The sequence below is a fragment of the Amycolatopsis ruanii genome (genome assembly GCF_003385175.1).
In the GTDB taxonomy this organism is placed as follows: domain Bacteria; phylum Actinomycetota; class Actinomycetes; order Mycobacteriales; family Pseudonocardiaceae; genus Amycolatopsis_E; species Amycolatopsis_E thermalba.
The window spans coordinates 56945-113012 of sequence record NZ_PQHY01000009.1; the positions used below are offsets into that span (position 1 = coordinate 56945).

55 protein-coding genes and 2 pseudogenes (2 of these 57 cut by a window edge) are annotated in these 56068 nt (G+C 73.8%); 30 read left to right on the forward strand and 27 right to left on the reverse strand.

The window, feature by feature from the left end; genetic code table 11:
* The 6 genes in view from D0D28_RS06990 to D0D28_RS07015 are tightly spaced (at most 19 nt apart) and all read left to right on the forward strand, a layout consistent with a single transcriptional unit that may run on beyond the window.
* On the forward strand, positions 1-170 hold the 3' portion of the coding sequence (locus D0D28_RS06990; protein WP_094005377.1) for an L-fuconate dehydratase. 1108 nt of this gene lie to the left of the window's left edge; only the last 170 of its 1278 coding nucleotides appear in the window; the start codon falls outside the window, past its left edge; the stop codon is at positions 168-170.
* Positions 163-1110, forward strand: a complete 948-nt coding sequence (locus D0D28_RS06995; RefSeq protein WP_116110124.1) for an aldo/keto reductase — start codon at positions 163-165, stop codon at positions 1108-1110. Before D0D28_RS06990 ends, D0D28_RS06995 begins: the two co-directional genes overlap by 8 nt.
* Positions 1107-1955 (forward strand): amidohydrolase family protein, encoded by an 849-nt coding sequence (locus D0D28_RS07000; RefSeq protein ID WP_094005375.1) that lies wholly within the window; start codon positions 1107-1109, stop codon positions 1953-1955. The genes D0D28_RS06995 and D0D28_RS07000 overlap by 4 nt, the downstream gene beginning before the upstream one ends.
* Positions 1956-1969: 14 nt before the next feature.
* Positions 1970-3529, forward strand: a complete 1560-nt coding sequence (locus D0D28_RS07005; RefSeq protein ID WP_369806796.1) for a sugar ABC transporter ATP-binding protein — start codon at positions 1970-1972, stop codon at positions 3527-3529.
* Entirely contained in the window at positions 3526-4521 is a 996-nt protein-coding gene (locus tag D0D28_RS07010; protein ID WP_094005373.1) for an ABC transporter permease, read from the forward strand. The genes D0D28_RS07005 and D0D28_RS07010 overlap by 4 nt, the downstream gene beginning before the upstream one ends.
* 19 nt (positions 4522-4540) lie before the next feature.
* On the forward strand, positions 4541-5506 hold the full coding sequence (locus D0D28_RS07015; protein WP_116110125.1) for an ABC transporter substrate-binding protein: 966 nt from the start codon (positions 4541-4543) through the stop codon (positions 5504-5506).
* 130 nt (positions 5507-5636) lie between these two features.
* On the opposite strand, the gene D0D28_RS07020 is transcribed toward D0D28_RS07015, so the two are convergent.
* The gene (locus tag D0D28_RS07020) at positions 5637-6044 is read right to left on the reverse strand and encodes a RidA family protein (RefSeq protein WP_116110126.1); all 408 of its coding nucleotides are present in this window, start codon (positions 6042-6044) and stop codon (positions 5637-5639) included.
* Entirely contained in the window at positions 6041-6883 is an 843-nt protein-coding gene (locus D0D28_RS07025; protein ID WP_116110168.1) for a helix-turn-helix transcriptional regulator, read from the reverse strand. Before D0D28_RS07025 ends, D0D28_RS07020 begins: the two co-directional genes overlap by 4 nt.
* An 82-nt stretch (positions 6884-6965) precedes the next feature.
* On the opposite strand from D0D28_RS07025, the gene ilvD reads away from it, so the two are divergent.
* Positions 6966-8801, forward strand: coding sequence for a dihydroxy-acid dehydratase (ilvD, locus tag D0D28_RS07030; RefSeq protein ID WP_116110127.1), 1836 nt, complete (start codon positions 6966-6968; stop codon positions 8799-8801).
* Between the two features lie 85 nt (positions 8802-8886).
* On the opposite strand, the gene katG is transcribed toward ilvD, so the two are convergent.
* From katG to rho, 4 genes are all read right to left on the reverse strand, one after another.
* Positions 8887-11163, reverse strand: coding sequence for a catalase/peroxidase HPI (gene katG, locus D0D28_RS07035; protein WP_116110128.1), 2277 nt, complete (start codon positions 11161-11163; stop codon positions 8887-8889).
* The gene (locus D0D28_RS07040) at positions 11164-11616 is read right to left on the reverse strand and encodes a Fur family transcriptional regulator (protein ID WP_116110129.1); all 453 of its coding nucleotides are present in this window, start codon (positions 11614-11616) and stop codon (positions 11164-11166) included.
* 72 nt (positions 11617-11688) lie between these two features.
* A complete protein-coding gene (locus tag D0D28_RS07045; protein ID WP_094005367.1) occupies positions 11689-12525 on the reverse strand; it encodes a GNAT family N-acetyltransferase in 837 nt (278 codons plus the stop codon).
* A gap of 63 nt (positions 12526-12588) precedes the next feature.
* Positions 12589-13638: a transcription termination factor Rho gene (gene rho, locus D0D28_RS07050; protein ID WP_116110130.1), complete on the reverse strand. Its 1050-nt coding sequence runs from the start codon at positions 13636-13638 to the stop codon at positions 12589-12591.
* Positions 13639-13877: 239 nt separating this feature from the next.
* On the opposite strand from rho, the gene D0D28_RS07055 reads away from it, so the two are divergent.
* A complete protein-coding gene (locus D0D28_RS07055; protein WP_233157251.1) occupies positions 13878-14786 on the forward strand; it encodes a DUF4175 domain-containing protein in 909 nt (302 codons plus the stop codon).
* Complete coding sequence (locus D0D28_RS07060; protein ID WP_116110131.1) at positions 14786-15703, forward strand: DUF3048 domain-containing protein; 918 nt, start codon at positions 14786-14788, stop codon at positions 15701-15703. Before D0D28_RS07055 ends, D0D28_RS07060 begins: the two co-directional genes overlap by 1 nt.
* A 183-nt stretch (positions 15704-15886) precedes the next feature.
* On the opposite strand, the gene D0D28_RS07065 is transcribed toward D0D28_RS07060, so the two are convergent.
* Positions 15887-16879: a crotonase/enoyl-CoA hydratase family protein gene (locus tag D0D28_RS07065; protein ID WP_094005363.1), complete on the reverse strand. Its 993-nt coding sequence runs from the start codon at positions 16877-16879 to the stop codon at positions 15887-15889.
* Between the two features lie 15 nt (positions 16880-16894).
* Entirely contained in the window at positions 16895-18082 is a 1188-nt protein-coding gene (locus D0D28_RS07070) for a PucR family transcriptional regulator (protein WP_116110132.1), read from the reverse strand.
* Between the two features lie 166 nt (positions 18083-18248).
* On the opposite strand from D0D28_RS07070, the gene D0D28_RS07075 reads away from it, so the two are divergent.
* From D0D28_RS07075 to D0D28_RS07095, 5 genes are all read left to right on the forward strand, one after another.
* Positions 18249-19151, forward strand: a complete 903-nt coding sequence (locus tag D0D28_RS07075; RefSeq protein WP_116110133.1) for a hypothetical protein — start codon at positions 18249-18251, stop codon at positions 19149-19151.
* Positions 19151-20932 (forward strand): GMC family oxidoreductase N-terminal domain-containing protein, encoded by a 1782-nt coding sequence (locus tag D0D28_RS07080; protein ID WP_094005360.1) that lies wholly within the window; start codon positions 19151-19153, stop codon positions 20930-20932. Before D0D28_RS07075 ends, D0D28_RS07080 begins: the two co-directional genes overlap by 1 nt.
* Before the next feature lie 525 nt (positions 20933-21457).
* The gene (locus D0D28_RS07085) at positions 21458-23053 is read left to right on the forward strand and encodes an MFS transporter (RefSeq protein WP_094005359.1); all 1596 of its coding nucleotides are present in this window, start codon (positions 21458-21460) and stop codon (positions 23051-23053) included.
* A gap of 4 nt (positions 23054-23057) precedes the next feature.
* Positions 23058-24563 (forward strand): amino acid permease, encoded by a 1506-nt coding sequence (locus D0D28_RS07090; RefSeq protein WP_094005477.1) that lies wholly within the window; start codon positions 23058-23060, stop codon positions 24561-24563.
* A gap of 2 nt (positions 24564-24565) precedes the next feature.
* Positions 24566-25363 (forward strand): NAD(P)-binding domain-containing protein, encoded by a 798-nt coding sequence (locus D0D28_RS07095; protein WP_233157256.1) that lies wholly within the window; start codon positions 24566-24568, stop codon positions 25361-25363.
* Here the strand turns inward: D0D28_RS07095 and D0D28_RS07100 are convergent.
* Positions 25333-25872 carry a CGNR zinc finger domain-containing protein gene (locus tag D0D28_RS07100; protein WP_094005358.1) on the reverse strand — a complete coding sequence of 180 codons (540 nt, stop codon included), beginning with the start codon at positions 25870-25872 and terminating at the stop codon, positions 25333-25335. The genes D0D28_RS07095 and D0D28_RS07100 overlap by 31 nt on opposite strands.
* Positions 25873-25942: 70 nt before the next feature.
* On the opposite strand from D0D28_RS07100, the gene D0D28_RS07105 reads away from it, so the two are divergent.
* On the forward strand, positions 25943-26617 hold the full coding sequence (locus D0D28_RS07105; protein WP_116110134.1) for a haloacid dehalogenase type II: 675 nt from the start codon (positions 25943-25945) through the stop codon (positions 26615-26617).
* On the opposite strand, the gene D0D28_RS07110 is transcribed toward D0D28_RS07105, so the two are convergent.
* Genes D0D28_RS07110 through lnt form a run of 3 tightly spaced genes read right to left on the reverse strand, consistent with a single transcriptional unit; the run spans position 26610 to position 29237 of the window.
* Positions 26610-27062 (reverse strand): iron chaperone, encoded by a 453-nt coding sequence (locus D0D28_RS07110; RefSeq protein WP_094005356.1) that lies wholly within the window; start codon positions 27060-27062, stop codon positions 26610-26612. The genes D0D28_RS07105 and D0D28_RS07110 overlap by 8 nt on opposite strands.
* 50 nt (positions 27063-27112) lie before the next feature.
* Positions 27113-27739, reverse strand: a complete 627-nt coding sequence (locus D0D28_RS07115) for a glyoxalase (RefSeq protein ID WP_094005355.1) — start codon at positions 27737-27739, stop codon at positions 27113-27115.
* Positions 27740-27749: 10 nt separating this feature from the next.
* On the reverse strand, positions 27750-29237 hold the full coding sequence (gene lnt / locus D0D28_RS07120; RefSeq protein ID WP_094005354.1) for an apolipoprotein N-acyltransferase: 1488 nt from the start codon (positions 29235-29237) through the stop codon (positions 27750-27752).
* A 348-nt stretch (positions 29238-29585) separates the two neighbouring features.
* Here lnt and D0D28_RS07125 point away from each other — a divergent pair, with 348 nt between their 5' ends.
* Positions 29586-29876: a hypothetical protein gene (locus D0D28_RS07125; RefSeq protein ID WP_116110135.1), complete on the forward strand. Its 291-nt coding sequence runs from the start codon at positions 29586-29588 to the stop codon at positions 29874-29876.
* 26 nt (positions 29877-29902) lie between these two features.
* Positions 29903-30301: an MmcQ/YjbR family DNA-binding protein gene (locus D0D28_RS07130; RefSeq protein ID WP_198958213.1), complete on the forward strand. Its 399-nt coding sequence runs from the start codon at positions 29903-29905 to the stop codon at positions 30299-30301.
* A 48-nt stretch (positions 30302-30349) separates the two neighbouring features.
* Here D0D28_RS07130 and D0D28_RS07135 read toward each other — a convergent pair whose 3' ends face one another.
* The 3 genes from D0D28_RS07135 to D0D28_RS07145 all read right to left on the reverse strand — a co-directional run bounded on the left by D0D28_RS07135 (position 30350) and on the right by D0D28_RS07145 (position 34631).
* Positions 30350-31381 carry a hypothetical protein gene (locus tag D0D28_RS07135; RefSeq protein ID WP_240323116.1) on the reverse strand — a complete coding sequence of 344 codons (1032 nt, stop codon included), beginning with the start codon at positions 31379-31381 and terminating at the stop codon, positions 30350-30352.
* Between the two features lie 237 nt (positions 31382-31618).
* Positions 31619-33079 (reverse strand): Re/Si-specific NAD(P)(+) transhydrogenase subunit beta, encoded by a 1461-nt coding sequence (gene pntB / locus D0D28_RS07140; protein ID WP_116110137.1) that lies wholly within the window; start codon positions 33077-33079, stop codon positions 31619-31621.
* A gap of 22 nt (positions 33080-33101) precedes the next feature.
* Entirely contained in the window at positions 33102-34631 is a 1530-nt protein-coding gene (locus D0D28_RS07145) for a Re/Si-specific NAD(P)(+) transhydrogenase subunit alpha (RefSeq protein WP_116110138.1), read from the reverse strand.
* A gap of 172 nt (positions 34632-34803) precedes the next feature.
* On the opposite strand from D0D28_RS07145, the gene D0D28_RS07150 reads away from it, so the two are divergent.
* Positions 34804-35598, forward strand: a complete 795-nt coding sequence (locus tag D0D28_RS07150; RefSeq protein ID WP_346009476.1) for an alpha/beta hydrolase — start codon at positions 34804-34806, stop codon at positions 35596-35598.
* 10 nt (positions 35599-35608) lie between these two features.
* Here D0D28_RS07150 and D0D28_RS07155 read toward each other — a convergent pair whose 3' ends face one another.
* From D0D28_RS07155 to D0D28_RS07165, 3 genes are read right to left on the reverse strand one after another with little or no spacing between them, the layout of a single operon-like run.
* Positions 35609-36535 (reverse strand): LLM class flavin-dependent oxidoreductase, encoded by a 927-nt coding sequence (locus tag D0D28_RS07155; RefSeq protein WP_094005348.1) that lies wholly within the window; start codon positions 36533-36535, stop codon positions 35609-35611.
* Positions 36532-37188, reverse strand: a complete 657-nt coding sequence (locus D0D28_RS07160) for a maleylpyruvate isomerase N-terminal domain-containing protein (protein WP_116110140.1) — start codon at positions 37186-37188, stop codon at positions 36532-36534. Before D0D28_RS07160 ends, D0D28_RS07155 begins: the two co-directional genes overlap by 4 nt.
* A 41-nt stretch (positions 37189-37229) precedes the next feature.
* On the reverse strand, positions 37230-37547 hold the full coding sequence (locus D0D28_RS07165) for a DUF6223 family protein (RefSeq protein ID WP_094005346.1): 318 nt from the start codon (positions 37545-37547) through the stop codon (positions 37230-37232).
* Positions 37548-37741: 194 nt separating this feature from the next.
* Between D0D28_RS07165 and D0D28_RS07170 the strand changes: the two genes are divergently transcribed.
* From D0D28_RS07170 to D0D28_RS07180, 3 genes and pseudogenes are all read left to right on the forward strand, one after another.
* Complete coding sequence (locus tag D0D28_RS07170) at positions 37742-38845, forward strand: sensor histidine kinase (protein ID WP_116110141.1); 1104 nt, start codon at positions 37742-37744, stop codon at positions 38843-38845.
* Positions 38842-39504 carry a response regulator gene (locus tag D0D28_RS07175; protein WP_116110142.1) on the forward strand — a complete coding sequence of 221 codons (663 nt, stop codon included), beginning with the start codon at positions 38842-38844 and terminating at the stop codon, positions 39502-39504. Before D0D28_RS07170 ends, D0D28_RS07175 begins: the two co-directional genes overlap by 4 nt.
* A gap of 544 nt (positions 39505-40048) precedes the next feature.
* Positions 40049-40579: pseudogene (locus D0D28_RS07180) on the forward strand (hypothetical protein); the annotation flags it as partial.
* A gap of 16 nt (positions 40580-40595) precedes the next feature.
* On the opposite strand, the gene D0D28_RS07185 reads toward D0D28_RS07180, so the two are convergent.
* Genes D0D28_RS07185 through D0D28_RS07200 form a run of 4 tightly spaced genes read right to left on the reverse strand, consistent with a single transcriptional unit; the run spans position 40596 to position 43525 of the window.
* Positions 40596-41258 carry an alpha/beta fold hydrolase gene (locus D0D28_RS07185; RefSeq protein ID WP_094005343.1) on the reverse strand — a complete coding sequence of 221 codons (663 nt, stop codon included), beginning with the start codon at positions 41256-41258 and terminating at the stop codon, positions 40596-40598.
* Positions 41259-41261: 3 nt separating this feature from the next.
* On the reverse strand, positions 41262-41579 hold the full coding sequence (locus tag D0D28_RS07190) for a biotin/lipoyl-containing protein (protein ID WP_094005342.1): 318 nt from the start codon (positions 41577-41579) through the stop codon (positions 41262-41264).
* A complete protein-coding gene (locus D0D28_RS07195; RefSeq protein WP_094005341.1) occupies positions 41572-42561 on the reverse strand; it encodes an alpha-ketoacid dehydrogenase subunit beta in 990 nt (329 codons plus the stop codon). Before D0D28_RS07195 ends, D0D28_RS07190 begins: the two co-directional genes overlap by 8 nt.
* Positions 42554-43525 carry a thiamine pyrophosphate-dependent enzyme gene (locus tag D0D28_RS07200; RefSeq protein WP_233157249.1) on the reverse strand — a complete coding sequence of 324 codons (972 nt, stop codon included), beginning with the start codon at positions 43523-43525 and terminating at the stop codon, positions 42554-42556. The genes D0D28_RS07195 and D0D28_RS07200 overlap by 8 nt, the downstream gene beginning before the upstream one ends.
* 149 nt (positions 43526-43674) lie before the next feature.
* On the opposite strand from D0D28_RS07200, the gene D0D28_RS07205 reads away from it, so the two are divergent.
* The 3 genes and pseudogenes from D0D28_RS07205 to D0D28_RS07215 all read left to right on the forward strand — a co-directional run.
* Entirely contained in the window at positions 43675-43833 is a 159-nt protein-coding gene (locus D0D28_RS07205) for a CoA transferase (protein ID WP_240323117.1), read from the forward strand.
* 2 nt (positions 43834-43835) lie between these two features.
* The gene (locus D0D28_RS07210) at positions 43836-43994 is read left to right on the forward strand and encodes a hypothetical protein (protein WP_233157247.1); all 159 of its coding nucleotides are present in this window, start codon (positions 43836-43838) and stop codon (positions 43992-43994) included.
* Between the two features lie 30 nt (positions 43995-44024).
* Positions 44025-44489, forward strand: a pseudogene (locus tag D0D28_RS07215) (gamma carbonic anhydrase family protein); the annotation flags it as partial.
* 127 nt (positions 44490-44616) lie between these two features.
* On the opposite strand, the gene D0D28_RS07220 reads toward D0D28_RS07215, so the two are convergent.
* Both D0D28_RS07220 and D0D28_RS07225 read right to left on the reverse strand, forming a co-directional pair.
* On the reverse strand, positions 44617-46071 hold the full coding sequence (locus D0D28_RS07220; protein ID WP_116110144.1) for a DEAD/DEAH box helicase: 1455 nt from the start codon (positions 46069-46071) through the stop codon (positions 44617-44619).
* Between the two features lie 339 nt (positions 46072-46410).
* Positions 46411-47079, reverse strand: a complete 669-nt coding sequence (locus D0D28_RS07225) for a TetR/AcrR family transcriptional regulator (protein ID WP_116110145.1) — start codon at positions 47077-47079, stop codon at positions 46411-46413.
* A 100-nt stretch (positions 47080-47179) separates the two neighbouring features.
* Here D0D28_RS07225 and D0D28_RS07230 point away from each other — a divergent pair, with 100 nt between their 5' ends.
* Positions 47180-48583 (forward strand): MFS transporter, encoded by a 1404-nt coding sequence (locus D0D28_RS07230; RefSeq protein WP_116110146.1) that lies wholly within the window; start codon positions 47180-47182, stop codon positions 48581-48583.
* On the opposite strand, the gene D0D28_RS07235 is transcribed toward D0D28_RS07230, so the two are convergent.
* A complete protein-coding gene (locus D0D28_RS07235; RefSeq protein WP_116110147.1) occupies positions 48537-49073 on the reverse strand; it encodes a MarR family winged helix-turn-helix transcriptional regulator in 537 nt (178 codons plus the stop codon). The genes D0D28_RS07230 and D0D28_RS07235 overlap by 47 nt on opposite strands.
* 54 nt (positions 49074-49127) lie before the next feature.
* On the opposite strand from D0D28_RS07235, the gene D0D28_RS07240 reads away from it, so the two are divergent.
* Together D0D28_RS07240 and D0D28_RS36590 are read left to right on the forward strand one after the other, a co-directional pair.
* On the forward strand, positions 49128-49847 hold the full coding sequence (locus tag D0D28_RS07240; protein WP_116110148.1) for an SDR family NAD(P)-dependent oxidoreductase: 720 nt from the start codon (positions 49128-49130) through the stop codon (positions 49845-49847).
* A 39-nt stretch (positions 49848-49886) separates the two neighbouring features.
* Entirely contained in the window at positions 49887-51413 is a 1527-nt protein-coding gene (locus D0D28_RS36590; RefSeq protein WP_240323118.1) for a hypothetical protein, read from the forward strand.
* 22 nt (positions 51414-51435) lie between these two features.
* Here the strand turns inward: D0D28_RS36590 and D0D28_RS07255 are convergent, their stop codons facing one another.
* The gene (locus tag D0D28_RS07255; RefSeq protein WP_116110169.1) at positions 51436-52956 is read right to left on the reverse strand and encodes an MFS transporter; all 1521 of its coding nucleotides are present in this window, start codon (positions 52954-52956) and stop codon (positions 51436-51438) included.
* An 89-nt stretch (positions 52957-53045) separates the two neighbouring features.
* Here D0D28_RS07255 and D0D28_RS07260 point away from each other — a divergent pair, with 89 nt between their 5' ends.
* From D0D28_RS07260 to D0D28_RS35545, 3 genes are all read left to right on the forward strand, one after another.
* Positions 53046-53609, forward strand: coding sequence for a TetR/AcrR family transcriptional regulator (locus tag D0D28_RS07260; RefSeq protein WP_116110149.1), 564 nt, complete (start codon positions 53046-53048; stop codon positions 53607-53609).
* Positions 53610-53677: 68 nt separating this feature from the next.
* A complete protein-coding gene (locus tag D0D28_RS07265) occupies positions 53678-54328 on the forward strand; it encodes a response regulator (protein WP_116110150.1) in 651 nt (216 codons plus the stop codon).
* A gap of 100 nt (positions 54329-54428) precedes the next feature.
* Positions 54429-54602, forward strand: coding sequence for a hypothetical protein (locus D0D28_RS35545; RefSeq protein ID WP_162831003.1), 174 nt, complete (start codon positions 54429-54431; stop codon positions 54600-54602).
* A gap of 3 nt (positions 54603-54605) precedes the next feature.
* On the opposite strand, the gene D0D28_RS37290 is transcribed toward D0D28_RS35545, so the two are convergent.
* On the reverse strand, positions 54606-56068 hold the 3' portion of the coding sequence (locus tag D0D28_RS37290; protein ID WP_116110151.1) for a helix-turn-helix transcriptional regulator. It continues 1141 nt past the right edge of the window; the window shows 1463 of its 2604 coding nt (coding positions 1142-2604); the start codon falls outside the window, past its right edge; its stop codon occupies positions 54606-54608.

Below are 56068 nucleotides of genomic sequence, written 5' to 3' on the forward strand. Positions count from 1 at the left end.
TCGCGGTGTCCGGGACCATGCAGGACCGGATGATCGAGTTCGTCGACCACCTGCACGAGCACTTCGTCACCCCGGTGGACGTCCACAGTGGACGCTACTTCGCGCCGAAGGCGCCGGGCGCGGGCACCGAGATGCACGCGGCCTCCCTCCAGGAGTACGCCCATGGCTAGCCTGCCCGGCCCGTTCGCGCTCGGCGCCGCGAACCTGGGCAACCTGTACGCGCCGATGAGCGACGAGCAGGCCCACGCCGTGCTGGAGGCCGCGTGGGACTCCGGCATCCGCTACTTCGACACCGCCCCGCACTACGGCCTCGGCCTGTCCGAGCGCCGCCTCGGCGCGTTCCTGGCGGGCAAGCCGCGCGCAGAGTTCGTGGTGTCCACCAAGGCCGGGCGGCTCCTGGTGCCCGACCCGGCCGGCGCGGGCCGCCTGGACGAGGCGAACCAGTTCGCCGTGCCCGCCGACCACCGCCGGGTGTGGGACTTTTCCGCCGACGGGGTGCGGCGCAGCCTCGACGACTCGCTGACCCGGCTCGGCCTGGATTCCGTCGACGTCGTCTACCTGCACGACCCCGAGGAGTACGACCTCGACCCCGCCCTGGCCTCGGGGCTGCCCGCGCTCGCCGGGCTGCGCGACGAGGGCGTGGTGCGGGCGGTCGGCGTCGGCTCCAAATCGGTCGCCGCGCTCGCCGCCGCCGCGCGCTCCGGCATCGCCGACCTGCTGATGGTCGCCGGCCGGTTCACCCTGCTCGACCACGCCGCGCTGGACGAGGTGCTGCCCGAGTGCCGCGCCCGCTCGATCGGCGTGGCGGCCGCGAGCGTGTTCAACTCCGGACTGCTCGCCACACCCGAGCCGGCCGGCCGCTACGACTACGCCGCCGCTCCCCCGGACGTCCTGGTCACCGCGCGCGAGATCGCCGCCGTGTGCGCCGAATTCGGCGTCGACCTGCCCACCGCCGCGCTGCACTTCCCGCTGCGGGACCCGGCGGTGCGCGCGGTGGTGGCCGGCGCGGCCACCCCGGAGGAGGTGCGGCAGAACGCCCGGCGGCTGGCGGCCACCGTGCCCGCCGAGCTCTGGACGACGCTGCGGGACAAGGGGCTGATCCGGGCATGACCGGGCACGTCGTGGACACCCACCTGCACCTGTGGGACCTCACGGTGAGCGAGTACGCGTGGCTGCCGCCCGGCAGCCCGCTGCACACCACCTTCACCGCGGAACAGGCCCGGCGGGAACTGGACGCCGCCGGGATCGCCACGGCCGTGCTGGTGCAGGCCGAGGACTCCGAGACCGACACCGAGTTCATGCTCGCCCAGGCCGGCCGGCACGACTGGATCGCCGGGGTGGTCGGCTGGGTCCGCCTCGACGACCCGGACACCGCGCGCCGCCAGCTCGACCGGTGGCAGCGGCACCCGGCCTTCCGCGGGGTGCGGCACCTGGTGCACGACGACCCGCGCGCGGACTTCCTCGACCTGCCCGCGGTCCGCCGCTCGCTGGCCGTGCTCGCCGAGCGCGGACTGCCGTTCGACGTCCCCGACGCCTGGCCCCGGCACCTCGGCCAGGTCGCCGACCTGGCGGCGGCCCTGCCGGAGCTGACGATCGTGGTCGACCACCTCGGCAAACCGCCCGCGGACCCGGAAGAGTTCCGCGCCTGGCTGTCCACGCTGCGGGCGGTGGCCGCGCACCCCGGCACGGTCGCGAAGATCTCCGGACTGCAGCGGCCCGGCGAGCCGCTGACCGCCGACGCCGCGCGGCCGGCGGTGGAGGCGGCGTTCGAGGTGTTCGGCGCGGGCCGGCTGATGTACGGCGGGGACTGGCCGATGACCGTCCCCAGTGGAGGGTACGGCCGGACCTGGGACGCGGTGTCGGCACTGATCGGTGAGCTGCCGGCCAGCGAACGGTCGCTCGTGTTGTCCGGCACCGCGAGCGCGATCTACGGTGTGGCGGAGCGGGTGCGATGAGCGGGGTCGCGACGATGACGGAACCGTTGCTCGAAGTCGAGGGCGTGGACAAGAGCTTCCCCGGCGTGCGCGCGCTGCACGACATGCGGCTGGAGCTGCGGTCCGGCGAGGTGCTCGCGCTGGTCGGCGAGAACGGCGCGGGCAAGTCCACGCTGATGAAGCTGCTGTCCGGCATCCACAGCGCCGACGCGGGCCAGTTCCGGCTGGGCGGCGAGCCCTACCGGCCCGCCGGCCCGCGGCACGCCCTGGAGCTGGGCATCAGCATCATCCACCAGGAGTTCAACCTGGTGCCGCACCTGACGGTCGCGCAGAACGTCTTCATCGGCCGGGAACCCCGCCGCGGGCGGCTGCTGCTCGACGAGCGCAAGCTCAACGCCGACACCGCCGACCTGCTCGACCGGCTGCACCTGCGCCTGGACCCGCGGGCCGTGGTGGGCGAGCTGACCGTGGCCAACCAGCAGATGGTGGAGATCGCCAAGGCGCTGTCCTACGACCCGCGTGTGCTGATCATGGACGAGCCGACCGCCGCGCTCAACGACGCCGAGGTGGCGACGCTGCACGAGCTGATCCGCCGGTTCGTGCGGCCGGGCACCGGCGTCATCTACATCTCCCACCGGATGGAGGAGATCAAGCGCATCGCCGACCGGGTCACCGTGATCCGCGACGGCGAGTACATCGACACGCTCGACATGGCGACGGCCGCCACCCCGGACATCATCGCCCTGATGGTGGGCCGGGCCATCGACACCGAGGCCCGCCCGGAGGGGGTGCGCTCCGACCGGGAGGTCGTGCTGCGCGTCGAGGGCCTGCGCACCCGGGACCTGCTCAAGGACGTGTCGTTCGACCTGCGGCACGGCGAGATCCTCGGCTTCGCCGGCCTGATGGGCGCCGGCCGGACCGAGGTCGCGCGGGCGCTGGTCGGCGCGGACAAGGCCGAGGCCGGCACCGTCACCCTGCACGGCAGGCCGGTCCGCATCGGCACCCCGGCCGACGCCGCGAAACTGGGCATCGGCTACCTGTCGGAGGACCGGAAGCGGTTCGGCCTGCTGCTGGACCAGGACGTCAAGGCCAACATCGCGTTGTCGGCGCTGCGGGACCAGTTCACCAGGGCCGGGTTCGTGCGCGACGGCGCGCTGCGGGCGAAGGCCGGACGCTACGTCGGCGCGCTGCGCATCAAGACGCCCTCGCTCGACCAGACGACGAAGAACCTCTCCGGCGGCAACCAGCAGAAGGTCGTCATCGCCAAGTGGCTGGCCAAGGACTGCGAGGTCCTCATCTTCGACGAGCCGACGCGCGGCATCGACGTCGGCGCGAAGGAGGAGATCTACCAGCTGCTGCGCGAGCTGACCGGGCAGGGCAAGTCGATCATCATGATCTCCTCGGAACTCCCGGAGATCCTGCGCATGTCCCACCGCGTGGTGGTGATGAGCGAGGGCCGCGTGACCCGCGTGCTCGACGCCGCCGAGGCGACCCAGGAGAACATCATGCACTACGCGACCCTGCGGCCGGACGAGAATCCCGCCGACGCCGCCGAACTCGGTCTCGCCCCCGAAGGGAAGGCAGGTCAGTCATGACCACGGTGAAAGCTCCCCCGGCGGAGCCGCAGCGCACCGGCGGGGTGGCCGGCGCGATCAAGAGCAGGCTGCAGCAGCTGCTGGCCTTCGCCAGCCTCATCGTGATCTACGCGTTCTTCTCGATCGTCAGCCCGTTCTTCTTCTCCTACGGCAACTTCATCGCCATCCTGTTCTCCACGGTGGTGATCGGGACGCTCGCGATCGGCACCACGTTCGTGATCATCACCGGCGGCATCGACCTGTCGATCGGCACCGGCATGGCGTTGTGCGCGGTGATGTCCGGGGTGTTCATCGTGAACTCCGGCCTGCCGCCGGCGGTCGGGGTGCCGCTGGCGATCCTGTTCGGCGGGCTGATGGGGCTGGTCAACGGCATCAACGTGGCGCTGCTGAAGATCCCGCCGTTCATCGCGACGCTGGCGATGATGCTGGTCGCCGAGGGGCTGGCGCTGGTGCTGTCGAACAGCACCCCGATCTACTTCAGCGACTCGCCCGGCTACATCGACATCTCCGCGGGCAACCTGATCCCGAACGTGCCCAACGCGGTGCTCATCCTGGCCGCGATCGCGATCATCGCGGGCGTGCTGCTGACCAAGACGGTGCTCGGCCGCTACACGTACTCGATCGGCAGCAACGAGGAAGCGACCGCGCTGTCCGGCATCGACGTGCGCCGGTGGAAGGTCGGGATCTACGCGTTCGCCGGGCTGTTCACCGGCCTGGCCGGGGTGATGATCTCGGCGCGGCTGGGGTCGGCGCAGCCGGCCACCGGCATGGGGTACGAGCTGCAGGCGATCGCCGCCGTGGTGATCGGCGGGACGTCGCTGTCCGGCGGCAAGGGCTCCATCATCGGCACCCTGATCGGCGCGCTGATCATCTCGGTGCTGAACAACGGGCTGCAGATCATGTCGATCCCGCAGGAGTGGCAGAACGTCATCCTCGGGTGCGTGATCCTGGTGGCCGTCTACACCGACCGGATCCGGAAACGGGAAGCCTGAGAGAACGAAGGAGTTCTTGATGAGGACGCAGAAGATCGTCGCCGCGGTCGCCGGCGCCGTGCTGGCGCTGACGATGACCGCGTGCGGCCAGGACGGCCGCCCCGCGGGCGGCGGGAACGGGCCGCTCATCGCCATCGTGTCGAAGGGCTTCCAGCACCAGTTCTGGCAGGCCGTGAAGAAGGGCGCCGAGGACCAGGCCGCCGCGAAGGGCGCCCGTACGACCTTCGTCGGCCCGGCGACCGAGAAGGACGTCGAGCAGCAGGTCAACATGCTCACCAACGAGCTGGCGAAATCGCCACGGGCGCTCGGGTTCGCCGCGCTGGACTCGCGCGCGGCCGCTCCCCTGCTGCAGCAGGCGAAGGCGCAGAACGTCCCGGTCGTGGCGTTCGACTCCGGTGTGGACAGTGACATCCCGGTGACGACCGTGGCCACGGACAACAAGGCCGCGGCGGCGGAGGCGGCCAAGCACCTGGCCGAGCAGATCGGCGGGCAGGGCAAGGTCGCGCTGGTGGTGCACGACCAGACGAGCCTGTCGGGCAAGGACCGGCGGGACGGGTTCCTGGACTGGATGGCGAAGAACGCGCCCGGCATCACGGTGCTGGCGCCCCAGTACGGCGGGGGTGACCAGCTGGAGTCGGCCAACATCACCAAGTCGATCATCGCGGCGAACCCGGACCTGAAGGGGATCTACGCCTCCAACGAGGGCTCGGCGATCGGGGTGATCAAGGGCGTGCAGGAGAGCGGGAAGCAGGGCCTGACGATCGTCGGGTTCGACTCCGGCAAGGCCCAGATCGACGCGATCAACAGCGGCCTGATGGCCGGCGCCGTGACGCAGGACCCGGTGGACATGGGACGGCAGCTGGTGGACGCCGCGCTGAAGGCCATCAACGGCGAACAACTGCCGAAGCGGATCGACACGGCGTACTACTGGTACGACAAGAGCAACATCAACGACCCGAAGATCCAGGCGGCGCTGTACCAGTGACCGCCGGGTGAGGGCCGTGGACGGTCGACGGGGCCGTCCACGGCCGGCGTGCCGTGGCCCAGCACCGCGGTGCTGGGCCACGGGTCGAGCAGCCTCGCGCATCGCCGTCACGGCGGGCTCGGAGTGGGCGTCAGCGCGGCACCGCGGCCATCGCCTCGACCTCCACCAGGATGTCCGGCCGGGCCAGCGCGGCCGCCACGATCAGCGACTGCGCCGGCCAGTCGCCGTCCGGGTACCAGCGGGTGAAGGTCCGCTTCACCACCGAGCGGAAGCCGGGCAGGTGCTCGGCGCCGGCCACCATGCTGAACACCTTCACCACGTGCCCCGGCTGCGCGCCCGCCGCCGCCAGGAGCCGCTCCAGGTTGGCGAACACCGCCTCGGTCTGGGCCTCGGCGTCGGCACCCGCGAGCGAGCCATCGGGCAGCGCGCCGACCTGGCCGGAGATCACCACCAGCTCGTGCCCGGACGGCACCTGGGCCAGGTGGCTGTACATCCCGATGGGGGCGGCGACGGTGTCCGGGTTCCAGCGCCGGATCATGCGTTCTCCTCAGTTCGTTCGATGGATACGGGTGGTGCGGCGAGCAGCCGCCGCAGCGTCGCGGTGTCGGCCTCGCGCACCGGGGTGTAGACGACCAGGTGCAGGCCGGGGTGGTCCTGAGGCGTGAGCTGGTGGTGTTCCAGCAGCAGCTCCCCCGCCACCGGGTGCCGGAACAGGCGCTCGCGGGAGGCGAACCGCTCGACGCCCAGGCTCTCCCAGCCCGCCCGGAAGTGATCGCTGGCCGCCAGCAGCCGGTCGATCAGGTAACCGAACTCCCCCAGCCGGGGACCGGCCTCGGCCCGGAACTCGGCCAGGAACCGGCGGCTGGTGACCTCCCAGTCCGGCAGCAGCTGCCGCACGTACGGGTCGGTGAACACCAGCCACAGCAGGTTGCGGTCCTGCGCCGGGACGGTCGCGACGTTCGGGTAGAGCGCCGCGTAGGCGGCGTTCCAGCCGGTGATCTGCCAGTCCGGCGCCACCGCGTAGGCGGGCGACTGCGCGAGCGCGTCGAGCAGCCGCTGCACGTGCCGCGGCGCGGCTTCGGGCACCGGCGCGGCGGGCGGCGGTGGCGCCGTGTATCCGGCGAGGGAAACCACGTAGGCGTGCTCGGCGCCGCTCAGCCGCAGCGTGCGCGCGATCGCGTCGAGGACCTCGCGCGAGGGGTTGATGTCGCGGCCCTGCTCCAGCCAGGTGTACCAGGTGACGCTGACACCCGACAGGAACGCGACCTCCTCGCGGCGCAGCCCGGTGGTCCGGCCGCGGCCCACCGGGGGCAGGTCGAGCTCGGCCCGCACGAGCCGGGTCCGCCGGTTGCGCAGGAACTCCCCGAGGGCACGCATGGTCACCCCGCAACACTAGTAGTGCCGCTACTGGTGTTCGCAGCGTCTTCGCTTCCCCGCACGCGGCGGGCATCGTGAGCGCATGCCCGAACTGCGATCACGCACTGTCACCCACGGACGCAACATGGCCGGTGCCCGCGCGCTGCTGCGCGCCGCGGGTGTGGCCCGCGAGGACTTCGGCAAGCCGATCGTGGCCGTCGCCAACAGCTTCACCGAGTTCGTGCCCGGCCACGTCCACCTCCAGCCGGTCGGCCGGATCGTGTCCGAGGCGATCCGCGCGGCCGGCGGCATCCCGCGCGAGTTCAACACGATCGCCGTCGACGACGGCATCGCCATGGGCCACGAGGGGATGCTGTACTCGCTGCCCTCCCGCGACCTGATCGCCGACTCCGTCGAGTACATGGTGCAGGCCCACCGCGCCGACGCCCTGGTGTGCATCTCCAACTGCGACAAGATCACCCCCGGCATGCTGATGGCCGCGCTGCGCCTGAACATCCCCACCGTGTTCGTCTCCGGCGGCCCGATGGAGGGCGGCACCGCGGTCCTCGTCGACGGCACGGTCCGCACCAAGCTGCACCTGGTCTCGGCGATGTCCGACGCCGCCGCCGACACCGTGTCCGACGCCGACATCGCCCGCATCGAGGAAGCCGCCTGCCCGACCTGCGGATCCTGTTCGGGCATGTTCACCGCCAACTCGATGAACTGCCTCACCGAGGCCCTCGGACTCGCCCTGCCCGGCAACGGCTCGGTGCTGGCCACCCACACCGCGCGCCGCGCCCTCTACGAGCAGGCCGGGCGCACCGTCGTGGACCTGGCGCGCCGCTTCTACGACACCGGCGACGAGAGCGTGCTGCCCCGGGCCATCGCCTCGCGGGCCGCCTTCGACAACGCGATGGCGCTCGACCTGGCGATGGGCGGATCCACCAACACCGTCCTGCACCTGCTCGCCGCCGCGCACGAGGCCGGTCTGGACTACACGCTGGCCGACATCGAGCAGCGGTCCCGCGAGGTGCCGTGCCTGTGCAAGGTCGCCCCCAACGGCAACTACCTGATGGAGGACGTGCACCGGGCCGGCGGCATCCCGGCGCTCCTCGGGGAACTGCACCGCGCCGGGCACCTGCACGAGAACGTGCACAGCGTGCACGCCGGCTCGCTCGCCGAATGGCTCAAGACCTGGGACGTCCGCGGCGGCTCGCCCTCCCCGGAGGCGGTCGAGCTGTTCCACGCCGCACCCGGCTGCCGCCGCACCACCGAAGCGTTCTCGCAATCCGAACGGTGGCACGACCTGGATCTGGACGCCGCGGGCGGCTGCATCCGCGACGCCGCCCACGCCTACTCCGACGACGGCGGGCTGGCCGTGCTGCGCGGCAGCCTCGCCGAGGACGGCTGCGTGGTCAAGACCGCCGGGGTGGACCCGTCGGTGCTGGCCTTCGCCGGGCCGGCCGTGGTGACCGAATCGCAGGAGGAAGCCGCCGAGGCGATCCTGGCCGGGCGCGTGCGGCCCGGCGATGTCGTGGTGGTGCGGTACGAGGGCCCGCGCGGCGGCCCCGGCATGCAGGAAATGCTCAACCCCACCTCGTACCTGAAGGGACGCGGCCTCGGCACGGTCTGCGCGCTGGTCACCGACGGCCGGTTCTCCGGCGGCAGCTCGGGCCTGTCGATCGGGCACGTCTCCCCGGAGGCCGCCGCGGGCGGGACGATCGCCCTGGTCGAGGACGGCGACCGGATCGTCATCGACATCCCCGGCCGCACGCTGCACCTCGACGTGCCCGCCGAGGTGCTGGCGCAACGCCGGGCCCAGGCGACCTTCCGGCCCCGGAACCGGGAGCGCACGGTGTCCACCGCGCTGCGCGCCTACGCGGCGATGGCCCTGTCAGCGGACAAGGGCGCGGTGCGCGAGGTGCCGGAGGCCCCGTGAGGTCCGGACCGGGGCACCGGCAGCAACGGGACGAGCCCGGCCGGTCCACTGTGGACCGGCCGGGCTCGCCGCTGGGGTTGGGGGATCAGGACAGGTCGAACCGGTCCAGTTCCATGACCTTCGTCCAGGCCGCGACGAAGTCGTTGACGAACTTCTCCCGCGCGTCGTCGCTGGCGTAGACCTCCGCGAGGGCCCGCAGCTGCGAGTTGGAGCCGAAGATGAGGTCGACCGGGGTGGCCGTCCACTTCAGCTCGCCGGTCGCCACGTCGCGGATCTCGTAGACGTTCTCCTCCGACTCCGACGCCTTCCACTGGGTGCCCGGCGCGAGCAGGTTGGCGAAGAAGTCGTTGGTGAGCACACCCGGCTTGTCGGTGAGGACACCGTGCTGGACGCCGCCGTGATTGGCGCCCAGCGACCGCAGACCGCCGACCAGGACGGTCATCTCCGGCGCGGTCAGGTCCAGCATGTAGGCGCGGTCGACCAGCAGCACCTCCGGCTGGAGCTTCTCACCGGCCCGCAGGTAGTTGCGGAACCCGTCGGCGCGCGGCTCGAGCACCTTGAACGACTCGACGTCGGTCTGCTCCTGGCTGGCGTCGGTGCGGCCCGGGTGGAACGGCACGGTCACCTCGACGCCCGCGTCGCGCGCGGCCTTCTCCACCGCGGCCGAACCGGCCAGCACGATCAGGTCGGCCAGCGAGATCTTCGCGCCGCCGGCCTCGTTGAACTCGCGCTGGATGGCCTCCAGCTTCTCCAGCACCGCCGCGAGCTGCTCGGGCTGGTTGACCTCCCAGTTGCGCTGCGGCTCCAGCCGGATCCGGGCGCCGTTGGCGCCACCGCGCTTGTCGGTGGACCGGAAGCTCGCCGCCGACGCCCACGCGGTGCTGACCAGCTGGGCGGTGGTGAGACCGGACTCCACCACCTTCGCCTTGAGGGCGGCGATGTCGGCCTCGCCGACCAGCTCGTGGTCCACGGCCGGCACCGGGTCCTGCCACAGCTGCGGCTCGGCGACCCACGGGCCCAGGTAGCGGGTGACCGGGCCCATGTCACGGTGCAGCAGCTTGTACCAGGCCTTGGCGAACGCCAGCGCGAACTCGTCCGGGTTCTCCAGGAACCGGCGCGAGATCTTGCCGTAGACCGGGTCGAAGCGCAGCGCCAGGTCCGTGGTGAGCATGGTCGGCTTGTACTTCTTGTTCGGGTCGTACGGGTCCGGGATGATCTCCGGCGCGTCCTTGGCGACGTACTGCTTGGCGCCGCCGGGGCTGGTGGTCAGCTCCCACTCGTAGCCGAACAGGATCTCGAAGAAGCGGTTGCTCCACTCGGTCGGCTTGTCGGTCCAGGTGACCTCGAGGCCGCTGGTGATCGTGTCCGGGCCCTTGCCGCTGCCGTGGGTGCTCAGCCAGCCCAGGCCCTGCGCCTCCAGCGGGGCGGCCTCCGGCTCGGGGCCCACGTGGTCGTCGGCGATGCCGGCGCCGTGGGTCTTGCCGAAGGTGTGGCCACCGGCGATCAGCGCGACGGTCTCCTCGTCGTTCATCGCCATGCGGCCGAAGGTCTCGCGGATGAAGTGCGCCGCGGCCATGAAGTCCGCGCTGCCGCGGGGACCCTCCGGGTTGACGTAGATCAGGCCCATCTCGGTGGCGCCGAGCTCGGGCACCATCTCGGTGTCGCCGGCGTAGCGCTCGTCGCCCAGCCAGTCGTCCTCCGGGCCCCAGAAGATCTCCTCGGGCTCCCAGACGTCCTCGCGGCCGAAGCCGAAGCCGAAGGTCTTGAAGCCCATCGACTCCAGGGCCACGTTGCCGGCGAACACGAGCAGGTCGGCCCACGAGATCTTCTGGCCGTACTTCTGCTTGACCGGCCACAGCAGGCGGCGCGCCTTGTCCAGGTTGGCGTTGTCCGGCCAGCTGTTGAGCGGGGCGAAGCGCTGCGCGCCGTCACCGGCGCCGCCGCGGCCGTCGTGGATGCGGTAGGTGCCCGCGGAGTGCCAGCTCATGCGGATCATCAGGCCGCCGTAGTGGCCGAAGTCGGCGGGCCACCAGTCCTGCGAGGTGGTCAGCACCTGCTCGATGTCGCGCTTGAGCGCCTCGACGTCGAGCTTGGCGAACTCCTTGGCGTAGTCGAAGTCCTTGCCCAGCGGGTTGCTCTTGGAGTCGTGCGCGTGCAGCACCGACAGGTCGAGCTGGTTGGGCCACCAGTCGCGGTTGGTGCGCGGGCGGCCGCTCGACTTCGGCGTCGGCGAGTCGATGGCCGGGTTCTCGCTCTCGCTGCCGTGCGAGGTCACCGAATCGTGCGCGACCGGGCACCCGGCCGCCGCCTTCTTGTCCACCCCCTGCGCGCTGGAGGGGGTGTTGTCCTGGGTGTCGCTCATCTACTTGCCTTCCGAGCTGGCGGTTTCGTGGGGAACTGCGGCGGCCGAGCAGTCGGGGCAGACGCCCCAAAAGACGACCTCCGCCTGGTCGATCACGAAGCCGTGATCGTCCGAGGCGGTGAGACACGGGGCGTGGCCGACGGTGCAGTCGACGTCGGCGATCGCACCGCAGGAGCGGCAGACGACGTGGTGGTGGTTGTCGCCCACCCGGGACTCGTAGCGGGCGTTCGCGCCGGCCGGCTGGATGCGGCGCACCAGCCCGGCCTCGGTGAGGGCCCGCAGCACGTCGTAGACGGCCTGATGGGACACCGTCGGGTGGTCGGCGCGCACCAGCTCGATCACCGTTTCGGTGTCGACGTGCGGGTGGTCGTGCAGCGCGGCCAGCACCGCCAGGCGGGGCCGGGTCACACGCAACGAGACCGCCCGCAGCTGCGCCTCGAAGTCCGACGTCACGCGGCAGACCCTAGAGCACTAGTCTGGAACAAATCAAGTTAGGGGTCAGGGCGTGTCCGGGGCGGGCGCCACTCAATCCGCGGGTTTCACCAGCACGGCCCGCGTGTAGAGCAGCTGGAAGCCGCGGCGCTGGGCGTTCTGCTGCGACTTCGAGGCGGGTTGCGTGGTGATGACGGCGAGGTCGCAGCCTGCGGTCACGGCGTCGGCGAGCCGGGCGGACAGCAGCGCGGTCTGGACGCCGCGGCGCCGGTGGCCGGGCAGGGTCGCCGCGCCGGTGAACTGCGCGAGCCCGTCGGTGACGCACATGCTGCCCGCACCGGCGACGACTCCGTCGCACAGCGCCAGGTAGCGCCGCACGCCGTCCCCGGCGAGGTCGCGGAGGGCGCGCGCGAGGACCTCGCGGGGGAACTCCTGGTCGGGCGGCGGCCCGTCGGTCTCGGGCTGGGTGAAGGCGTCCACGGCGGTGTCCAGCCAGGTGCCGAACTCCCCGGCACCGACCGGCCGGATCTCGACCCCCGGCGGTGTCACCCGGTCCGGCTCCTCCCGCAGGCTGCGGCCCAGCACGTTCTCGAAGGACTCCAGCCGGTACCCGCGCCCGGACAGCGTCGCGGCGATCGCGGGGTCGGCCACGTGCGCGAGTTCGGCCTGCACCGGGGAGCCCACCGCGGCGAAGGCCTGTTCGGTTTCGTCGAGCACGTCCGGGGCCGGCACGCCGCCGAATCCGAGGCCGGCGATCTTGTTCAGCGGCGACCCGGCTTCGGCGAAGGTCGCCACTCCCCCGGCGACGGGCCGCACGAAGGCGGCCGAGCCGGGCCTGCCCCGCGCGACACCGGTGGCCTCGGCCATCCGTCGTGCTTCGGCTCGTTCGATTCGTCCGGCCAGCGGGAGGTCGCAGAAGAGGGCGTTCACGGGCCGGACTGTAGCGGCCCGGCCGCGGGAGCTCCTCCCGAATATCGCGCGGGCCGGGAAACCTCACGCGGCGGCGGTGGCGGACACCCGCGCGACGAACTCGGCGTTGGACCTCGTCGTGCGCAGCTGCTCCAGGAACTGTTCGGTCGCGCGCCGCGGGTCCTGGCCCGCCAGCGCGCGGCGGACCTCCGTCATCACGGTCAGTTCCGCCGGCGACAGCAGGAGCTCGTCGCGGCGGGTGCCGGAGGCGAACAGGTCGATGGCCGGGTACACGCGGTGGTCGGCGAGGGTGCGGTCGAGGCGCAGCTCGGCGTTGCCGGTGCTCTTGAGTTCCTCGAAGAACACGGTGTCGGCCAGGGAACCGGTGCCGACGAGCGCCGTGGCGATGATCGTGAGCGAGCCCCCGTCCTCGATGTTGCGCGCGGCGCCGAGGATCTTCTTCATCGGGTGCAGGGCGCCCGCGTCGACACCGCCGGACAGGGTGCGGCTGGACGCCCGGGCGGCGAGGTTGTACGCGCGGCCCAGCCGGGTCAGCGAGTCGAGCAGCAGGACGACGTCACGTCCGGTCTCGACCAGGCGTTTCGCGCGTTCGAGGGCGAGTTCGGCGACGGCGGTGTGCTCGGCAGGCGCGCGGTCGAACGTGGAGGCGATGACCTCACCGCGGACCGAGCGGCTCAGGTCGGTGACCTCCTCCGGCCGCTCGTCGGCGAGCAGCACCATGAGGTGCGCGTCCGGGTGGTTGGTGGCGACGGCGTGCGCGATCGCTTGCAGGACGGCGGTTTTGCCGGTACGCGGCGGCGCGACGACGAGCGCGCGCTGCCCCGTGCCGACCTGCTGGGCCAGGTCGAGCACGCGGGTGGTGAGCTGGTGGCGGGCGGTCTCCAGCACGAGCCGCCGGTCCGGGTGCACCGGGGTGAGCCGGTCGAACTCGGGACGGCGGCCGCCGGGATCGGCGCCGTTGACCGACACCAGTTCCTGGCCGTCCAGGACGATTTCGTCGCCGCGCCGCAGACCGTGCGCCCGGACGAGTCCTAAGGGGACAGTGGGGCCACCGCGGCCGTAGCCGAGAGTGGCGGTTTTGCCGGAGATGTCGAGAATGCCGTGACAGGACATGGTGGTACTCCAAAAAAGGGAAGGCGGCGTGGATCGCCGGAAGGGAGAAACCCGGAACGGTGTCACCGGGTGAGGTGGAGAAGAGAGACGATCTCGCGGGCGGCTGAGCCGGCATCCGGGAAGATCCCTCGCACCATAACCCGTCCGGCACTCGGTCCGCAAGCGGCGTCCGAAATGGTTTCCCGCCGTCGCGGGCGGCTGGTTAGGCTGCGGGCGGAACCGGGCCAGTGGAGGAAGTGGTGGAGGAGCGCGCGTGGCGGCCGCGCTGGTGGGTCTTCGCGGTGTTCGCGATGGTGGCCGCGGTGCACCTGGCCGGTGGCTGGGATTCGACGTCCGCGGTGGGGCTTTCGGTGGGGTTCGCCGGCACGCTGGTGCTGGCGTTCGTGCGGCGGTTGCCGTCCTGGGCCACCGGCGAGGAGGCGTTGCGCGCGCCGGTGCGGGCGAGCCGCACCCGGCTGATCGTCGCGCTGCCGCTCGCGTTACTGGGCGTGGTGGCCGTCCTCATCGGACTGATCGACCACCCGCCGCACGGGATGGATGTGCTCTACGTGGGTTTCGTGGCCGTCCTCGCGGTGGGCTTGGTGGTGGTGCTCGCGCTGCGCCCGGCTTCCGGCCCCCTCTCCCGGTCGGGCCAGGATAGGCGGCTGCGGCTGTGCACGGCCGTCCTCGGGGCCGCCGTCGGCACGGGGGTGGCGCTGGAGGTCGCGGTGCTGGTCACCGTGGGCGGCGCGCTGCCGTGGGTGGTGCTCGCTCCGGTCCTCCTCGTCGTCGGGGTGACCGCGGTGCGGCGCCGGCGGAACGCGAAAGCCGTGCGGCTGCTCGCGGCCGGGGCGTGGACCGGGATCACCGCGGCCACGCTGCCGGAGGAGATCGACGGCTCTTCGGTGTCCGGATGGGCGGTGTTCCCGGACGGGCTCCGCGCCCGGTTCGGGATCACCGGCTGCCCACCGGACGTCCTCGCCGGCCTCCTCGATCGGCGCCGCCTGTGGATCGCGGGCGAACCACGTGACGGCGAGGTCGCGGTGGGCCTCCCCGACGGCGACGCCTTCGCCGTCGCGTGGTTCGCCGTGAAAGACCGCGACCACCGGCGCTGGGCGCGCCGGGCGTCCCGGGAGGACAATGGTTCCGACGGGAAGCGGGTGGGGTGATGCGACGACGGCTCATCCGGTGCCTGGCCGGGCTCGCGAGCGCCGGCCTCCTGGCGGGCTGCTCGACGGCCGGGCCCAGCAGTCCGATGGCCCCCGCGGCACCGGCCGGGCCGGTGCTCGTCGTCAAGATCGACAACGTGGCCCCGGCGCGGCCCGCGACCGGCCTCGGCTCGGCCGACCTCGTCGTCGCCGAGCCCGTCGAAGGCGGGCTGAGCCGCCTCGCCGCGGTGTTCACCACTCGCCGCCCGCCGGTGATCACCCGGTTCCGCAGCGCCCGCGAGACCGACTACGACCTGCTGGCCGCCTTCGGCCGCCCGGTGTTCGCCTACTCCGGAGCCGCTCCCGAGGTCGACCGCGCGCTGCACACCCCGCCGCTGGCGGACCGGATCGTCAACGCCTCCCCCGCCGACGCGCCCGCCGCCTACGTGCGGGAGGACGCCCGACCGGTCCCGCACAACCTGTTCCTGCGCCCCGAAGCGCTGCCCGCGGGCGAGGGCCCGCTCCCGGACGCCCTGATCGCCCGCGGGCCCGCCCCGGCCGGCGGCACCCCCACAGCCAGCCGCGCGGTGTCCTACCCGGCCGCGTCCTTCGACTTCCGCTGGGACGGCGGGCGATGGCTCGTGTGGCTCGACGGCAGCCCGCTGACCTCCACCGAGGCGGGGCAGCTCGGCGCGGGCACGGTGATCTTGCAGCAGGTGACCACCCGCCCCGGCGCCGTCGCGGACAGCCAGGGCCGGACCGCGCCGGTCGCGCAGACCGTCGGCACCGGCGCGGCCACCGTGCTGCGCGACGGCGCCGCCTTCGAGGGCGTCTGGTCCCGTCCGGTCCCGCAGGCGGTCACGACGTTCGCCACGCCGGGCGGCGCGCCGCTGCCCGCCGCCACCGGACCGGTGTGGGTGGTGCTGATCCCCACCTGACACCACGGGATGACCGCCAGGGCCGTCTGACGTCCCCGAACAGCGCGGCCTCCGACGCCATCCAGCCCCGCCCAGCGCCACAGACCATCACCACCTTCGCCACCCCGGGCGGCGCGCCGCTGCCCGCCGCCACCGGACCGGTGTGGGTGCTGCTGATCCCCACCTGACGCCGCGGGATGACCGTCAGGTGCGTTTGACGTCCCCGAACGGCTCGTCGCGCTCGCGCACCGCCTGCCGGAAACCCGCCGTTCGCGCGCGGTCCTGGAACGCGTAGCCCTCGCGGGTGTGGCGCGAGATGCCGTCGAAGACGGTGCCGATCATCGCCGAGTTGGCCACACCCTGCGTGGTCAGCGCGCTGTTGAGGGCGAGCTTGACCATCATCAGCTGGTTGACCGGCAGCAGGGCGATCTTGGCGACCAGCGCCTCGGTGACCTCGTCCAGCCGGCCGGCCGGCGCGGACTCCACCGCCAGCCCCCACTCGGCGGCCTGCCTGCCGGTGATGCAGTCGCCGGTGAACAGCAGCCGTTTCGCGCGCTGGTCGCCGAGCCGGTGGGCCCACAGGCCGGTCGCGGGCACACCCCACACGCGGGTGGGCGGGTAGCCGATCTTCGTGTCGTCGGCGGCCACGATCAGGTCGCAGTGCAGCGCGATGTCCGTGCCGCCCGCGACGCAGAACCCGTGCAGCTTCGCCACCGTCGGCTTGGTCGCGTGCAGCAGGCTGGCGTAGCCGCGGTTGAACCGGCTCATCATCGCGTAGTCGGCCATCGGGTCCCACGGCCGCGACGGGTCGTGGTTGCGTGCCTGCACCACCGGGTCGAGCACGGTCCCGGCCCGGTCCGGGTCCGTCTCCGGCGGCGCGTCGCCGTGCTCGGCGAAGATCGACAGGTCGTAGCCGCCGCAGAACCCCTTGCCCCGCCCGGAGACGAGGATGACGTGCACGCGCGGGTCGAGGTCGGCGCGTTCCACCGCGGCGGCCAGTTCGAACGGCGTGTCGGCGGTGATCGCGTTGCCCCGCTCGGGCCGGTCGAACGTGATCCGGGCGATCCGCCCGGTCACCTCGTAGGTCAGGGTCCGGTAGTCCCCAGTGTCCCCGCGGGGTGCGCGGTCCCGGAACAGGCTGCTCTCGGTCCAGGCGTCCCGCCACGGCGCGGGGCGCGAGCCGGCGTCATCGGTCATCGCCCGACCGTAGCGTCACTCGCGCGCCGGCAGCAGCCGCACGACCTGCAGCGCCGTCGCCAGTTCCGCCACGGCCCGGGGGTCGCCCAGCCCACGGCCGGTGAGTTCCTCGACCCGCCGCAACCGGTAGCGCACGGTGTTGGGGTGGCAGTACAGCCGCTTGCCGGCCTCGGCGGCCGACCCGGCGCAGGCGAACCACGCGTCCAGCGTGTCGACCAGCACCTTCCGGTCGGCGGGCGGCAGGTCCAGCCGCCGGCCGAACACCGCGCTCGCCACCCGCTCGGCCTCCCCGGGCGCGGCGGCGATCAGCACCGCGACCGGCGCGTCGTCCCACGGCGCGACGCCGGCCCGGCCGGGCGGCAGGGTGCCCAGCGCCAGCCGCGCCAGCCGCAGCGCCCGCGGGGTTTCCCGCAGGTGGGGGTAGGCGGGGCTGAGCCCGATCCGCGCCGTGGCGCGGCCGCGCAGCAGGTCCGGCAGCCGTTCCCCCAGCGACGGGTACGGCAGCGCCAGCACGCCGATGTGCTCCTCGGGCGACAGCCGCCACGCCGAGCGGATCCCGTCCGACCGCAGCCGTGACTCGATGCCCACCAGGGACCGCTTGCCCAGCTCGGGGATCTCCGCGGCCACGACGACGAAACAACCCTCCACCGGCAGTCCCAGCGTCTGTGCGGCCTCCCACAGCGTGTCCTGGGCGAGGACACCGGTGAACAACGCCTCGACCAGCATCGACCGCTCGTGCTCGCGCTCCAGCATGATCTGCGAGGCGGTGTCCCGGTAGGCGTCGGCCATCGCGTCGGTGTAGGTGCCGACCAGCCGCCACACCGTCGCGGCGAAATCGACGAGCACCCGGTCGTCCACCGAGGACGATGCGCGCGCCTTGGCGACCAGCGCGTCCCACAGGTGCGCGAACCCGACGCGGTAGGCCCGCACCACCTCCGGCAGCGGCGCCCCCTGCTGGGCGCGCTCGCGCCCGGTTGCCCACGGCGCGGACAGGTCGGGGGCGTGGTCGCTGACGAACTGCCGCAGGATCAGCTCGGCGTTGTCCCGCACGGACTGCCGCAGCGAGGAGGTGGGCACCGGGTCGCCGGCCTGGTAGAGCACGACCTCGTGGCGGATGCGCCGGGTGACGGCGTCGGCGAGGTCGTCCAGCTCGCCGAGCAGCGCGTCGACCAGGGCGTCGATGCCCGAGATGTCCGTTGACACGCCGGAAGCTTAACGGCGACCGGTTTGTCCTCCGGCACAAAACCCCGCGCGGGTGAGTTGTCGCCGGGGACATGGGCGCCGGTGAACGGTTCACCGAGGATTGCTCCATCCGGTGCAAGCCCGGCACCGCCGCCGGGCACTCGCCGCCCACCACAGGAGAACATCGATGCCACACGCTGACAACGACGTCGGCCGCCGGGCCTTCCTGGCGAAGATCGGGGTGCTGGGCGCCGCGGTCGCCGCCGGCGGCCTGCTGCCCGGGCTCACCGCCGCGGCCGCCCCGCGACCGGTCCGCGCCGCCGGGCTGACCGACGTGGTCGCCGCCCTCCGCCCGGTGCTCGCCGAGCTGGCGCGCGACACCCTCAACGGCCTGGTCGTGATGGCCTGCCCCGGCCCGGACGCCTACTCCCGCGCCCAGGGCACCCCGCGCACCGAGCCGGGCGCGCTGGAGGCCCGGGCCACCGACTTCCTGATCAAGGCCCTCGACGAGTACGTCCCGTTCCCGGAGCAGCTCGCCACCCCGCTCACGCAGAGCCTGGCGACCGGGCTGGCCGGCACCCCGCTGCCGTCCGCGCTGCTGGACCTGCCGATCGGCACGGTGCGGACCCTGGACGCCGCGCTGCGCACGCTGCTGGAGAACGACGACACGCTGCCGCTGTCGTCGGCGATCGCGATGCTGCTGAACCTGGTGGCGACCGAGGTGAACCCGCTCGCGCTGAGCGGCGCGTTCCTCTCCCCGTTCGCCCGGCTGTCCTATGCGGACAAGTGCCGCGTGTTCGAACGACTGGAGGGGCCGCACGCGGGCCTGGTGTCGCTGCTGGACGCGAACCTGCCCGAGCCGGTCCAGGGCTCGGTGTCCGGGATGCTGCGGTTCGTGGCCGGTGCCGTGCTGGAGTTCGCGGCCTACGGCAGCGCCTGCGAGTGGGCGGTGTTCGACCCGGCCACGAAGTCCCTCAGCGCCCGGCCCGTCGGCTGGCAGCTGTCCGGGTACCAGCCGCACGGCGTGGTGCACGGCTGGGACGACTTCCTCGGGTACTACCAGGGCCGCACGAAGGTGGAGAACGTCTGATGCGGGACGTCATCGTCATCGGCGCCGGGGCCGGCGGTTCGGTGGTCGCGAAGGAACTGGCCGCCCGGGGCCTGGACGTGCTGGTCCTGGAAGCGGGCGGGTACGCCGACCCGGAGACCGGCTGGACGCACTACGAGAACGACGCGAACAACCCGCTCACCGGGTTCCTGCGGTTCGGGCCGTCGGACCGCTCGCGGCCGGCCTGGTTCCGGGAGACCCCGCAGAACTCGCTGCTGTGGCAGCTGGCCGGGGTCGGCGGCACCACCCAGCACTACTTCGGCAACTCGCCGCGCGCCTACCCGGGCGTGTTCGCCGGCTACGACGGCGCTGACGCGGCCGCCTACGACACCGCGCACCTGTTCCCGTTCACCTACGCCGATCTGGTGCCCTACTACGAATGGGTCGAGGCGACGCTGCCGGTGCACACCGCGGCGATGGGCACCAAGGAGTCGGTGTTCTTCCGCGGCTGCGAGAAGCTCGGCATGGCGTTGCAGACCACGAAGACCACGACCGGTGACTCCTACCGGCCGCAGGAGAACGCGATCCTGCCGCCCGGCGGCACCGCGGGCCGGTTCAGCGGGCACGACGACCCGCGCGTGCGGTGGCCGCTGGCCACCGGCTGCACGTTCTGCGGGTACTGCTTCCAGGGGTGCAAGCACCCGGCGGGCGCGCCGCGCACCCTGGCGGCCAAGCGGTCGGCGGACAACTCCTACATGCCGATGGCGCTGACCGCCGACGCGTGGTCGCCGCACGGCAAGCCGGTCTCGCTGGTCACCGACGCGTTCGTCACCCGGATCCGGTCCGAGCGGCGTGGCGGCGAGACGGTGGCGACCGGCGTGTCGTGGCGCTCGGTGACCACCGGCGAGGAGCACTCCGAGGACGCCCGGGTGGTGGTGCTGTCCGCGGGCTGCACCGAGAACCCGCGGCTGTGGTTCAACAGCGGGCTGCCCAACCCCAACGACTGGGTCGGCCGCGGCTACACCGACCACTACTTCGACTGGGTGATCGGGCTGTTCGACGACTACACCGGGTCCACCAAGGGTGCGGCGTCGGCGGCGCGGGCGGACTTCCCGGGCCGTGGCGGGATCATGAACGTCGGGCTGCCGCCGGCGATCCAGCAGTTCGCGCTGACCTTTTCCGACAGCGGGATCCGCGGGCGGTACGGCAACGGGCGCGGCTTCACCGGCCCGTGGGACGGCCCGGCCGGGCGGCTGCTGGGCGAGGAGCTGAAGGAGGTGCTCACCCACGGCGCGGACCGGCTGTTCAACATCCTGGTGATGACCGACGACGACGTCGAGCCGCACAACCGGGCGACGCTGTCGGCGCTGCCCGCGGACGAGCACGGGCCGGTGGCGAAGGTCGAGATGCGGCACCGGGCACGTTCGGCGCGCACGGTGGCGAACCGGGAGTTCCTGGCCCGCAAGGCGGTCGAGGTGGTGCGCGCGGCCGGGGCCCGGAAGGTGTTCCGGATCGACTGGCCGCCGCTGATCCTGCACGTCCACTCGTCGATGCGGATGGGACTGTCCGAACGCGACTCGGTGCTGGACGACGCGGCGGAGGCGCGCTGGGTGCGGCGCCTGTTCGTGGCCGACAACTCCGCGCTGGCCAACGCACTCGGCGGCCCGAACCCGACGCTGACCAGCCAAGCGGTGGCGACCCGCACGGCGGAGCACATCGTGCGACGCTACTTCGGCGGCGAGGGCTGGGTGCGCACGGAGGCGCCGGTGGAGTCCACGGACCCGCGCATCACCCGCCGGTTCGCGGAGCTCCCGGCGAGCTGAGGTGTCGGGGTGGCCGCCGGATGCCGAGTCCGGCGACCACCCCGCGCCACCCAGCCGCCCACGAGCCAAGGCCAGCCCGGCGGCCGCCGGGTGCCGAGAAGCGGCGGCCACCTCGCGCCACGCCCGCGACACCGCGGGCCCACGCGCCCGACCGGCCACCCCCAGATGTCGAATCGGGCGGCCGCCTCGGGCCCGTCACCACACACCACCCAGCTGTACGCCACCTCCGCCTCTCCCGCCAGCCGCCGATGCCGGAAACCCGGCGGCCACCCCGCGCCACCCGTGCGCCTCCATCGCGCGCACCCACCTGCCCGCAAGCCAGGGCCGGCCCGGCGGCCGCCGGATGCCGGAAACCCGGCGGCCACCCGGCGCCACCCGTGCGCCTCCATCGCGCGCACCCACCTGCCCGCAAGCCAGGGCCGGCCCGGCGGCCGCCGGATGCCGGAAACCCGCCGGCGCCCGGTGTCGAGAAACGCGCGGCCGCTCCGACCTGCCCGTGACATCCACGGAAGGGAAGGACCTCGCATGACCCACACGATCCCGGCGCGGGCCGGGCGGCGGGAGTGGCTCGCGCTCGCCGTGCTCGCCCTGCCCACCCTGCTCGTCTCCCTCGACGTCCACGTCCTGCTGCTCGCCCTGCCGCGCCTGGCGGCCGACCTCGGCGCGAGCAGCGTCGAGCAGCTGTGGATCACCGACGTCTACGGCTTCGCCATGGCCGGGTTCCTCATCACCATGGGCACCCTCGGCGACCGCATCGGCCGGCGAAAACTACTGCTCCTCGGCGCGGCGGCGTTCGGGGCGGCCTCCGTCGCCGCCGCGTTCGCCACCAGCCCGGCCATGCTGATCGCCGCGCGCGCCGCCCTCGGCGTGGCCGGCGCGGTCCTCGCGCCCTCCACGATGTCCCTGATCCGCACCCTGTTCCGCGACCCGCGGCAGATGGGGCTGGCGATCGGGCTGTGGGGCCTGTGCTTCTCGGCCGGGGCGGTGATCGGCCCGGTGGCCGGCGGCGCCCTGCTCGCGCACTTCTGGTGGGGCTCGGTGTTCCTGCTCGGCGTGCCCGCGATGGTGCTGCTGCTGGTGGCCGGCCCGGTCCTGCTGCCCGAGCACCGCGACCCGCACGCCGGCACACCCGACCTGGTCAGCGTCGCGCTGTCCCTGGCCGCGGTGATCCCCGCGATCCACGGGCTCAAGGAACTGGCCCACGACGGCTGGCGCCCGCTGCCGCTCGCGAGCCTCGCCACCGGGATCGTCTTCGCCGCCGTGTTCGCGCGCCGCCAGCGCCGCCTGGAGCACCCGCTGCTGGACCTGCGCCTGTTCGCGAACCGCTCGTTCGGCACGGCGCTGGGCGCGATGATGTCCGGCACGCTGCTGATCGGCGCGCTGATGCTGTTCATCACCCAGGACTTGCAACTGGTCGAGGGCCTCTCGCCGCTGGGCGCGGCGCTGTGGATGATGCCGGCGATCGCCGCCAACACCGTCTCGTTCGTCGTATCGCCGGTCCTCGCCCGCCGGTTCCGGCCCGCGCACCTGATCGCCGCCGGGCTGGCGATCTCGGTGTGCGGGCTGATCGTGCTCACCCGCACCGGCACCACCTCGGGCCCGGCGACCCTGGCGACCGGGTTCGCGCTGATCTTCCTCGGCGCCGGCCCGCTGGTGACGCTGAGCACCGGCCTGGTCCTGGGCTCCGCGCCCGCGGAGAAGGCCGGCTCCGCGGCTGCGCTCAACGAGACCAGCGGCCAGTTCGGGTTCGCGTTCGGGCTCGCCGCGCTCGGCAGCATCGGCGCCGCGGTCTACACCAGCCGCTTCACGCCGCCGGAGAACGTCCCCGCCGCCGCGCGGGACAGCCTCGCCGACGCGGTGGCCGTCGCTCAGCACCTGCCCGCAGACCTGGCCCGGGCGCTGCTCACCCCGGCCCGCGCGGCCTTCGTCGACGGCCTGCACCTGGTCGCGGTGATCAGCGCGGCCGCCCTCGCCGTCGTGGCCGTGCTGATCCTCCGTCTGCTGCGCCACGTTCCGCCGACCGGCCGGGCCGAGTCCGATGTGGACACCCGAACGGACCTTGACGCTCGTCGCGGCCGGCCACTACCGTTCGGGCACCCGGTCGACCGAACACCGAGGTGAGCCCGTGGACCCCGACAGCACCCGGCTGCACCAGCTCGGCTACGCCCAGGAACTCCGGCGCACGATGTCCGGGTTCTCCAACTTCGCCGTCTCCTTCACCATCATCTCGATCCTGTCCGGTTGCCTGACGCTCTACGGGTTCGGCCTGGACACCGGCGGCCCGGCCGCGATGATCTGGGGATGGCCGCTGGTCGGGGTGTTCGTGGTGCTCGTCGGCCTCGGCATGGCGGAGGTGTGCTCGAGCTACCCGACCGCGGGCGGGCTCTACTACTGGGCGGCGAAGCTCGCGCCGCGCCGCTCGGCCGCGGCCTGGTCCTGGTTCACCGGGTGGTTCAACCTCATCGGCCAGGTCGCGGTCACCGCGGGTATCGACTTCGGCGCCGCGCTGTTCCTCAACGCGTTCCTGGACCTGCAGTTCGGGTTCGCCGCCACGCCCGGGCACACGATCCTGCTGCTGGCGATCATCCTGGTGGTGCACGGGTTGCTGAACACGTTCGGCGTGCGGCTGGTGGCCGTGCTCAACAACGTCAGCGTGTGGTGGCACCTGACCGGTGTGCTGGTGATCGTCGGGGTGCTGGTGTTCGTTCCCGACCGGCACCAGTCCGCGTCGTTCGTGTTCGGCCACTTCGTGAACAACACCGGCTGGGGTTTCGCACCGTACGTGTTCGCGCTCGGGCTGCTGGTCGCGCAGTACACGCTCACCGGCTACGACGCCTCCGCGCACATGACCGAGGAGACGAAGAACGCGGCCACGGCGGGCCCGCGCGGGATCGTGAACTCGATCCTGGTGTCGCTCGTCGCGGGCTGGATCCTGTTGCTGGGCCTGACGTTCGCGATCCAGGACTACGACGGCGCGGTGAACACGGCGACCGGGGTGCCGCCGGCGCAGATCTTCCTCGACGCGGCCGGCGCGACCACCGGGAAGTTCCTGCTGCTGATCGCCATCGGCGCGCAGCTGTTCTGCGGGATGGCGTCGGTGACGGCGAACTCGCGGATGATCTACGCGTTCGCCCGCGACGGCGCGATCCCCGGCTCCCGCGTGTGGCACCGCATCAACAAGCGCACCCGCACCCCCACGAACTCGGTGTGGCTGTCCGCGACCGGCGCGCTGATCCTCGCGCTGCCGTACCTGTGGAGCGCCACCGCGTACGCCGCGGTGACCTCGATCGCGACCGTCGGGCTGTACGTCGCCTACGTCATCCCGGTGTTCCTGCGGGTGCGCAAGGGCGCCGAGTTCGAGCGGGGCCCGTGGCACCTCGGGCGGTGGGGACGGCCGGTCGGTGCCGTCGCGACGGCGTGGGTGGTGGTGATCTTCGTGTTGTTCCTGCTGCCGCAGTCGTACCCGGTGACGGTGAGCACCTTCAACTACACGCCGATCGCGTTCCTCGTCGTGCTGGGCGGCGCGGCGGTGTGGTGGTTCGCCTCGGCGCGGAAGTGGTTCACCGGGCCGAAGGTGCAGGGCACGGCGGCCGAGCTGGAAGCCGTCGAACGAGACCTGCGAGCGGTGTGAGCATGCGATACGGGTTCGTGGGCACGGGCGAGATCACCGCCGCGATCGTGGCAGGGCTGAGCACGGCCGCCGATCCGCCGGAGGTGTTCCTGTCACCGCGCGGGCGCGCGGTCTCCGCCCGGCTCGCCGAGCGGTTTCCGAACGTGCGGGTGTGCGCGGACAACCAGGACGTGCTCGACCACGCCCCGGCGATCGTGCTCGCGGTCCCCGCCCCGGTGGCGCGCGACGTGCTGGCGGAGCTGTCGTTCCGGCCGGAGCACGTGCTGATCAGCGCGACCGCCGGGGTGCCGCCGGAGCGGCTGCGCGCGTGGTCGGCTCCGGCCGGCGCGGTGGTCCGGTCCATTCCGCTCCCCCAGGCCACGCGCCGCCGGAGCCTGACGGTGATGTACCCGGACAACGCCGTGGCGCGCGAGCTGTTCACCCGCGTGGGCGGCGTGCTGGTGCCCGGCGACGAGGCAGCGCTGGACACGTTCCACGGCGCGACCGCGGCGTTCTCCGCGCACCTGGACTACCTCGGCACCATCGTGGACTGGATGGCCGCCCGCGGCGTGGACCCCGGCGCGGCGAGCGCCTTCGTCACGCACGTCTTCGGCGAGCTGGGCTCCTCACTGCTGGAGCGGCCGGACTCGCTGACCGTGATGAGCACCCGCCACACCACCCCGGGCGGGCTCAACGAGCAGTTCCGGGACGACCTGCGCCGCGACGGCGTGCCGGACGCGGTGCGCCGGGCTCTCGACCGGGATCCTGGCCCGGGTGCGGGAATGACCCGTCAGGCCGGGGTTTTCCGGCGTGCGCGGTAGGCCGCGGCCTTGACCCGGTTGCCGCACTCCGCCATCCCGCACCAGGTGCGCCGCGCGCCGCGGGACCGGTCGAGGTAGAGGCGCGTGCACCCGGCGCGGCCGCATTCCTTGACACGGGCGGCGGGATCGGCGAGCACCGTGATCCCGCCGCGCGCGATCTGCGCCAGCACCGCGCGGAGGTTCCCCGACACGCGCAGGCCCGCGTCGCCGAGTTCGACCACCGGCGGCGGCGCGGCGGCGGCGCGGTTGACGATCGCCAGGCTCGCCGCGTCGAACGGCCGGCCGTGCACCCGGTCGAGCGCCAGCCGGTAGCACGCCTCCCGGAGCGAGCGCGCCAGCTCGAAGCCGGCGCGGTCCACCCGCACCCGGTCCGGCAGGCCGGGGCAGGCGGCCACCCACCGCGCCAGGTCCGCGGGCGCGGGCAGCAGGTCCACCGGGGCGTCCCGGCGGGCCAGCACCGTGCCGGCCAGGTCGAGGGCCGGGTCACCGCTCACGAAGGCGAACTCCACGTCACCAGCTTGACCGGTGACGCCGGCGGCGGCAAGATCGTCACCAGTTCAACCGGTGACAGGGGGCGGCGTGTCCGGCATCCACGACATCGAGGTCGTCGTCTTCGACGTGCTCGGCACGCTCGTCGACGAACCCAGCGGGCTGCGCGCCGCGATCCGCGAGGCGATACCTGGGGCCGGCGACGAACACCTCCGGCTGTGGCAGGAGCACGTCGAGCGCGAGCAGGCCCGCATCGGGCGCGGGGACCGCGCCTACGCCCCCTCCGAGGTCCTCGACACCGAGGCCGCGCGGCTGGTCGCCGAACGCGCCGGGGTCACCGATCCGGCGGTCGCCGCGCGGCTGGCCACCGCGGGGCAGCGGCTGCCCGCGTGGCCCGATTCCGTCGCCGGGCTGGAGCGGCTGTCGCGGCGGTTTCCCGTGCTCGCCCTGTCCAACGCGAGCCACGCCGCCCTGCTGCGGCTCCACGCGCACGCCGGGCTGCGCTGGCACCAGGCGCTGTCCAGTGAGGACGTCCGCGCCTACAAGCCGGCGCCGGAGATCTACCAGCACGCGATCGGCACCGCCGGCTGCGCGCCGGACCGCGTGCTGATGGTCGCCGCCCACGCCTGGGACCTGCGCGGCGCCCAGGCGACGGGCATGCGGACCGCCTACGTGCACCGGCCCGCCGGGGATCCGCCGTCGGACCCGGACGCGTTCGACCTGCGGGTGGACGGGCTGGACGGCCTGATCGCCGCCCTCAGCTGACCGCCTGCCGCACCAGGGCGGCGATGCGCTCCTCGACCTCGGGCGTGATCTCGGTCAGGGCGAACGAGGTCGCCCACATCGGCCCGTCGTCCAGGTTCGCCTCGGTGTCGAACCCGAGGGTGGCGTAGCGCGCCTTGAATTTCTCCGCGCTCTGGAAGAAGCACACGATCCTGCCGTCGCGGGCGTAGGCGGGCATGCCGTACCAGAGTTTCGGCGCGAGCATCGGCGCGTTGGCCTTGACCAGGGCGTGCACGCGCTCGGCCAGGACCCGGTCGGCCTCGGGCATGTCGGCGATCTTCGCCAGCACGTCCCGCTCGGCCTCGGCGGCCTTGTCCGCGGCCGACTTGCGGCGCGCTTCCTTCTTCAGCTCCTGCGCGCGCTCTTTCATCACGGCGCGCTCCTCGGCGCTGAATCCGTCGTAGTCACTGGTCTTGGTGCGGCTCATGGTGGTTCCTCCTGGGGTGCGTAGGTGTGCGGGTGGCTGGTGGAGGCACATCAGGACAGCGCCGCGGCCGCGGTGGCTTCCCAGGCGAACCCGTCCGGGTCGGTGAACGGGCCGCCGTCGCCGCTGATGGCGATGCGGTGTGATCCGCTGCCCTCCGGGGGCACGCCGGCGTCCTTGGCCAGCGCCCGGCGCCGGTACAGGCCCAGTTTGACCGGGCCGTCCCCGGCGGCGAACTCGACGTACATGCGGGCGAAGCTCTTCGCCACGGTGAAGCCGTGGTCGGTGTAGAACTTCCGGCTCGCGGCCACGTCGGACACGCCCAGCAGGAGCACGATGTTCTCCACGTTCCGGGTGGCGGGGCCGGTGTTCTTCTTCGCCGGGGTGGCGACCTTCCAGATCGTGCCGTCCGGCGCCTGGACCACACCGCCGCAGCCCCACATGTTCTTCGCGACGGGTTTGAGCACGGTGGCCCCGGCGTCCACGGCGGACTGGAACAGCTCCGCCACGTCGGCGGGCTGGGACACGATGAGCGAGAGGGTGAACCCGCGGAAGCCGGTGGTCTCCTCCCGCGCGGCCCGCAGGCGGAGCCGGGAGCCGAGCGGGAAGGCGTCGGCGTAGAAGCGTTCGGCGGCGGCGATGTCGGCCACTTCGAGGGTGATGGTGTCGATCGAGGTCATGACAGCAACGCTATTCCCCGTGCCCTGACCTGCGCTTCTTGATTCCTGACCGGTTCACCAGCGCCCAGCCGGCGGCGACGGCGGTGATCGCGAACGCGGCGGCCGGGACCCAGTCGCCCCACCGGACGTACGGGGTGGTCCCCTCGTACAGCGGGACGTCGACCACGAAGATCCCGCGCTCGTCCGGCGGCATCCAGGCCAGCCGCCTGCCCTGCGCGTCGAAGGCGGCCGAGGTGCCGTTCAGCTCGACCAGGACGGCGGACCGGCCCGTTTCGACGGCCCGGACCGCTTCGGCGCTCGCCTGTTGCGGCTGGGCCCAGGTGCCGTGGAACGACGTGAGCGAGCCCTGCACGATCGTCACGTCGGCGCCGAGGCGGACGAGTTCGCGGCGCAGGTCGGGGAACATCGACTCGTAGGAGATCAGCGGTCCCGCGTCGGCCGTGCCGAGGCGCAGGATCACCGGCGCCGCGCCCGGGGCGCGGTCCTCCTCAGCGATGCCGGTGTCGCGCAACAGGCCGCCGAGCAGGGGGCGCAGCGGCACGTACTCGCCGAACGGGACCAGGCGGCGTTTCTCGTACGTCGCGGTCAAGCCGTCCGGACCGTACTGCTGGGTGGTCTTGCGAATGCGCCCGTCGGCGGCGCGGGCGTCGACGTTGACCAGCACGTCACTGCCCACCGCGGCGGCGGTCTCCCGCAGCCGGGCCACCGCGCCCGGGCGGCGGGCGGGGTCGAAGGGGGTGCTGCTCTGGCCCCACACCACGACGGCCTGGCCGCGGCCGGCGGCTTGGCGGGTCAGGTTCAGGTGGGTGGTGAAGCGTTCCTCGACGCCGTGCACGAGGCCGGGCTGCACGCCGGCGACGCGGACGCTGCCGAAGGGGACGGGGTCGGGCCGGAGCAGGCCGTACCCGAGGACGAGTGCGACGATGCCGAGGGCGAGCGCGCCGCCGAGCGGCCGGGCGCGGCCGGGGAGGAGGGCGGCGGCGAGGCCGGCGTTGACGGCGACGAGGACGAAGCTGAGCAACCAGACGCCGCCGAGGGACGCGAGCGCCAGCACCGGTCGTGCCTGCCACTGGGTGAGCCCGAGGAGTCCCCAGGCGCCGCCGAGGTGTTCCCAGGAGCGCACCGCCTCGACGCCCACCCAGACGGACGGCAGGACGACGACGGCCAGAAGCGTGCGGCCCGCGGTGGGTTCCCGCAGCAGCCGTTGGGCCACGACGCCGACGGGAACCCAGAGCAGGCCGCCGACGAGGCCGAGCACCGGGGCGAGGAGCCCGACGTGCGGCAGCACCCACTGGAAGAGCGTGAGGAAGAACCCGGCCCCGGCGAGGGAGCCCCGCCAGGCGGCCTCGCGCACCGAGCCCGCGCGGGCGCACAGGAGCAGCACCGGAACGAGCCCGGCCCAGGCGAGCCACCCCAGGGCCGGCGCGGGGTAGGCGAGGACCAGCAGGCAGCCACTCGCCAGCGCGAGCCCACGCGGCAGCCAACGGCGCACCCACATGACGCCACGCTAACGACCGGAGGCGGCCCGGTTAAGCCGCAGGCTGGAGCCGGCCAGGCGGTGCTCGGACCGAGAGCGGCGGCGCAAGCACGGAGACGACGGCCAGCCGCGGCCGCACGGCGGGCGGCGGCGCCCACACGCTGGGGGTGGCCGGAGAAGGCGCGGCGAGTGGCTACCGCCACGCCGCCCTGGGCGAAAGCCAGCCGAAGCCCGGCCGGCTCGCACCTCCTCGCTCAGGCAGCGGCGGCACCCCTGCTGTCGTGCCGCGCCGGCGCAGGAACTCGCCCGGGGTGCGCTTGACCGTGCGCGGCCGCGGGTACCCGTCGTCGTCAACCGGAAGGAGGACCGATGTCGACGAGCGAGACCGGGCACGTCACCGGCACGCAGGACAAGGACTACAACATCATCTGGTTCGTCGAGGCCTGTCTCAGCAACGCGCTGCGGCTGGAACAGTACGTCGCCGACGCCGAGCGGGACGGCGACACCGAGCTGGCCGAGTTCTTCCGCCGCGCCCAGGGCGAGAGCCGCAAGGGAGCCGAGCAGGGCAAGGCCCTGCTCGGGCAGCGCCTCACCGGCGGCGGCGGCACGTCCTCGGTCGACGAGACCGGCCTCGGGCCCACCGACGAGGCGGTCGGCTGACCGGCCGGCGGGCCCGCGTCCAGGACGTGCACGACCTGGCGATGGGCATGCCGCACGTGCAGCGCCTCGACGGCACCCGCGGCAGGCCCGTCTACCAGGTCGGCGGCAAGTCGTTCGTGTTCTTCCGCAACCCGCGCCCGGACGCGGCCGACCCGGACACCGGTGAGCGCTACCCGGACGTGATCGTCTTCTGGGTCGCCTCCGAGGCGGACAAGGAAGCCCTCGTCGCCGACGAGGGCTCGCCGTTCTTCACCACGCCCCACTTCCGCGGCCACCCGTCCGTGCTGCTGCGGGAGGCGCACCTCGACCGGCTCGGCTACGACGAGCTGGCCGAGATCGTGCAGGACGCGTGGCTGGCCCGCGCGTCCCCGCGCCGGGCCAGGGCCTGGCTCGAGGCACACGGCCTGCCGTCCACTCCGGACTGAAAACGGCCGCGCGCCCGGGGGCGCGCGGCCGTTCCCGGCAACCGGACCTCAGCGCTTGAGGAACTTCAGGCTGTTGGACAGCGAGTCCGACCACGGCGAGGCCAGGTCCAGCCTGCGCAGTTCGTCGGCGTGCTGGACGGCGGCCAGCTCCGCCATCAGCCGGGCGCGCATCCGGTCGTCGTGCGCGGCGTTGGCCGCCCGCAGCGCGCGGTCCAGCCGCGTCTTGCGGAACGGCGTGAACCAGGACGCGCGAGCCAGGTGCGCGGCACGACGAGCCGCGCGGTCCCGGGTGCGGGCCAGGGCGTCCCGCTCGTCGTCACCCAGGCCGAGGCGGGACAGGAAGCGCTCTTTCAGCTCACGGCTGACCCGCGACCACGTGGTGACGCGGTTGCGGGTGTGCCGCAGCTCGATGCCCAGCGCCAGGTGCAGCATGACCACGCCGAGCACCGGGCCGAGCGTGACCCGCGCCAGGCCGGACACCGGGCCGGCCAGGTCGAAGGCCATGTAGCCGGACGCGGCGCACAGCGCCCACAGGATGAGCCGGGCCGGGCCGGGCTTGCCCTTGGGGCTGCGGATCTCGGCGCGCATCGCGAACCCGCACGCGATCAGCGCGACCTCGACCACGGCGAACATCGCGGCGCGCTCGTAGACGTTGGTGATCCCGAGCTTCTCCCCGAAGAACCGCCACGAGGTGTCCACCGAGACCAGCAGCGACATGAACGCCACCAGGTAGAACCCGCGCGACCCCTCCGGCGACTTGCGCTTGGCCGGCTTCTCGGCCGCGGCGGTGTCCGTGGTGTCGCCGGTGGGCGTGTCGGTCTCGTCGCCGGCCGGCTCGGCCTCGTCGGCGTCGGCGTCCCGGCGGCCGTCCAGCTCGGCCAGCATCTTCACCGACAGCCGTGGCAGGTCCCCGGTGTCGCCGAGCCCGCGCTCCTTCCGCCACTTGTCGACCCGCTCCGCGACGGCCGCCCGCTCGCGCTTGGGGTTGGTGACCACGCCGTAGGTCACCAGGAACGCCAGCACGTCGGAGGTCGAGGGCTCGCCCAGGGTCTCGCACGCGTACCGGATCTTTTCGTCCATGGTGTCCAACATGACCAGGCGGGCGGCGTGGGCCGCGCTGCTTATCACGTCGGTTGAAGCAGCGTGCTGGTCGCTCTCGGTTTCCATGTCGTTGTCCTTGTGGAGTTCTCGACGGTGGGGAGCGCGAACATAGCAGGTGGGTAGATCAACCGGGTGATCGGCCTTGATCTGTTACCTGGAGTTTCCCCGGCGGACCGGCCGCCGCGCGGTCCGCCGGGGAAACGCTTTCCCGCCGGCTCAGCTCCCGGCGCGTGCTCCGGCACCGGCCGTGCTCGGCGCGAGCTGGGCGCGGAGCAGGTCCTCCACCCGTTCCTTCGCGTCGCCGAAGAGCATCGCCGAGTTCTCCCGGAAGAACAGCGGGTTCTGCACGCCCGCGTAGCCCGAGGACATGGACCGCTTGAACACCACGACGTTCTTGGCCTCCCACACGCGCAGCACCGGCATGCCCGCGATGGGCGAGCCGGGGTCCTCGGCCGCCGCCGGGTTGACGGTGTCGTTGGCGCCGATGACGAGGACGACGTCGGTGTCGGCGAAGTCGTCGTTGATCTCGTCCATCTCCAGGACGATGTCGTAGGGCACCTTGGCCTCGGCGAGCAGCACGTTCATGTGGCCGGGCAGCCGCCCGGCGACCGGGTGGATGCCGAACCGGACCTCGACCCCGCGTTCCCGCAGCCGGCGGGTCAGCTCGGCCACCCCGTGCTGCGCCTGCGCGACGGCCATGCCGTAGCCGGGGGTGATGATCACGCTGCTCGCGTCGGCCAGGAGCTCGGCCGCGCCGTCGGCGGTGATCTCCTTGTGCTCCCCGTAGTCCGTGTCGTCCGACGGGCCCGCTTCGATCCCGAACCCACCGGCGATCACCGAGATGAACGACCGGTTCATCGCCTTGCACATGATGTAGGACAGGTAGGCACCGGAGGAGCCGACGAGCGCGCCGGTGACGATGAGGAGGTTGTTCTCCAGCAGGAACCCGGACGCGGCGGCCGCCCAGCCGGAGTAGCTGTTGAGCATCGACACCACCACCGGCATGTCCCCGCCGCCGATCGAGGCCACCAGGTGCCAGCCCAGCGCGAGCGCCACCACGGTGACCACGATCAGCAGCCACAGCTGCGGGTCGATCACGAACCACACCGTCAGCGCCACGAACACCGCCAGTGCGCCGAGGTTGAGGACGTTCTTGCCGGGCAGCACCAGCGGCTTGGAGTCGATCCGCGCGGACAGCTTCAGGAACGCCACGATCGACCCGGTGAACGTCACCGCGCCGATGAACACGCCGATGAACACCTCGGCGGAGTGGATCCCGCCCAGCCCGAGCGCGGCCAGCGTCCGCGCCTCGGCGCCCTCGGGATGCGCTTCCACCTCCAGGTAGCCGTTCCACCCGACCAGCACCGCGGCCAGGCCGACGAAGGAGTGCAGCAGCGCGATCAGCTCGGGCATGCCGGTCATCTGCACCACGCGGGCCCGCTGCAGGCCGACGGCGGCGCCCAGCACCATCGCGACCACCAGCAGCACCACGCCCAGGGTGGAGATGTCGCGGTGCACGGCCAGCGCGATGGTCGCGGCCAGCGCGACGACCATGCCGGCGATGCCGAACCCGTTGCCGGTCTTGGCGGTCTCGTGCTTGGACAGCCCCGCCAGCGCCAGGATGAACAACAACGCGGCGACCAGGTAGGCCGCCTGCGCGATCGTGTCGAGAGTCATGACTGTGGTCTCCTGATCCGGCTCAGCTGCGGGAGAACATCGAGAGCATGCGCCGGGTGACGGCGAACCCACCGAAGATGTTGATCGAGGCGAGCAGGATCGCCGCGAACGCCAGCCAGGTGACCACCCCGCCGCCGTGCCCGACCTGCAGCAGCGCGCCGACCACGATGATCCCGGAGATCGCGTTGGTCACCGACATCAGCGGCGTGTGCAGGGCGTGGTGCACGTGCCCGATCACGTAGAACCCGATCACCACCGCCATCGCGAACACCGTCAGGTGCCCCTGCAGCGCCGGCGGCGACGCCGCGACCAGCAGGAACACCAGCGCGCCCGCCACCGCGGTCACCCCGATCCGGCCGGCCGGGGACAGCTTCTTCTTCGCCGGCTCCGGCTCCTGGGCCGCGGCCTTCGGCGCCGCCTGCGCCGGGGCCGCCGACACCGGCGCCGGGGGCGGCGGCCACAACAGCTCGCCGTCGCGCACCACGGTCATCGAGCGGACGACGATGTCGTCGAGGTCGAAGACCGGGGTGCCGTCCTTGCCGGGGGTCACCAGCTTCATCAGGTTGACCAGGTTCGTGCCGTACAGCTGCGAGGACTGCGCCGGCAACCGGCCGGGCAGGTCGGTGTAGCCGAGGATCGTCACGCCGTTGTCCGTGGTGACGGCCTTGCCGGCGACCGTGCCTTCGACGTTGCCGCCGTTGGCGGCGGCCATGTCCACGATCACGCTGCCCGGCCGCATCGACGCCACCATGTCCGCGGTGATGATCCGCGGCGCGGGCCTGCCGGGGATCAGCGCGGTGGTGATGATGATGTCCACGTCGCGGCACTGCTCCTCGTAGAGCTGCCGCTCGCGGGCCTTGTAGTCGTCGCTCATCTCCTTGGCGTAGCCGGTCGCCGACACCTCGACGTCCGGCGCCTCGATCGACAGGTACTCCCCGCCCAGGGACTTCACCTGGTCGGCGACTTCCGGCCGCGGGTCGGTCGCCCGCACCACCGCGCCCAGCGACCCGGCGGCGCCGATCGCGGCCAGACCCGCCACGCCCGCCCCGACCACGAGCACCTTCGCCGGCGGCACCTTGCCCGCCGCGGTGACCTGGCCGGTGAAGAACCGGCCGAACGTGTGCGCCGCCTCCACCACGGCCCGGTACCCGGCGATGTTCGCCATCGAGGACAGCACGTCCAGCGACTGCGCCCGCGAGATCCGCGGCACCGCGTCCATCGCCATCGCGGTGATCGGCCGGTTCGCCAGGTCGTCGACCAGCTCCTGGTTCAGGGCCGGGGCCAGCAGGCTGATCAGCGTCGCGCCCGGCTTCAGCGCGTCCAGCTGCTCCTTGGCCGGCGCGTTCACCCCCAGGACGATCTCCGCCTGCACGGCGTTCCCGATCGACGCTCCCGCCTCGGCGTACGCCTCGTCGGAGAAGCTCGCCAGCTCCCCGGCGCCCGGGTCCACCACGACCTCGTACCCGAGCTTGAGCAGCTGGGCCACCGTCGCGGGGGTCGCGGCCACCCTCGTCTCGCCGGGGGTGGCCTCCTTCAGCACTCCGACCAGCATCGAATCACCTCGTCCACGCTCGGACGACGAACGCCGGGTGTCGTACGTCGACGTACTCCTGCCGCGCTCCCCCGTGGCCGACCCCGGTCGGGGAGCGCGCGATCACATGCGCCTTTTTAACACGATGGCCCGATTCTGCCGATGACCGCGGACACATGCGGATGATGGGGTGGTGCGCAGGCGGATGTTGATCGGCGCCACGGTGGTCGTCATCATCGTGGCGGTGGTGTTCGGCAGCGCCTTCGCGTTCCAGCGCAAGCTCATCTACCTGCCCTCGGGCGGGCCGGTGCCGTCCGCGGCGCAGGTCCTGCCCGGCGGCCGGGACGTCCCGCTGCGCACCGCCGACGGGCTGACCCTCACCGCCTGGTACTTCCCGGTCGAGGGCGCCCGCGCGGCGGTGCTGGTGGCGCCGGGCAACGCCGGGAACCGGTCGCTGCGCACGCCGCTCGCGCGGGCCCTGCACGCGGCTGGGCTCGCGACCCTGCTGCTGGACTACCGCGGGTACGGCGGCAACCCGGGCTCGCCCACCGAGGCCGGGCTGGCGCTGGACGTGCGGGCGGCGCGGGAGTTCCTGGCCGCGCGGGCGCGGGTGCCGCTGGTGTACTTCGGCGAGAGCCTGGGGGCCGCGGTGGTGGCCGGGCTCGCCGTCGACTTCCCGCCGGCCGCGCTGGTGCTGCGGTCGCCGTTCACCGACCTCGCCGCGGTCGCCCGCCGGCACTACCCGTTCCTGCCGGTGCGTTTGCTGCTGCTGGACACCTTCCCGGTCGCCGAGCGGGTCGCGCGGGTGCCCGCGCCGGTCACGGTGGTCTACGGCGGCGCGGACACGATCGTGCCGCCGGAGCAGAGCCGGGCGGTGGCCGCGGCGGCGCGCGGGCGGGCGGTCGAGGTGCCCGGCGCCGACCACAACGACCCGGTCCTGCTGGACGGTCCCGCGGTGATCTCGGCGATCACCGCGGCGGCCGGCTGATCGGCGGTTCTCACAGCGCCGTCGCCAGCGCCTCCAGCGCGGCCGGCCGATCGCGGCCCACCGGGATCATCACCACCGAGTCCGCACCCAGCCCGGCGATCCGCTGCCGCACCGCGTCCGCGGGACCGGCCAGTGTCAGGGCGTCCACCCACTCCCCCGGCAACGCCGCCGCGAACGACTCCGCGTCCGCGTGCCGCGCGCGCAGCTCACGCAGCTCGGCCACGAACGGCAGTGGCTCCACGTGCGGCACCAGCGACCGCTTCGTGACCTCCGCCAGCAGCGGCCGCAGCTGGGCCCGGGCCGTCTCGGCGTCGGGGTGCACCACCGCGTGCTCGAAGGCCACGACCCGCGCGTGCGGGGGCAGGATGCGCCGGGCCGCGGCGATGTACTCGGCGGGCGCCGGTTCGGCCAGGATCACGCCGTCCAGCTCGGCCCCGGCCACGGCGAGCGACTTCGGGCCGCGCACCCCGGCGAGCACCGGCGGAACCGTCTCCGGCGGCGACTCCAGGCCGGCGTCCGCCAGCCGCACGTACCGGCCCTCGACGCGGACCCGCTCCCCGCGCATGAGCCCGGTCAGCGCCCGCGCGTACTCGGCGAACAACGTCAGCGGGCTCGACGGCCACGCGCCCACCTGGCGCATCCACCCGGGCACCCCGTGCCCGATGCCCGCCACCACCCGCCCCGGGTGCAGGTGCGCCAGCGTCGCCAGCTCCATCGCCGTGAACGCCACGTTGCGCGCCCCCGCGGGCAGGATCCCGATCCCGACGCGGATCCGCCGGGTCACCGCGAGCACCGTCGCCGCCTGCGCGATCCCGCCGTGGAACCCGAGGTCCTCCACGACCCACACCTCGCCGAACCCGAGCTCCTCGGCCCGCCGCGCGAACGGCACGATCTCCGCCGCCGCCAGGTCGCGCGGCAGCATCACCCCGGCCGTCATCCGAGCACCACCGGCACCCGCGCGGCCACCTCGCCCAGTGCCGCCTGCTCGGCCTCGGTGGGCGCGCGCCGCCCGGTGCCGACGCGCAGCGCGTCGGCGTCGGAGAACGACGCCGGGAACGCGGCTCCGGCGATCTTCTCCAGCATCGCCCGCGACGCGGCGAGCCCGTCGGCGGGCGGACCGGGCACCGACGGCAGGTGCGCCACCAGGTCGAGGTGGTGCAGCGTCCACTCCACCACGTAGGTGGACAGGTAGTCGGCCACGGTGAGGACCTGTTCGCGGGTCCGCACCCGCGCCGCCGGGTGGGCCAGGCCCGCCGCGCGCCCCGCGGCGGAGCCGACGTCGTCGAGGTGGAACTTCAGCAGCCACGGCTCCTGGTAGGCGGCGGCCAGCCGGACGGTCAGCGCGTCCAGCGGGTCCTCGCCCGTCGGCGGCGTGTCCCCGACCTCCCAGTAGGTCAGCGCGTCCCGGGTCGGTTCCTCCGCCGCCGGGGTCGCCAGCGTGATCAGCACGTCCTGGGCGTCGATGATCAGGTGGCACACCAGGTCCCGGACCAGCCAGCCGGCGCACCCGGACGGCCGGGCGAGGTCGTCGTCGGCGAGCCCGGCGACCGCGGCCCGCAGCGCCGCCCACGAGCGTGAGAAGAGATCCACCGTCGCAAGCTAACAGCGGCGGGCGGGGGTGGCGACCGCTTTCACGCCCGGGACCGGGCCAGCCCCAGCCCGCCGAGGACCGCGGCGATCAGCCCGATCGCCACCGCCGCGAACCCGCCGACGATCCCGTAACCGGTGCCGGGACCGCCCTCGGCCAGCGCCACCACCAGGCCGCCGCCCGCCATGCCCGCCACCCCGGTGGCCAGGGCGGCGGTGGACCCGCGTCGCCGGTGCCGGGCGACCGCGAGCGCACCGAGGACCACTCCGGCCACGGCCACCAGCGCGGCCACCGCACCGACGAGCCGTCCCGACGTCAGCGTGCCGGGGTCGGCGGCCTGGGCGAGGGTGTATCCGAACATCGTGAGCTCCTTCTGCCGTAAGGGTCTTTCCGGCACATCCTGCGCGGATCACCGCCGTCCGTCGTCCGGCGGAGGCAGGCAATCCGCGCTGCCGCCGGTGCCGCAGGACCGGCGGATCTACCGCGGCCGCGGTAGTCGCGAGATCCTCCGCGCGCAGGAGTCGCCGGCGCGGCGCTCCGGCTAGGGTTTCCGGCATGAGCCGTGCCGGGGACCGGGCGATCGGCGCCGGGATGGCGGCGATCCTGCTGGTGACCGCGCTGTCCCGGCAGCACCCCGCCACGGATCTCGCGCCGGTGGGCTACGCGCTGCTGGTCGCCGGTGGCTTGGCGCTGGCCGCGCACCGCCGGGCGCCGGTGGTCGTGCTGGCGGCCGGGGGGCTGAGCGCCCTGGGCTACCAGGCGACCGGGCTCGACGTGCCCGCGCTGGCGTACCTGTTCGCGGTGTTCGCCGCGTTCCGGGCCGGGCGTCGTCTCGTCGCGGTGGCAGCCACGGTGGTCATGCTCGCGACGCTGCCGTTCGCGTTGCTGATCGCGCACGAGCTGACCGTCGGCGCGGCCTTCGCCCAGTCCCGGGACGTGCTCCAGCTCGCCTGGCTGGTCGCCGCGGGCGCGGCGGGTGAGGCGGTGCGCCAGGCCGAGCGCCGGGCGGACGAGGCCGAGCGCACCCGGGAGGAGACCGCGCGGCGCCGCGCCGACGAGGAGCGGCTGCACATCGCGCGGGAGCTGCACGATTCGCTCACCCACCAGATCTCCGTGATCAAGGTGCAGGCCGAGGTCGCCGTGCACCTGGCCGGCAAGCGGGGCGAGGACGTGCCCGAGCCGCTGCTGGCGATCCGGGACGCCGGGCGGGAAGCGGCCCGCGAGCTGCGCGCCACCCTGTCAGCGCTGCGCGACGACGGCACCAGCCCACCGCCCGGGCTCGGCGACGTCCCGGAACTGGTGCGGCGCGCGCGATCCACCGGACTGGAGACGACACTGACGATCGAGGGAGAACACGACGACGTGCCCGCCGCCGTGGCACGCACCGCCTACCGCATCGTCCAGGAGTCGCTGACCAACGTCGCCCGCCACGCGCGCGCCGCCACCGCGTCGGTCCGCATCGGCTACCGGCCCGGCGCCGTGGTGATCCGGGTCGACGACGACGGCACCGCAAGCCCGGACGCCGCGCCGGTGCCCGGGGTCGGGCTGCTCGGCATGCGCGAGCGCGTGATGGCGCTCGGCGGAAGTCTCACCGCCGCGCCGCGTGCTGGGGGCGGGTTCAGCGTCCGGGCCGAGCTTCCCGTGGACCGGGCGTCGTGATCCGCGTCCTGCTGGTCGACGACCAGCCGCTGATCCGCAGCGGGTTCCGCGCGCTCCTGGACAACGAGCACGACATCGAGGTGGTCGCCGAGGCCGCCGACGGCGCGGCCGGGGTCGCCCTGGCCCGGGAACACGTGCCGGACATCGCGCTCGTCGACATTCAGATGCCGGTGGCGGACGGGATCGAGGCGACCCGGCGCATCGCCGCGGACCCGGCCCTGGCGGGGGTGCACGTGGTGATCCTGACCAACTACGGCCTGGACGAGTACGTGTTCGACGCGCTGCGCGCCGGGGCGGCCGGGTTCCTGGTCAAGGACATCGAACCGGAGGACTTCCTGCACGCCGTGCGGGTCGCCGCCCGCGGCGACGCGCTGCTGTCCCCGTCGATCACGCGCAAGCTGATCGACCGGTACGTCAGCCGGCCGCCGCACCCCGGCCCGGGCCTCGGCGAACTGACCAACCGCGAACGCGAGGCGGTGGCGCTGGTCGCACAGGGACTGTCCACCGAGGAGATCGCCGGGCGGATGGTGATCAGCCCCCTCACCGCGAAGACGCACGTCAACCGCGCGATGACGAAACTGCACGCCCGCGACCGCGCCCAGCTGGTGGTCTTCGCGTACGAGTCCGGACTGGTGACACCGAGCGGCTCCGGTGAGTGATCATCGGCGGTGACCGCCGAGGGTTTCCGGGCAGAGCCACCCTCCCGACGACCGCCGCGCCGCCGCCGAGTGGGCGCTGGACGACCTGGCCGCCCGCGCCTGGGATGGTGGCCCGTCGCGCCGGGTGCACGGGCCGAGCGGGTGCCGGCCGCCCTCGGTCTCGTGTTGCGCATGTACGGACAGCACCGCGCACTCCCGGGACGGCGTGCCGGTGTTCGGGATCTTCTTCGGCCGGTCCAGCTTCGCGACGCGCCGGCGTACGAGTCCAGCACGGTTCCGGCAACGGCGGACTTCCCGCCGGTGCCGGCCGCGCCGCTGAGCCGCAGTGTCCGAACGGGAGCGGGGACCGTCCTCGACGTGCTGGAGCCCGAACTCCACGGCCGCGCCGCTCAGGCGGCGGTCGACACCGCCGGGTGGCCGGAGGTGATCGCCGAGGTGCTGGCCGCCCTGGGCCGGCGTGGCGCTCGCGCCGGTGGGCATCGGCGCCACCCGCCGCCTCGTCCAACAGCGACCGCACCCGCGGCGCGAGCGGCGTTGGCGCCATCTCCTGCTGACCGGCCTGGCGCTGTTCGCCGCGGCGGCGCTGCTCTCGGCGGCCGCACCGGACATCCCGCGCCTGCTCGCCGGGCGGGCGATCACCGGGGTGGGCGTGGCCGCCGTGCTGCCCGACACCCTCGCCGTCCTGCTCGCGTCGGTGGCGCTGCTGCTCGGCATCCGCGCACCCGCTGCTCGACCCGCGGTTGTTCCGGGCCGCGGGTCTGCGAAGCACGTGCCTGGGCAGGACGGCGCGTGGCACGTCGGCCGTCTGGTGGGGCGCATCGGGCTGACCGCCGTGATCGCCCTCGCCTTCGCCTGCACCGGCGCCGGCCTGCTCGGGCTGTCCACAAGCGACATGGCCACGCCCTGTCCGCTGTACGCGGTCTGGCTCGTCGTGACCGGGACCGGCGTGACGCTGGCGCTGCCGACGCTGTCCAGCGTGATCGCGGGTTCGCTGCCCCCGCGCAGGCCGGTGTCGCGACCGGCCTGCACCGGCGCCACGCGCGAGTTCGGCAGCGCGCTCGGCGTGGCCGTGCTCGTCCTCGGCGCGCTGGTCATCCTGCCGGGGCGAGGAACTCGATCGCCGCGTCCTTGAACTTCCGGCTGGACACGGCGTTGAGGTGGGTGCGCCGGCCGAGCGAGACGAACGGCGCACCCAGCGACGCCGCGAACTCCGGCGCGTCCGCGGCGATCTCGTCCTGCTCACCGGCGGCGAACAGCACCGGCACCGGCGGCGCACCGTCGAGCCGGTGCCCGGCCATCCCGTCGATACAGGCGTCCAGGCCGCCGCCGGACAGCTGCTCCGCCACGCGCTCCATCGACGCGCGGTCGGCGGCACGCCCGCCGATCCCGCCGAGCACCATCCGCCCGACGCGGCCCGGAGCGAGCCGCGCCAGCTCCCACCCGGCCAGACCGCCCATCGAGTAGGTGACCACATCCACAGTGGACAGTCCGGCCTCGTCGAGCACGGCGAGCACGTCCCGCGCCAGCGTTCGCGGCGAATACCCGGACGCCGGGCGGTCGCTCTGCCCGTGCCCGCGCAGATCCACGGTCACGTGCCCGTGCCCGTGCCCGTGCCCGGCCAGGGCGCGGATCCAGCCGGTCTGCTCCCAGGTGCGGAGGCTGTCCGAGGCGAAGCCGTGGATCAGCAGCACCGGACGCGGCCCGGGGGCGGTGTCGTACCAGATCTTGGTGCCGTCGGCGGCGGTGGCGAACACGGCTCAGTCCTCCGGCAGGGTCAGGCGGACCCTCCGCCGCGGCTTCTTCTCCTCCGGGACGGTGCCGACGATCCCGGCGTCCTCCACGGCGAAGGTGACCAGCGGCTCCCCCACCGCCAGCTCCTCGTCCTCGCCGACGTGCAGGCGGGTGACGCGGCCGGACTGGGGCGAGGGGATTTCCACCGCGGACTTGGTGGTCTCCAGCTCGACCAGCGGCGCGTTGCGCTCGACCCAGTCGCCCTCGGCGACCAGCCACTCCAGCACGCGGGCGCTGATCAGGCCCTCACCGAGGTCGGGCAGGGGGAAGGTCACTTCAGCCACGGCGGTACTCCAGGGTGGTCTGCACGGCGGTCAGGATGCGGTCGATGCTGGGCAGGTACTCGTCCTCCAGCGCGCCGGACGGGTAGGGCACGTCGAACCCGGTGACCCGCTGCACCGGCGCGCGCAGCCCGGCGAAGCAGCGTTCGGTGATCAGCGCGGACACCTCGGCGCCGAGCCCGGCGGTCAGCGGCGCCTCGTGCACCACGACCGCGCGGCGGGTCCGGGCCACCGACTCCGCGAGCCCGGCGGCGTCGATCGGCTTGAGCCAGCGCAGGTCGAGGACCTCCAGCTCGACGCCGTCCTCGGCGGCCAGTTCGGCGGCCTGCAGGCAGCGGGCGACCATCGCGCCCCAGGCGACCAGCGTGGCGTGCCTGCCCGGCCGGACGATCCGGCTGGTGCCGACGGGCAGCTGCTCGACGGCCTCCGTGGGGTCGAACGTCTCGCGGTGCCAGTAGCGGGACTTCGGTTCCAGGAAGATCACCGGGTCCGGATCGGCGATCGCCTGCCGCAGCAGGTGGTACCCCTCGCCCGGGGTGGACGGCGACACCACCTTCAGGCCGGGCACGTGCGCGAACAGCGCCTCCAGGCTCTCGCCGTGGTGCTCGGGCGCCTTGATCCCGCCGAAACTGGGCAGCCGCAGCGTGATCGGCATGCTCAGCACGCCGCGGCTGCGGTAGTGCATGCGCGCGACCTGGTTGACGATCTGGTCGATCGCCGGATAGCTGAAGCCGTCGAACTGGATCTCCGGCACCGGCCGCCACCCGGCCATCGCCAGCCCGACCGCCATGCCCATGATCGCGGACTCGGCCAGCGGTGTGTCGAACACGCGGTGCTCGCCGAACTTGTCGCGCAGGCCGTCGGTCACCCGGAACACCCCGCCGAGCGTGCCGACGTCCTCGCCGAAGATCAGCACCCGGTCGTCGTCCTCGCACGCGTGGCGCAGGGCGAGGTTGAGGGCCTGCTGCAACGAGAACTCAGGCATCGAGGGACTCCTTCCACGCCCGCTGCTGCTCCAGCAGGGCCGCCGTGGGCTCGCGGTAGACGAACGAGAACAGCTCCTCGGCCGGGGGCGCGCCGAGCGCGAGCAGGTCGTCGCGGACCCGGCTCACCACGGTGGCGGCGTGCTCCTCGGCGGCGGCGACCTCCTCGGCGGTGAGCTGGTTCGCCGCCCGGAGGAGCGGGTCGCGCCCGGCCCAGGCCCGCTCGTCGTCCAGGGTGCGGTAGCGGCCGGGATCGTCCGAAGTGGAGTGCGGGCCCAGCCGGTAGGTCATCGCCTCGATCACCGTCGGGCCGCCGCCGTCGCGGGCGCGGTCCAGCGCGGCGCGCGTCGCCTCGAACACGGCGGTCACGTCGTTGCCGTCGACGCGCACGCCCTCGATTCCGTACCCGGCGGCGCGGGCGGCGACCGAACCGCCGGCGACCTGGTCCGCGGTGGGCACCGAGATCGCCCAGCCGTTGTTCTGGCAGAAGAAGATCACCGGCAGCCGGTAGACGCCGGCGAAGTTCATGGCCTCGTGCACGTCGCCCTGGGAGCTGGCGCCGTCGCCGAAGTAGGTGATGGCCGCGCCGCCGGTGTCGTCCAGCTTCGCGCCCATCGCCCAGCCGACCGCGTGGGTGACGGGACCGCCGACGACGGCGTTGAACGGCGCCAGGCGGGAGGCCAGCGGGTCGTAGAGGCCGCCGTGCCAGAGGTTGAGGTGGGTGGCCAGGTAGCCGGCGAGGTCGACGCCCATCGCCACCGCGACGCCGAGTTCCCGGTAGCACGGGAAGGCGAAGTCACGGCCGAGGTCGAGCGCGGCGGCGCTGCCGACCTGCGCGGCCTCTTGGCCCTTCGCCGGGGCGTAGGCGGGGAGGACACCCTGGCGCTGCAACGCGATGGCTTCGTCGTCGAGCCGGCGTGCCACCAGCATCAGCCGGTGGAGCGCGGGGAGATCAGCTTCCTGCATGGCGGGAAGGGTGCGGTGCGGCCTCCGGAGTGCGCAAGTGTCGCCCCAGCGGCTGATCACTGTGCACGATCTGCGCGGCGTTTCGCCGGTTTCGCTGGGCAGATTGTCCAGCGAGCCGCCGCGACGGCCCGGCACCCGCAGCGCTACTGGTGATCGTGCCCGTCTCCGGCTACGACCAGACCGGCCCCTACCGCGACCGCGCCGGGTTCGGCGGCGTCGCCGAGGCGTTCGGCGGGCTGCGGCAGGTCACCGGGCACCCGGACCGCCCGCCGGTGCGGCCGGCGGCGCCGCCGGACTCTACGGCGTGAACGTGAGCCCGTTCTCCACCAACGGGATCATCGTGCTCGCGCAGGCGCAGGTGCCCGGCAAACGCCTCTTCCAGCGCCGCATGCTCGCCTACAGCGCGCCCGTCGTGGCCGGCGCTCCCCTGCTCGCCTGGACGGTGGCGATCCTGCCGTCCGCGTTGTGACTCCACAGTAGACATTCCGGAAAGGACATCATGAACCACTTCACCGTGGACGGCCGGCGGCCGTCCGTCGACCCGGCCGCGTGGATCGCCCCGAACGCGGTGCTGGCCGGCGCGGTCACCGTCGCCGCCGGCGCCGGCGTCTGGTACACCGCCGTGCTGCGCGCGGATCTGGACACCATCAGCATCGGGGCCGGCAGCAACATCCAGGACGGCACGATCGTGCACGCCGATCCCGGCTTCCCCGCCGTCATCGGCGCGGGGGTGAGCGTCGGGCACCGCGCGGTGCTGCACGGCTGCACCGTCGAGGACGACTGCCTCATCGGCATGGGCGCGGTCGTGCTCAACGGGGCCCGGATCGGGGCCGGCAGCCTCGTCTCGCCCGGCTCGCGCGTCGCGGGCCTGCCGGCCCAGGTCCGGCGCCCCCTGACCGCCGACGAGCAGGCCGCGACCCGGGCCAACGCGGCGAGCTACCGCGACCTGGCACGCACCCACGCCACCGGGACTGAGCCGCGGCCCGCCGCGTCAACGAGACGAAGCACCCCGGCGGCGGCCACCGCGAGGCTCGCGGCGAACCACCGCGACCTGGCGCGCACGACCCGGGACTGAGCCGCGCCCGGCGGCGTCAGCGGGACGAAGCACCCCGGCGACGACCGCCGCGGGCGCCCGCCGAGAACGCGGCGGCCCCGCCCGATCGGTGGGGCGCCGCGCCCGTGCCACGGCCCGGCTTCTGCCGCCCGTCGCCGACGGGCTTCTGCCGCGCCTCGCCGGCCGGCTTGTCCCGCGTCTCGCCCCGCGGCTTCTGCCGCGCGGCGCCACGGCCGGAGTCACCGCGCCGCGGTTCCCCGCGCCGGGAGCCGGCGCGGGACGGCGAGCCGTCCCGGGTCCGCACCGCGCCGCCGGCCGCGGGCGCGGTGAACACCCGCTCCCCCGGCGCGAGCTCGGCCAGCAGCGGGTGCCCGAGCGCCAGCCGGGTGGTGACCGGGGTGATCCCGGCCTTGCGGGTCAGGTCGCGGACGTCGGCGACCTGGTCGTCGGTCATCAGCGTGATCACCGTGCCCTCGGCACCGGCGCGGGCGGTGCGCCCGGACCGGTGCAGGTACGCCTTGTGCTCGACCGGCGGGTCGGCGTGGATCACGCGGGCCACGTCGTCGACGTGGATGCCGCGCGCGGCGATGTCGGTGGCCACCAGCGTGGTCGCGCTGCCGTCGGAGAACGCCGACAGGTTGCGGGTCCGCGCCGTCTGGCCGAGGTTGCCGTGCAGCTCCACCGCCGGGACGCCGGCCGCCACGAGCTTGCGGGTCAGCGCCTTCGCCCGGTGCTTGGTCCGGGTGAACACCACGGTCCGGCCGGGCGCGGCGGCGAGGTCCACCAGCACGTCCAGGCGCGCGTCCGGCTGGACGTGCAGCACGTGGTGCTCCATCGTCGCCACCGGCGAGCGGGCCGAGTCGACGCTGTGCGTGACCGGGTCGGTGAGGAAACGCTTGACGAGCACGTCCACACCGGCGTCCAAGGTGGCCGAGAACAGCAGCCGCTGCCCCTGCCGCGGCGTGCGGTCCAGCAGCCGCTTCACCTGCGGCAGGAACCCGAGGTCGGCCATGTGGTCGGCCTCGTCGAGGACGGTGACCTCGACGGCGTCGAGGTCAGCGTGCCCGCTCGCGAGGTGGTCGGCGAGCCGGCCGGGGCAGGCGACCAGGATGTCCACCCCGGCCCGCAGGCCGGCGATCTGCGGCCCCGCGCCGACCCCGCCGAACACCGTCATGGTGCGCAGCGACAGGGCCTTGGCCAGCGGCGCCAGCGCCGCGTCGATCTGGGAGGCCAGCTCGCGGGTCGGCGCGAGGATCAGCGCGCGGGGCCGTCCGGGACGGCGCGGGGTGCCGCTCGCGGCGAGCCGGGCCAGGACCGGGAGCGCGAACGCGTACGTCTTGCCGGAGCCGGTGCGGCCCCGGCCGAGCACGTCCCGGCCGGCCAGCGAATGCGGCAGCGTGGCGGCCTGGATCGGGAACGGCGCCTCGATGCCCCGCTCGGCCAGCGCGGCGACGAGCACCGAAGGCACGCCGAGCGCGGCGAAGGAGGGCACGGGGGATGAGGTCAAGGGAAGATCTCCGAACGTCGGGGGGTCGTCCTGCCCGGCGCAGACCGTCGGCGGTCGCGGCGCGTGGTGGTCGACATCAGAACGCGGCCCGAGGCAGAACTGTGCGGGCCGCGATCACCAGTGTAGACCATGAACCGCGGCGGCGGGGCTCGACCGAACGGGATTCACTCCCGCCACGGTCACCCGACGGCGTTTCCGGCGACGGAACCACCCTCCGCTACGACGTGGTGCCGCGCGAGCGGGCGGGCCGGAAGCAGGTCGTGGTCACGCTGAACCGGTCCGTGCCGCGGCACGGACCGGTTCAGCGTATCGGCCGGTCACCCGTCAGCCCCGCTGGGCGAGCAGCCCGTCCACCAAGGCGCGCAGCCCGTCGGCGTAGGTGTCGCGCGCCGCCAGCTCCGGCCACTGGTCGCCGATCGCCGCCAGGTGCGGCATCTTCTCCGGGTCGAACCGGAACTCGGCGTCGCGGTAGGGCCGCTCGTCCGCGGGGCGCCGGCCGGACCGCGCGCGGACGAGGATCTCACCGGCGGTGTAGTACCAGATGCCGCGGAACACCCCGACCGCCTGCTCCGGGCTGCATCCGCTGTCCACGGCGCCGCCCACGATGGCCTCCACCATCCACAGGGCCGGTTCGTCGAGCAGGCCGACGAACCCGTCCACCGTGACGACCTCCGCGGCCCACGGCCACGCTGCCAGCGCGTCGTGCATCACCGTGGCCGCCACGACGATCCGCTCCCGCGGATCGCTGGGCAGCCGGGGGCGTTCCAGCTGCCCGGTGTAGGCGTTGAGCAGCTGCACCAGCAGATCCGCCTTGTCCCGCACGTGGTGGTACAGCGTCGTCGGCCCGATCCCCAGCTCCGCCGCGAGCCGGCGGACGCTCAGCTTCTCCCAGCCGTCGCGGTCGATGAGCTGCCGCGCGGCCGCCAGGATCTCCGCCCGGGAGGTCACCGGTGGCCGCCCGGTCCGGGCGCGCGCTGCATCGGGTCGGGGCATGGGTCCCATCATGCTGCCCGCTCCCCTCGTCGACAGCCGGCGCCCTCCGGTGCTAGTTTCGGAACGTGTTCCGAAACCAGCACGAGAGGACTGGGGTGCGATGACGAAGACGGAGTTCCCGGGACCGGCGGTCCGGGCGGGGCTCACCCTCGCGGCGGTGGCCGTCGTGCAGTTCACGGTGTCGCTGGACCTGTCGGTGGTGAACGTCGGGCTGCCGGCGATCGCGGCCGCGCTCGGGTTCGGCCCGGTGGGCCTGACCTGGGTGATCCACGCCTACGCGCTCACCTTCGGCGGGCTGCTCCTGCTCGGCGGCAAACTCGCCGACCGCTACGGCCGCAAGCGGGTCCTGCTGGTCGGGCTGGCCGTGTTCGGGATCGCGTCCCTGGCCGGGGGTTTCGCCGCGGACCCCGGCCAGCAGCTCGCGGCGCGCGCCGCGCAGGGCATCGGGGCCGCCGCGGCGGCCCCGGCCGCGCTGGCGCTGCTGACCGCGACCTTCCCCGGGGGCCGCGAGCGGGTCCGCGCGTTCGGCGTGTGGAGCGCGACGAACGCCGCCGGTGGGGCCCTGGGCGTGCTGATCGGCGGGGTGCTCACCGAGTACGCCGGGTGGCGGTGGGTGATGCTCGTCAGCGCGCCGATGGCCGCCGTCGCGCTGGTGCTGGCGCGGCGCGGGGTCGCCACCGAGCCGCCGCCGGTACGCGGCAGCCGTCCGGACGTGCTGGGCGCCGTCCTGGTCACGGCGGGCATGACCACGCTCGTGTTCGGCGTCGTGCGCACCGAGCAGTACGGCTGGGCCTCGCCGGTCACGCTGATCACCCTGGCGGTCGCCGTCGCACTGCTGGCCGCGTTCGTCCACATCGAACGGACGACGACCCGGGACCCCGTGGTGCGCCTGGGTTTGCTGGCCAACCGCGCGGTCGCCGGTGCCAACCTGTACAACCTGCTCCTCGGCGCGGCGATGGCGTCCGCCTTCTACTTCGTGTCCCTGTACCTGCAGCGGGTGCTGGGGACCGGGCCGGCGCTGGCCGGGCTGCAGTTCCTGCCCTTCGCGCTCGGGGTGGTCGCCGGGTCCGTGCTCGCCGTCAAGCTCGGGTACCGGATCGCGGCCCGCACGCTGATGGCCGGCGGCGGGCTGCTGGCCGCGGCGGGGTTCGCCTGGTTCGGTTTCCTCAGCGCGGACGGGTCGTTCCTGGCCGACGTCCTGGGGCCGTCGATGGTGACCAGTGCCGGGTTCGGACTGTGCCTCGGGCCGGTGGTGTCCGTGGCCACCGCGGGTGCGGCGCCGGAGGACTCGGGCGCGGCGTCCGGTCTGCTCGCCGCGTCCCGGCAGATCGGCGCGTCGCTCGGGCTCGCCGCCCTCGGCACGGCCGCGCACGGGTACGGCGCTTCGCCCGTGGCGGGGTACGCGTTCGGGTTGACGCTCGGCGCCGTGCTCTTCGCCGCCGCCGTGGCCCTCGCCCTCACGGTGGTTCCAGGGTCTGCTCCAGCCGGGCGAGCAGGCCGGTGAGGGCCGCGCGCTCGTCCGGGGCCAGCGCGCCGATCAGGTCCGCCTCGTGTTCCAGCAGGCGGCGGACGGTGGTTTCGATCAGACGGTGACCGGCGTCGGTGAGCCGGACGGCGACCGCGCGTCGTGACGCGGCCGAGGGCGCGCGTTCGACGAGCCCGGCCTGCTCGGCGCGGGCCACGCGCTGGGAGACCGCGCCGGGGGTGACCAGCGTGCGCCGGGTGATCTCCCGCGTGGTCAGCTCGTACGGCGGGCCGGACCGGCGGATCACGCTCAGCAGGTCCAGGGTGGACGGATCGACGCCGAGCTCGGCCAGGGTGCGGCGCCGGTCGTCGGCGAGGATCTTCGCGATCCGCCACACCGGGGTGATGATCTCGATGGACTCCGTGCGCACACCGGGGAGTTCGCGCCGCCACGACTCGGCGATGTCGTGCGCGGGCCACCTGAGGATCGAGCCCATCGGGTAGCCCTCGGCGCCGAAGTCGTTCGACACGGCCTGCCTCCCTCCGCTACGTTTAGAGCTAAACATAGCAGAGAGGAGTGCTCAGTGAGCCGGATCGTGCTGGTCACCGGTGGCGGGAACGGCATCGGACGGGCCGTGGCCGCCCGGTTCCGCGCGGGCGGGGACGCCGTGGTGATCACCGGCCGCAACGGCGAGCGGCTGGCCCGGACCGCCGCCGGGATCGGCGCGCGGGCGATCACCTGCGACGCGACGGATCCGGAGCAGGTGGCGCGGATGGCGGACGAGCTGGGGCCGGAGCTGGACGTGGTGGTCAACATGGCGGGCGGGAACACCGATCTCACCGCGCCCGCCGGGGACGGGCTCGGGGAGGTGCTGCGCGCGTGGCGGGCGAACCTGGACGCCAACCTGCTCAGCGCGGTGCTCACCACGACGGCCGTGCGGGAGCGGCTGCGGCCGGGTGGCTCGATCATCAACGTCGGGTCGATCGGCGCCGAGTACGCCGCGTCGTCCTACGGGGCGGCGAAAGCGGCGCTGGCGGCGTGGACGGCCGGCCTGTCGTCGGAGGTCGGGCCGAAGGGCGTGACGGCGAACCTGATCGCGCCCGGGTACATCGCGGAAACCGGGTTCTTCCAGGGAAAGCTCAGCGAGGAGCGCCGGCGGGCGTTGATCGCCGCGACGCACAACGGCCGTCCGGGCCACCCGGACGACGTCGCGGAGACGGCGTATTTCCTGGCGTCGGCGGGCGCGCGCCACATCACCGGCCAGACGATCCACGTCAACGGCGGCGCCCACACGACGCGATAACCGGTTGGCGAACGGGCCGGGCGGCGGGACGATCACCGGGTGTGGGACGAGGCCCGGGAGCGCGTCGAGGCACTGTGTGCCGCGCGGGACGCCGATGCCGAGGTGGCGGTGATGGCGGGGGCGGACCCGCGGTTGTGGCTCGCCGTCGACGCGAGCGCGCGACGCTCGGTCCCGGCGGGCTGGCACCGCAGTGTCGTGTTGCGGGCGCTGGGACGCGACGGCCACCTCCGCGAAGCCGCCCTGCCCCAGCTCGACCAGCGGATCGCGCTGCCGGTGCTGGCGATCCGCGCGGCGGACTGGGTGCCGCAGGTGCGCGAGCGTGCCCGGCGGGAGTGCCTGCGTCACCTCTTCCGCGACCCGATGACCGTGGTGGACCTGTTCCCGCTGGCGTGCCGCGTGCGGCGCCGCGCCGAGGGCGAGTGGCTGGCCGCGACGCTGGAGGGGATGCTGCGCCTGCCCGAGGTCCGCTCGGCCGCACTCGCCGCTTCGGATGTGCTCACCCGCCGGACGGTGTATGAGTCGGGATACGCGAGCGCCGGCGAGCTGAGGGCCGGGCTCCGGGACGGGGATCTGAAGATCCGGCTGGGGTGTGCTCGCGCCCTGGCCGGCAGCCCGGACCCCGAGGTGCTGCACCTGCTGCGCACCAGCGGCACGGCGGCCCTGCGCGCCCTGGCGATCCGCGACCGCGCCGGCGCGGTGCCGGCACTGGCCGATCCAGCCTCGCTGGTGCGCGCACACGCGCACCTGACGCTCCGCCGCGCGGGCGAAGACCCCGCGCGGCACTACCGATCCCTGCTGACCGCGGTGAACGGCACCGCCGCACAGGTGCACGCAGCCGCCATCGCTGCCGGGACTCCCGCGCCCCACCACTCCGCACCAGGCCCAGCGCCGGGAACTCGCGCGAATGGCTCCGGCTCAGCCGGGCCCGGCCGCCGCGCCACACACCCGCGCGCCGCGGGCGTGGCCCCCGGGGCTGCCGGGACTCCCGCATCCCACCGGCCTGGCCCGGCCGCCGCGGCGGATCCCGTGTCCGCCGGCTTGGTCGCCGGCCTCGGGGAGACCGGCGACGGCGCCGATGCGGTGCTGCTCCTGCCGTTCCTCGCCGACGGGCGGGCCGGCGTCCGGGCCGAGACTGTCCGCGCGCTGCGTCGCCTGCGCGCGATTCCCCTCGCGCGGGCCGTGCCGTTGCTCGCCGATCCGTCCCCGCGCGTCGCCCGGCAGGTGATGCTCGCGCTGCGCGAAACCGCCGCCCTGATCGACGAAACCGTGCTGCACGGCATGCTCGCCCCCGGCCAGCCCGCGCACCGCAGGCGGATCGCGTTCCAGCTGCTCTCCGCCCGCGACACCTGGACCCGCCTCGCGCTCGACCTGCGTCTCGTGCTGGACCCGGACGAGCCGCTCCGGGACATCGCCGCCGGCGATCTGCGGAACTGGTTCGCCTACGGGTCCGCGACCACCTACACCACGCCGACCACCACGCAGGCCGCCGAGCTGCGCGACCTCCTCAACCGCGCGGAACCGCTGCTCGGCACCGCCCACGCCCGAGTGCTGCGCCTGTTCCTCTGATCCACTCCTGCACAGGCCGACCTCAGCCGCGCGGAGCCGCCGCCCGGTGCCGCCCACGCGCGGGTGCCGCGCCGGTTCCTCTGGAGCGCAACAAGAACAGCGCCTGCACCCCGGTGTAGGCCAGCAGCACCGCCCCGGCCACCGCGCTCACCTGCACGCCGTGCACGAACGCCTCCTTCGCGGCGGCCAGCAGCGCATCCGCTTCCGCCGCGGGCAGCCCGGCCGCCGTCGCGACCGCTCCGCCGAGCGTTTCGCGCGCCGTGTCCCCCGCACCGGCCGGCACGCCCGCCCGGTAGACCGCCGCCGCGATGCTGCCCAGCACCGCCGTCCCGAGCGCGCCACCCAGCTCGAACCCCGTCTCCGAGATCGCCGACGCCGCACCGGCCCGCGCGGGCGGGGCGGCGGTGATGATCAGGTCGTTGGTGAGCGTCTCCGACAACGACACCCCGAACCCCACCAGCGCCATGCCGGCCACCAGAATCGCCAGTCCACTGTGGACGCCGAGGGCCACCAGCACCGCGAACCCCGCCGCCGCGGCCAGCAGCCCGCCGCCGATCAGCCGCGGCACCGGCACCCGCCGGGCGAGGCGCGCCGCGGCGAAGGAACCCGCGACGCCGGCGACCGTCGTCGGCAGCAGCCACAGCGCCGCCGTCATCGGCCGCAGGCCGAGCACGAGCTGGAGGTGCTGCGGCACCAGGAACAACAGTCCGGCCAGGGCGAACACCCCGAGCATGTTCGTCAGCACCGACGCGCTGAACCGCCGGTCCGCGAACAGCGCCAGGTCGAGCATCGGGTCCGGCAGCGCACGCTGGCGCCGCACGAACACCACCACGAACAGCGCGGCGGCCAGCACGCTCACGGCCGCGAGCGGATCCGCGCCGTGCTCGGCGAACCGCTTGATGCCGTAGACCACGGGCAGGACCGCCGCCAGCGACAGCAGCGCGGACAGCGGGTCGAAGCGGCCGGGCTCCGGGTCCCGCGCCTCCGGCAGCAGGAGCGGCCCGGCGACCAGCAGCACCAGCATCACCGGCACGTTGATCAGGAACACCGAGCCCCACCAGAAGTGCTCCAGCAGCCAGCCGCCCAGCACCGGCCCGAGCGCCATGCCGCCGGAGAACCCGGCGCCCCACACGGCGATCGCGGTCCGCCGCCGCGCCGGGTCGGTGAAGATGGTGCGGATCAGCGCCAGCGTCGAGGGCATCAGCGTCGCCCCGCCGACCCCGAGCAGCGCCCGCGCGGCGATGAGCATGAGCGGGCTGGTCGCGAACGCCGCGGCCACGGACGCGGCGCCGAACGCGACGGCGCCGGAGAGCAGCAGCTTGCGCCGCCCGATCCGGTCCCCGAGCGTGCCCATCAGGACCAGCAGCCCGCCCAGCACGAACGAGTAGATGTCGACGATCCACAGCTGCTCGGCGCCGGTCGGGCCGAGGTCCTCGCTCAGGTACGGCAGCGCGAACCCGAGCACCGTCATGTCGACGCTGATCAGCAGCACCGGCAGCACCAGCACACCCAGCGCGAGCCAGTCCCGGCGTCCCCCGGCCATCACGATCACAACCCTTTTCTGAACAGTCCGGACGGTACAGTTTGCCCCGCTCTCGAAACTAAACCGTCCAGACGGTATAGTCAAGCGACATGGGACGCCCCTCCGCGCGGGAACAGATCCTCGACGCCTACCAGGACATCCTCATCGAGAGCGGATCGGCCGCCGTCACCCTGGACGCCGTCGCCGCGCGCGCGAAGGTGTCCAAGGGCGGGCTGCTGTACCACTTCGGGTCGAAGGACGCCCTGCTCGACGGCCTCCTCGACCGGCTGCTGCGGCTCACCGCGGCCGACGTCGAGCAGGCGCGCACGGCCCCCGAGGGCGTGGTGCGGTACTGGCTGCTGTCGTCGGTGACCGACGCCGACATGACCAAGCCGGCCCACCGCGCCTCGATCGCCGCGCTGCGGCTGCTCGGCAGCGAACCGAAGGTCACCGAGACGATGAACGAGGTCGGCCGGCTGTGGTGGGAGCTGCTGGAACAGCACATCGGCGACCCGCTGACCGCCGAGATCGTCGGCCTGCTCGGTGACGGCCTCTACCTGCGCGCCACACTCGGCGGGCAGACGCCGCAGCCGGTGCTCGACCGGATGCCGGAGGTGCTGCGCCGTCTGGGCCTGGACGCGGCGGAAAGTGACCTTGGTCCTCGCCCGAGGTGACTTCCGCCGGGCCGCGGGGCGCGCGACGCGGCCTAGATTGGGCAGATCGCCTGCGGAAGGGTCCTGCCGTGATCACCGTGTTCCGCGTCGACGACCACGAGGTCGTCCGCCGCGGCGTCGCCGACCTGCTCGAAGCCGACCGCGAGCTGAGGGTCGTCGGCGAGGCGTCCACGGCCGCCCAGGCGATGGCGCGGATCCCGGCGCTGCGCCCGGACGTCGCGGTGCTCGACGTGCGCCTGCCCGACGGCAACGGCATCGAGCTGTGCCGGGAGCTGCGGTCGCGGTTCCCGGAGCTGAACGTGCTGATCCTGACCTCCTACACCGACGAGGAGGCCATGCTCAACGCGATCCTGGCCGGCGCGGGCGGCTACGTCATCAAGGACATCCAGGGGCTGCAGCTGGTCTCGGCCGTGCGCGCGGTCGGCACCGGCCGGTCGCTGCTCGACACCCGCGCCGCGTCGACGCTGATGGCCAAGCTGCGCGCCGACGCCCGCGACGGCCCGGCGGCCGGGCTCACCGAGCGCGAACGCACGCTGCTGGACCTCATCGGCGAGGGGCTGACCAACGCGCAGATCGCGCAGCGGATGTTCCTCGCGGAGAAGACGGTGAAGAACTACGTGTCGCGGCTGCTGGCCAAACTCGGCCTCCAGCGGCGCACCCAGGCGGCCGTCCTCGCGGCGAAACTCCAGGCGGACAGGGACCCGGACGCCCCGCGCTGAAAGCGCTGCCTCAGGCCGAAATGCTGGCAATCCTGTTCGCAGGCCTTGACCGTCGTGCGCCGCTGCCCGGTCCGCCGTCACCCCGGACGGCCTGCCCGCTGTGGTGCCCGTGCTGGATTGCGCCGACGTGCCCGGTCTCGACCTCGGTGGCGTCACCGACGCGCCGGTGACGATCCAGCCCGCGAAGCCCGGCGCCGCGCCGTACTGCAAGGTGCGGGCCGGGCGGGGCCGGGATTTCCCTGGACTCCCCGGCTTCCGGGGCCAGGAGAAGTAACCTTCAGAACCCGAGCAGTTCGGCGAACGCGGCGCGTTCCGTGACACCCAGCTTCGCGCTCGCCCGGTACAGGTGTCCCTCGACGGTGCGGACCGAGACGACGAGCCGGTCGGCGATCTCGCGGTTGGACAGGCCGCGCGCGGCCATCGTGACGATCTCGCGCTCGCGGCCGGTCAGCGGCAACGGCCGCACCGCCGCCAGCGCCGGGGTTCGCGCGCCTTCGCACGCTTCGGCGAGCCGGTGCGCGCGGGTGACGGCCGCGCGTGCCGCCACCGGGTGACCGGACCGGGCGTGCGCGACCGCGGCCTGGGCAGCGGCGTCGGCAGCGGCCAGCTGGTCGCCCATCTCCTCCAGCGCCCGGGAGGCCGCGAACAGTCCGTCGGCGTCGTCGCCGGCGAGAGCGGCTGCTTGCGCCGCGGCGGCCGCCGCGCGGGGACCCTCGACCTGGCCGGCCAGCTCGGCGAGCCGGCCGGCGGCGGTCCGGTCCCCGAAACACACCGCGACGTGGAGCGCGTAGACCTCGAACGCGGGCTGGCCGCGTCCCGCCGCCAGGCCGGCCGCGTCACGGGCGAGCCGGATCGCGGCACTCACCGCTCCTTCGGCCGCCCGCACCCACGCCCGGGCGAGCACGAGCTCCGGTTCCAGCACCGCCGTCGCCGGGTGCCGTTCGTCCTCCGCGGCAGCGAGCACCACCGCCGCCTGACCGGCCTCCCCGGACATGGCCAGCGCCTGGGTCAGCGCGACGAGGTTGCCGGACCCCGGCCCCTGCCGGCGGACCGGCCCCAGCCCGGCCTCCGCCTCCCGGAGCCTGCGGACGGCGGTGCCCAGCCGGCCCCGGTAGAGCGCGGCGTAGCCCAGCAGCGCCACACCCAGCAGCTGCAGCGGTCCGGGGATCTCGGCGCCCTGCCGGTACCTGGTCCGCGCGAGGTCCTCCAGGCCGCGCAGCGCCCCGGCGAGCCGGAGGCCGAGGAGGTGGGCCGCGCACAACCCGAACGACGGGACGACCGCGTCGAAGGACTGCTCGGCCGCGGCGTATCCGGGCGCGGCCGCCCGGTCCAGCTCACCGGCCCGGCCGAGCGGGCCCAGCCCGCCGACCGCGGCCCACGCCGCCAGCAGGCTCGCGTGCGGGGGCAGCGCGCCGGCCGACCGCGCCGCGACGGCGGACTCGATCGCCTCCCGGGGCCGTCCCGCGGCGGCGTGGAAGACCCCGCGGATCGCCCGGATCGGCGCGAGTGCCCCGGGCCGGGTGATGGCGGACTCCGCCCGGTCCAGCACGGCCCCGGCCTCGGCGGGGCGGCGGCACGAGAAGAACAGGTTCCCGGCGCGGGACACCGCGACCACGCTGCGCTGGCCGTCGTCGGTGGCGAGCGGGGCCAGCGCGGACAGCATGGCCTCCGCCTCGTCCCCGCGGGTCAGCCAGGACAGCGCGGAACCGAGCGTCACGCGCGCCTCGAACCCGCAACCGG

Excerpts from the sequence above, each read along its gene's own strand:
- D0D28_RS07065 (WP_094005363.1), bottom strand. The coding sequence starts at position 16,879 with ATGACCGATGACGCCGGCTCGCGCCCCGCGCCGTGGCGGGACGCCTGG.
- D0D28_RS07115 (WP_094005355.1), bottom strand. The coding sequence starts at position 27,739 with ATGACCTCGATCGACACCATCACCCTCGAAGTGGCCGACATCGCCGCC.
- D0D28_RS07135 (WP_240323116.1), bottom strand. The coding sequence starts at position 31,381 with ATGGACGAAAAGATCCGGTACGCGTGCGAGACCCTGGGCGAGCCCTCG.
- pntB (WP_116110137.1), bottom strand. The coding sequence starts at position 33,079 with ATGACTCTCGACACGATCGCGCAGGCGGCCTACCTGGTCGCCGCGTTG.
- D0D28_RS07260 (WP_116110149.1), top strand. The coding sequence starts at position 53,046 with ATGGGACGCCCCTCCGCGCGGGAACAGATCCTCGACGCCTACCAGGAC.
- D0D28_RS07015 (WP_116110125.1), top strand. The coding sequence starts at position 4,541 with ATGAGGACGCAGAAGATCGTCGCCGCGGTCGCCGGCGCCGTGCTGGCG.
- D0D28_RS07110 (WP_094005356.1), bottom strand. The coding sequence starts at position 27,062 with ATGAGCCGCACCAAGACCAGTGACTACGACGGATTCAGCGCCGAGGAG.
- D0D28_RS07080 (WP_094005360.1), top strand. The coding sequence starts at position 19,151 with ATGCGGGACGTCATCGTCATCGGCGCCGGGGCCGGCGGTTCGGTGGTC.
- D0D28_RS07060 (WP_116110131.1), top strand. The coding sequence starts at position 14,786 with ATGCGACGACGGCTCATCCGGTGCCTGGCCGGGCTCGCGAGCGCCGGC.
- rho (WP_116110130.1), bottom strand. The coding sequence starts at position 13,638 with ATGTCCTGTCACGGCATTCTCGACATCTCCGGCAAAACCGCCACTCTC.
- D0D28_RS07230 (WP_116110146.1), top strand. The coding sequence starts at position 47,180 with ATGACGAAGACGGAGTTCCCGGGACCGGCGGTCCGGGCGGGGCTCACC.
- D0D28_RS07195 (WP_094005341.1), bottom strand. The coding sequence starts at position 42,561 with ATGCCTGAGTTCTCGTTGCAGCAGGCCCTCAACCTCGCCCTGCGCCAC.
- D0D28_RS07155 (WP_094005348.1), bottom strand. The coding sequence starts at position 36,535 with ATGACGGCCGGGGTGATGCTGCCGCGCGACCTGGCGGCGGCGGAGATC.
- D0D28_RS07005 (WP_369806796.1), top strand. The coding sequence starts at position 1,970 with ATGACGGAACCGTTGCTCGAAGTCGAGGGCGTGGACAAGAGCTTCCCC.
- D0D28_RS07095 (WP_233157256.1), top strand. The coding sequence starts at position 24,566 with ATGCGATACGGGTTCGTGGGCACGGGCGAGATCACCGCCGCGATCGTG.
- D0D28_RS06995 (WP_116110124.1), top strand. The coding sequence starts at position 163 with ATGGCTAGCCTGCCCGGCCCGTTCGCGCTCGGCGCCGCGAACCTGGGC.
- D0D28_RS07255 (WP_116110169.1), bottom strand. The coding sequence starts at position 52,956 with ATGGCCGGGGGACGCCGGGACTGGCTCGCGCTGGGTGTGCTGGTGCTG.
- D0D28_RS07010 (WP_094005373.1), top strand. The coding sequence starts at position 3,526 with ATGACCACGGTGAAAGCTCCCCCGGCGGAGCCGCAGCGCACCGGCGGG.
- D0D28_RS07085 (WP_094005359.1), top strand. The coding sequence starts at position 21,458 with ATGACCCACACGATCCCGGCGCGGGCCGGGCGGCGGGAGTGGCTCGCG.
- D0D28_RS07145 (WP_116110138.1), bottom strand. The coding sequence starts at position 34,631 with ATGCTGGTCGGAGTGCTGAAGGAGGCCACCCCCGGCGAGACGAGGGTG.
- D0D28_RS07200 (WP_233157249.1), bottom strand. The coding sequence starts at position 43,525 with ATGCAGGAAGCTGATCTCCCCGCGCTCCACCGGCTGATGCTGGTGGCA.
- D0D28_RS07125 (WP_116110135.1), top strand. The coding sequence starts at position 29,586 with ATGTCGACGAGCGAGACCGGGCACGTCACCGGCACGCAGGACAAGGAC.
- D0D28_RS07075 (WP_116110133.1), top strand. The coding sequence starts at position 18,249 with ATGCCACACGCTGACAACGACGTCGGCCGCCGGGCCTTCCTGGCGAAG.
- D0D28_RS07025 (WP_116110168.1), bottom strand. The coding sequence starts at position 6,883 with ATGCGTGCCCTCGGGGAGTTCCTGCGCAACCGGCGGACCCGGCTCGTG.
- D0D28_RS07225 (WP_116110145.1), bottom strand. The coding sequence starts at position 47,079 with ATGCCCCGACCCGATGCAGCGCGCGCCCGGACCGGGCGGCCACCGGTG.
- D0D28_RS07020 (WP_116110126.1), bottom strand. The coding sequence starts at position 6,044 with ATGATCCGGCGCTGGAACCCGGACACCGTCGCCGCCCCCATCGGGATG.
- katG (WP_116110128.1), bottom strand. The coding sequence starts at position 11,163 with ATGAGCGACACCCAGGACAACACCCCCTCCAGCGCGCAGGGGGTGGAC.
- D0D28_RS07165 (WP_094005346.1), bottom strand. The coding sequence starts at position 37,547 with ATGTTCGGATACACCCTCGCCCAGGCCGCCGACCCCGGCACGCTGACG.
- lnt (WP_094005354.1), bottom strand. The coding sequence starts at position 29,237 with ATGTGGGTGCGCCGTTGGCTGCCGCGTGGGCTCGCGCTGGCGAGTGGC.
- D0D28_RS07170 (WP_116110141.1), top strand. The coding sequence starts at position 37,742 with ATGAGCCGTGCCGGGGACCGGGCGATCGGCGCCGGGATGGCGGCGATC.
- D0D28_RS07000 (WP_094005375.1), top strand. The coding sequence starts at position 1,107 with ATGACCGGGCACGTCGTGGACACCCACCTGCACCTGTGGGACCTCACG.
- ilvD (WP_116110127.1), top strand. The coding sequence starts at position 6,966 with ATGCCCGAACTGCGATCACGCACTGTCACCCACGGACGCAACATGGCC.